Raw genomic sequence first — 55,005 nt, 5'->3', positions numbered from 1 at the left:
GGGCGAGGTCAAACGCACGTCGCGCCGTCGCGGCGGCCTTCTGACCTTCAAGGACATGATCACCCACGGCCCGGCCATGGACAGGGTGATCCGCCTTGGCCAGAAGGCGGCGGCATCCAACATACCGATCTTGATCGAGGGCGAGTCGGGCGTCGGCAAGGAACTGGTGGCGCGCGCCATCCAGGGCAGCGGCGACCGCCGCTCGAAACCCTTCGTCACCGTCAATTGCGGCGCCATTCCCGACAATCTGGTCGAATCGATCCTGTTCGGTCACGAGAAGGGCTCGTTCACTGGCGCCACCGACAAGCACACCGGCAAGTTCGTCGAGGCGCATTCGGGCACGCTGTTCCTCGACGAGATCGGCGACCTGCCGCTCGACGTGCAGGTCAAGCTCCTGCGCGCCGTGCAGGATGGCGAGGTCGATCCGGTCGGCGGCCGCTCGACAGTCAGGGTCGACATCAGGCTGATTTCGGCGACGCACCGCAACCTGCTGCAACAGGTCAAGGACGGCAAGTTCCGCGAGGACCTGTTCTACCGGCTGAACGTCTACCCGATCTTCGTGCCGCCGCTGCGCGACCGTCGCGACGACATTCCCTATCTGGTCGCGCATTTCATGCAGAAGGTGGCGCCGGCCGACCCGCGTCATCGGCTGCAAGGCATCTCGGCCGCGGCGCTCGCCGTGCTGCAGGCCTATGACTGGCCCGGAAACATCCGGCAACTCGAAAATGCCGTCTTCCGGGCCTCGGTGCTTTGCGAAGGCGATGTGCTGACCACCGAGGATTTCCCGCAGATCCGGGCGCAGGTGGAAGGCACTGTCAATCTCGATGCCGATGGCGTCAGGCCGCCACTATCCTTGCCCCTGGACATCCAGCAGCGCGACGAGCAAGCTTTACCGGGCGAGGCCACCTCGATGACAGAGCTTGATCCGCCGGCCAGGCTTCAGTCCCGCTTCGGCACGTTGCGGGCGCTCGACGATCGCGGCAATGTGCGTGCGCTGGCCGACGTCGAACTCGAGATGATCAAGCTCGCCATCGATCACTACAACGGCCAGATGAGCGAAGTCGCCCGCCGCCTCGGCATCGGCCGCTCGACGCTTTACCGCAAGCTCAAGGAATACGGCATCGACCCGGAGACCGGCCGCGTCGAACGGCTCGCTTCCTAGCCAGATTCCTTTCAGATCGAATCTGGATTCCTGTCTGCTAGTTTGTGCGTGACCTTGTCCGAAAACCCGGACCGTGCCTCTCACGCAAGGCCGGGACCAGCTTGTAGTGCCAGAATAGGCCCGGTATCGGGTTTTGGCGGAAATGCGGCAGGCCTACGGACAGGCCTGTTCACGCATTAAGGCTAACGGTAACAGATCGTGTTTCGTGCGAGGGCGGAAATATGATCTAAACCAGCGGTTTACCAAGAAACTCTGTGAACAATTTTTGACGGGATATCGCCATGGTGTTACCGCATTTCGGCTTCAATAAGCGATGATTAACCATTAGGATCGATATTCGGATGTGAAAACGACACATCCGTTTGGGCAAATCCGGGGACAAACGGCAGCCTGCAAGGCCTTTTGATTTGAACAGAATCGAACGACACACAGACGGGCGGCACCATCACGTGAGCGTCTGGCCGAAGTGGCTGGCAGCGTTGATTGTCGCATTTGGTTTTGTTGCCGCGGCCGCCACGGGCGCCAGCGCCGACACACGTTCGCTGAAGCTTTACCACCTCCACACGCATGAGAAGGCCGAGATCGTCTACAAGCGCAATGGCCGCTACGATCCGGAGGGCCTGAGGAAGATCAACATCATTCTGCGCGACTGGCGTCGCAATGAGCCGACCAAGATGGATCCGCGCCTGCTGGACCTGGTCTGGGAAGCCTATCGGGAAAGCGGCTCCTCGGACTACATCCAGGTTGTATGCGGCTATCGCTCGCCGTCGACGAACTCGATGCTGCGCAGCCGCAGCAAGGGTGTCGCCGAAAAGAGCCAGCATATGCTCGGCAAGGCGATGGACTTCTACATTCCCGGCGTGCCGCTGAAGAAGCTGCGCAACATCGGTCTCAGGATGCAGGGCGGCGGCGTCGGCTACTACCCGACATCCGGTTCGCCGTTCGTCCATATGGATGTCGGCAACGTGCGCCACTGGCCCGGCATCAGCCGCCAGGAACTGGTCAGCCTGTTCCCCAATGGCAAGACGCTGCATGTGCCGAGCGACGGCAGGCCTCTGCCCGGCTACGAGCAGGCGCTTGCCTCCTACAAGGCGCGCAGGGGTTCTGGCGCTCCGGCCATCGAGATGGCCAGCGCCGGTGGCAGTGGCAAGAAGTCGGGTGGATTCCTGTCGGCTTTCTTTGGCGGCGGCGACGACGAGGCTGACGATAGCGCCGATGTCGAGACCGCTTCGGCTGCGCCTCCGCCCAAGGCTAGAAACGTGAAGCCGGCCGCGGCAGCCAAGACCAGCAACCTGCCGGGCATCGCCATCGTTGCGCCTGAGAACGCGCAGCGGGCCGAAATTCCGCAGGTCGCCGAAGAGCAGGTTCAGGAGCCGGAAAAGGATACGCCGGAGACGATTATCGCGGCGCTGCCTGCCCGCGAGATTCCGCTGCCCGATTTCGCGCCGCGGCCGAAGGCCGATATTGGCGCTCAGCAGCCTGAGACCGTGCCGTTCGGCACGGCGGATGCGACGGCCACCACCGAACAGGCCGTGGCGACCGCGCAGGCGCCGGCCAGCGTTCCTTTCGGCACGGCCGATGCATCGGCTTCCGCCGATCCGGCACAGGTTGCCGTCAACAACATACCGTTGCCGACATGGCGTCCCGAGCGCACGCTGCCGGCAGCCTTGGCTCCGCCGCCCAGCAAGGATGTGCTGATGGCGCTGGCCAATACGGCTGAGCAAGGCAAGACCGCGACCGACGCGTTCTCTGTGCTGCCGTCGGCACGGCCCGAGACGACCAAGCCGGATGCGGTAAAGGCAGTGCTCGACGAGGCCAACGCCCAGGTCGGCGAGGCAGCTGACGACTACCAGGTCGCTTCCTTGTCCGAGCCGCGTTCTGCCTTCAACGATCCATCGGGCGCCGATGCGGCATCGCCGCGCGAGGCAGTCGCTGCCCGCCCGGCCGGCTCCGACCCGGTCGCCGCGATCGGCGCAGGCGTGAAGACGACGCGCAAGGAATCGAGGCCCACCGCCCGCGACCTGAAACCCGGCCCCAAGGCCATGGTGGTTGCCGCCGCGCCGCAGGCTGCTCGCTGGGCGCTGACCAGTGGCGACAATGTCGCCACCGTTTCGAGCGCGACGACGGCGCCGGGCTATGCCTACAACATCGTGCATACGCCGCCGAGCGAGGTTTACACTGCCGGCTTCCAGCCGGGCAACCAGGTGGCCGATGCCAACCGCTTCACCGGCAATGCCGTCAAGTTCCTGTCGGTCGCCCGCTTCCAGACCAAGTAACGGACCAAGCAATCAACAGAGCCGCGCCGGGCAACCTGCGCGGCTTTTTGTTGCGCGGCCGGGCGCGGTCGCACCGCCCCTGTAAGTCCGATCACGACAGTCTGACATTGCAGTGATCGTGGAACGGCTCGCCAATTCAACGGTTTCTCCCAAGTTCATTCAAACCCGGGATATCCATGAAGAGCATTCTGTTGGCATCGGTCATTGCGTTGGCAACCGCTTTGGCGGCCATCGCTCCAACGCAGGCCGCTACCATGATCGTCAAGACCACCGACCACATGCATGGGATGAAAAAGCACTGCCGAACCAAGGTGGTCATGCATTGGCGGCATCACCACAAGGTGGTCGAGAAGGTCATGGCCTGCAATTAAGCGGCCTGAGGGCGATCCAGCAAAGCCCGGTCGACGCAGCTCGGCCGGGCTTTCATGCCGTAAGGAAAGGTCTTACTTCGCGAGCTTGCTCGCCGCGCACGCCAGGGCTTCGATCTCGTCCCACTTGCCCGCCTTGACCAAGTCGTCGGGCGCCACCCAGGAGCCGCCGACGCAGACGACATTGGGCAGGCTGAGATAATCGGCCGCGTTCTTGCCGGTGATGCCGCCTGTTGGGCAGAATTTCACATCGGCGAGCGGCGAAGCGAAGGCCTTCAGCGAGGCGATACCGCCCGACTGCTCGGCCGGAAAGAACTTGAGAAAGCGCAAGCCCGCCTCGCGCGCGGCCATAATCTCGCCGGGCGTGATGGCGCCGGGCAACAGCGGAACCTCGCTGTCGGCGGCCGCGGCCAGAAGCTCGCGGGTGATGCCCGGGCTGACGATGAAGCGCGAGCCCGCGGCGGCGGCCTCGTCGAACTGGCGGGCATCGAGAATGGTGCCGGCGCCGACGATGGCTTCCTTGACCTCGGCTGCCACCCGACGGATCGCTTCCAGCGCATCGGCGGTTCTGAGCGTGATCTCGATTGCCGGCAGCCCGCCGCGTGCCAGAGCGCGCGCCAGCGGTACGGCGTCAGCGACATTGGTGATCTTCAGCACCGGAATGACCGGTTGGCCGTTGAGGAGCGACAGGAGCTTTTCGGTCTTGCTGGGCACTTCGTCTCTCCGTGATCTGGACAATTCAACCGATTAGCAGAAGGTCGTTTTCCTGTCCACGAAACCAGCCGTGTCGCGATGTCACGCAGTCGGGATCAGTCAGCTCTTCTCCCCATGGAGGAAGATCTCCGGCTCTGCCTTGAATCGGCTTGCATGAGCGTTTAGTGGCTTCGGCAATGACTTCGTCCACGCCTCAACCTTTTCGCGTCGCCGCGCTCTACCGGTTTGCCCGGCTCGACGCCTTCGAGCAATTGCGCGCGCCGCTCGCGGCCTTCTGCTGCGGGCGCGGCATCAAGGGCACCTTACTGCTGGCACGTGAGGGCATCAACGGCACCGTTGCCGGCAGCGAGGCCGACATCGCCGCCCTGATCGCGCATCTCGAAGCCCTCGAAGGACTGGCCGGCCTCGAGGTCAAGTACAGCGTGGCTGCGGAAATGCCGTTCCACCGCATGAAGGTGCGGTTGAAGCGCGAGATCGTCACCATGGGTGTCGGGGATATCGACCCGACGACAAACGCCGGCACTTATGTCGCGCCGGCCGACTGGAACGCGCTGATTTCCGAGCCCGACACGATCGTCATCGACACCCGCAACGCCTACGAAGTGTCGATCGGAACCTTCAAGGGGGCGGTCGATCCGGCAACGGCAAGCTTTCGCGAGTTTCCGGCCTGGGTTGAAGCGCACCGGGCAGAGCTCGAAGGCCGCAAGGTCGCGATGTTCTGCACCGGAGGCATACGCTGCGAGAAGGCGACCGCCTATGTCAGGTCGCTCGGCTTCGAGGACGTGTTTCACCTCAAGGGCGGCATCCTCAAATACCTCGAGGATGTTCCGCCCGAACAGAGCCTGTGGCAAGGCGAGTGCTTCGTCTTCGACGAGCGGGTTTCGGTGTCGCACGGCCTCGCCGAGGGCGAGGCCGAACTGTGTCGCGCCTGTCGCCATCCACTGACGCCGAGCGAACGGCTGTCGCCTGAATTTGCCGCTGGCGTTTCGTGTCCGCATTGCTTCGATGCCCGTTCGGACGAGGACCGCCGGCGCTATGCCGAGCGCCAGCGTCAGGTCGAACTGGCGCACGCGCGGGGCAGGGGCCCGCATATCGGATCTTAGGCCCGTGCTGGTTTCGACGGCTGCGGCAAAGCGACGGTTTGTCATTGTAATGCAAAGATTCGGGCCCTACCTCTTCGACGTTCGAAACCTGCCCGTTCGGCCGGGCAAATCCTGGAGGCGTTGATGTTCGATCCCAAGAAGCTTCTCGACGATCTGCTCGGCTCGCAAATTCCCGGCACCAGCGGCACCGTCCGCGACAAGGCTGGGCAAGCCGTACAGATGGCCAAGGACAATCCGCTGGCCGCCGGCGCACTCGCTGCCGTGCTGCTCGGAACGGGTGCCGGTCGCGAGGTGACGGGCGCCGCGGTGAAGCTTGGTGGACTGGCCGCGATCGGTGGCCTCGCCTACAAGGCGTACCAGAATTACAAGGCCGGCAACGCGCCCGCCGAAGCGCCGGCAGCCGGCGAACCGGAATTGCTGCCCCCTCCCGAGGACACCGCCTTCCACCCGTCGCAGGCGCCGCAAGGCGAGGACGAATTCACGCTGACCCTGATCCGCGCGATGATCTCGGCCGCGAAGGCCGACGGCCATATCGACGATGCCGAACGCCAGAAGATCGCTGGCAAGCTGAGCCTCTCGGGGATCGGTACCGATGCCGAAAAATTCCTGATGGCGGAACTGGAGAGCCCGCTCGATCTCGACACGCTGGTGGCCGGCGCCAAGACCGATGCGCAGAAGCTCGAACTCTACACCGCGTCGCGCCTCACCGTCGATCCCGACACACGCGCCGAGCGCGGTTATCTCGACCTGCTTGCCGGCCGGCTTGGCCTGCCGGACGCGCTGGTCGATCATGTCGAGGCGACGGTGTCGGCGGCCAAGGTGCCGGCAACAAAGGCCGGGACCTCACCCAATCCGCGCTGGTAGTCCAAATCGGCACAGGTCGCCTTCCCGGCGTTAACCTTTCGTTAACTCAGGAAGCGCATGATTCTATGCAGTCGGACCGGCTTTCCTCCTCCCAAGCCCGGTTCAGATCAGGGCGGTCGCCAATGACCGCCCTTTTTGTCGGGGCCTGCTGGTGGTCTCGCTTGCCGTTATGTGCAAAGCCTCCGCGCCAAACCCTGAAAATCAGGCGAGGAAGCGCGGCACCTTGTTTTATGCGTGTCGTTGTCCCAAAAACGCTGCGCACTTTTGAGCACCAGGAGGACAGCCATGACCGAGCAACGAACCGCCATCGTCACCGGCGCCGGCACCGGCATCGGCAAGAGCGTCGCCACGGCGCTGCTCGAGGCCGGCTGGAACACGGTGTTCTGTGGGCGCCGCAAAGCCGTGCTGGATGCCGCGATCGTCGAGGCCGGTCCCACGGACGCCAAAGCCTTGGCGGTTGCCTGCGACATCAGCAAGGCCGGCGAGGTCGATGATCTGTTCGAGACGGTGGTGGAGGCCTTCGGCCGTGTCGACCTGCTCTTCAACAATGCCGGCATGGGCTACAAATCGACGCTGATCGACGAGATCCCGGTCGAGGTGTGGAACGATATCGTCGGCGTCAATCTCACCGGTTCGTTCCTGTGCGCCCGCGCCGCCTTCGGCGCCATGCGCAAGCAGCGGCCGATGGGTGGCCGCATCATCAACAATGGCTCGGTGTCGGCCTACGCGCCGCGCCCGGGCTCGGTACCCTATACGGCGACCAAGCATGCCATCACCGGGCTGACCAAGACGCTGGCGCTCGACGGCCGGCCCTATGATATCGCCTGCGGCCAGATCGACATCGGCAACGCCCTGACCGACATGGCGCAGCCGATGACGGTCGGCGTACCGCAAGCCAACGGCTCCATCGCCGCCGAAGCGGTGATGGACGTTCAGCGCGTCGCCGACGCCGTCGTCCACATGGCCAGCCTGCCGCTGGACGCCAATGTGCTGTTCATGACGGTGATGGCGACCAAGATGCCGTTCGTCGGGCGTGGGTGAGCAGCGGGCACCGGCTGGGCTTTCGCCGCCGGCTCATTTGCCCGCCAGCGGCACTCCGGGTTTGAAGAGCAGAATGGGCCTGATCTCGTAAACGGCGGTCGGATTGACGCGGCGAAGGTCGCGGGCGATCGCGATGGCGTCGTCTCTCGTGGCGCAATCGACGACATAGAGGCCGAGCAACTGTTCCTTGGTCTCGGCGAAAGGGCCGTCGATGATCATGCCGTCGCCCGGACCGCGCAGGGTGCAGGCATCCTGGGTCGCGCCCAGGCGTGCGGACGGTCCAAGCGTGCCTGCCTCATGAAGCCGGGTGTTGATCTTCAGCAGGTCGGCCATCAGGGCCGCATCTTCCTGCGGCGTCAGCGCCTTGATCGCATCTTCCACGTGATAGGCAAGGATTGCATAGAACATCCGGGGCACCCCACTTCGATCCTTATTCGAGGACCGTAACCGTTCTGGTTATGCACGCCCAGTCTCGATTGCTCGACTCCGGACGGCTCATGACACCGCCATGGCAGCCGGCCGAAACCTCATGGGCTCGCGAGGCGGAGGCTGGGCCTTACTTTGCGAGGAACGCCCCGATCCGGTCCAGCGCGCGCAGGATGTTCTCCTCGGAGTTGGCGTAGGAGAGCCTGACATAGCCTTCGCCGAGGATGCCGAAATCGGGACCGCCGATCAGCGCCACGCCGGCATCGTCAAGCAGGGCAGAGGCGAGCTTCTTCGCCTTCCAGCCGGTCTTCGAGACATTGGGGAAGGCATAGAACGCGCCCTTCGGGGTGATGCAGGAGATGTTGGGCAAGGCATTCAGCCCCTCGACCACGACCTTCCGGCGGCGGTCGAAGGCGCGCATCATCTTTTCGACATCGTCCTGCGGGCCATCTATTGCGGCGATACCGGCCAACTGGCTCGGCGCGTTGACGCAGGACCAGCAATTGACCGCCAGCTTGCGCACCTTGTCGTAGAGATGGGCGCCCTTGTCGCCATTCGGCCAGATCGACCAGCCCATGCGCCAGCCGGTCATCGCCCAGGTCTTGGACCAGCCGTTGAGCACGATCAGCCGGTCGCGGATCTCGGGAAAGCCAAGCAGCGAGCAGTGCGTCTCGCCGTCATAGGTCATGACGTCGTAGATCTCGTCGGAGAGGATGGCGACGTCGGGGTGCTTCTCCAGCCCCTTGACCAGCTTCTCGATCTCGGCGCGTGGCGTAACGCCGCCGGTCGGATTGGCCGGCGAGTTGAGGATCAGGAGCCTGGTCTTCGACGTGATCAGCGCCAGCGTCTCCTCGGCCGAGAAGGCAAAGCCGTTCTCCTCGCGCATCGGCACCGGGATCGGGGCGGCACCAGTGAACTCGATCATCGAGCGGTAGATGGGAAAGCCGGGGTCGGGATAGAGGATCTCGGCGCCCGGCTCACCGAACATCAGGATGGCGGCGAACATGGTCGGCTTGCCGCCGGGCAAGATCATCACCGCTTCGGGCGAGACCTCGACGCCGGTGGTGGTCAGCGTGCGGCGCACCACCGCCTCGCGTGTCGCCAGCAGGCCGTTGGCCGGCGTATAGCCGTGGTGGCCGTCGCGCAGCGCCTTGATGGCGGCCTCGACGATATGCTGCGGCGTCTTGAAGTCCGGCTGGCCGATGCCGAGATTGACGATGTCGCGGCCTTGGCTCGCGAGTGCCGTCGCCCGCGCCAGCACGGCAAAGGCGTTTTCCTCGCCGAGACGGTCGAAGGCCGAAATCGTGTGGAGCATTTTTCCCGTCCGTGTGGTTCTTACTGTTGGCGTGCGTTTTTGTGAGCTTCGGCGGGCAAATGTCAAACGGATTGGAGCTTTCGGTGTCGGAAAATCTCAAAGATTGGCAGCCGCGCCCGCGTCCCGCGCGCAAGACCATCGACGGCCGGTACGTCCGGCTCGAACCGCTGAGCGCCGCAAAACATGGCGACGGTCTCTATGAGGCCTCCTCCGTATCCGACGTCGACGGCCGCTTCGCCTGGCTGCCCGACTATCCGCCGGAAACCCGCGTCGCCTTCCAGCCATGGCTGGACAGAGTGGAAGCCAGCGAGGATCCGCTGTTCTTTGCCGTCATCGACAAGGCCAGCGGCAAGGTCGCCGGACGCCAGACGCTGATGCGCATCGATCCGGCCTATGGCGTCATCGAGATCGGCAACATCTATTGGGGGCCGCTCATCTCGCGCAAGCCAGCGGCGACGGAAGCGCAGTACCTGTTCATGAAATACGTCTTCGACGAGCTCGGCTATCGCCGTTACGAATGGAAGTGCAACAACCGCAACGAGCCATCGAAGCGGGCAGCGGAACGGTTCGGCTTCAAGTTCGAAGGCATTTTCCGGCAGCACCTCATCGTCAAGGGTGAAAACCGCGATACCGCGTGGTATTCGATCATCGACAAGGAGTGGCCGGGCCTGAGCAGAGCCTATGAAGCGTGGCTCGATCCGGCCAACTTCGATGGTGACGGCCACCAGAAGCGACGGCTTGAGGATTTTCGCGCGGAGTTCGGCGCGTGAGCTGAATTCGACGCGTAACGGGAGTTCGTCATTGGCGCATAGCCACGATCATAGCGGGCACGATCACACTCGGCACGATCATGGGGCCGGCCATGTGCATGGCTCGACCGACAAGAAACGCGTCCTGATCGCGGCCTGCCTGACCGGTGGCTTCATGATCGCCGAAGCGCTCGGTGGACTCTTCACCGGGTCGCTGGCGCTGCTGGCCGATGCCGGCCACATGCTTGCCGATTCGATCGCGCTCGGCCTTGCCTGGTATGCGTTTCATCTTGCTGGGCGCCCGGCGACCGGCCGTCTCACCTATGGCTTCGGGCGGGTCAAGACACTGGTGGCCTACACCAACGGCATCGCCATCTTCGTCATCGCGCTGTGGATCGTCTACGAGGCATGGGGGCGCCTGCAGGCGCCGGTGCCGGTGCTGGGCGGGCCGATGCTGGTGGTGGCGATCCTCGGCCTCGTGGTGAATATCGGTTGCTTCTTCGTGCTGCATGGCGGCGACCGCGAAAGCCTGAATATGCGCGGCGCCATCCTGCATGTCCTCGGTGACCTGCTCGGTTCGGCCGCCGCGATCGTTGCCGCGCTGGTCATCCTGGCCACGGGCTGGACGCCGATCGACCCGATCCTGTCGGTCCTGGTCTCGCTGCTGATCCTGTACACGGCGTGGTCGCTGATGCGCGAAGCCGCACATGTGCTGCTCGAGGGCGTGCCGCCGACCCTCGACCGGGACCTGATCGCAAGGGACCTGGAAACGACGGTCCCGGGCGTGCGGGAAGTGCATCACATGCATGTCTGGTCACTCGACGGAACAAGCAACATGGCGACGCTGCATGCCTGCCTTGGCGCGGGCGTCGATGCCTATCAGGTGGTCAGCGCCGTCAAGAAGCGGCTTGCCAGCGAGCACGGCATCAGCCATGCCACCGTGGAACCGGAATTCGGCCAGTGCGCCGACAATGGCGACGACCACGATCATGATCACGGGCACCATGCAGCGCCGCATCATAGCCATTATCACTAGGGCCGATCGATTGATGTCGATTGGTGCTGCCTCAGGAGTCCCAAAGCCTTGAAAGCCAGCTCGACGAATGACCGCTGCCCGGGTGCAGCATGATGGATCGCGACACGCGCAATGCCGCCATCGCGGCGGTGTGGATCATGCTTCTGTTCGGCATCGCGGCCTTCTATCTGCCGACCGTGATGTTGGCACTGGGCAGCCTCTCGACCGTGCTGGCCGGTGCCTTTGGCATTGTCTTCGTTCTGGCATTTTTCTCGGTGTTCTGGCTGCGGGCCCGCAACCAGCGCAAAAACCAAGGTAAGTAGAGGTCTTTGACATGCGCATTCTGATCACTGGCGCCGCGGGAATGGTCGGCCGCAAGCTCATTGCCCGGCTGGCCAAGGACGGCACGCTGCGCGGCCGCAAGATCACCGCGCTCGACCTGCACGACATCGTGCCGCCGCAGGCGCCAATCATGGACGGCGTCAGCGTCGCTGTTCACACGGGCGATCTCGCCGTGGCGGGTGCCACCGAAAGCCTGGTCGCATCGCGACCCGATGTCGTCTTTCATCTCGCCGGCATCGTGTCCGGCGAGGCGGAAGCCAATTTCGATCTCGGCTACCGCGTCAATCTCGACGGCACACGGGCGCTGTTCGACGCCATTCGCCTGGCCGGCTTTGCGCCGCGCGTCGTCTTCACCTCGTCGATCGCGGTGTTCGGCGCGCCGTTTCCGGACGTCATACCCGATGACTTCCATCCGACGCCGCTGACCTCCTACGGCACGCAGAAACAGATGAGCGAGGCGCTGCTTGCCGACTATTCCAGGCGCGGTTTCTTCGACGGCATCGGCATCCGGCTGCCGACGATCTGCGTGCGGCCCGGCAAACCGAACAAGGCGGCTTCGGGGTTCTTCTCCGGCATCATCCGCGAGCCGCTGAACGGTCAGGAGGCGATCCTGCCGGTGCCGCGCTCCGTCGTGCACACCCACGCCAGCCCGCGTTCGGCGGTGAATTTCCTGATCCATGCGGCTCAGATCGACGGCGCCGCCGTCGGACCGCGTCGCAACCTGACGATGCCCGGCGTTGCCGTCAGCGTCGGCGAACAGATCGAGGCGCTGGAGCGCATCGCCGGCGCCAAGGCGGTGAAACTGATCCGCGAGGAGCCGGACGAAACGATCTGGGCGATCGTCAAGGGGTGGCCGACACGATTCGAGGCGCGGCGGTCAAGGGAACTGGGCTTCAGCGCCGAGAAGAACTTCGACGAGATCATCCGTGCGCATATCGAGGATGAACTGGGCGGCAAGATTCCCGGTTAGGACCTATCCCGTTCCAACGGGATGGGACAGACCTAAACGCTGCCCGTCAGGCTCGCCGACAAAAGCAGCAGCCCGAACAGGAACACGAAGGCCGCGCCGCCGATCTCGACGATCGAATGGATGCGGTTGCCCATGCGACCGTCGCCGGCGAAATACACCGCCCAGTTCTTGGCGGTCACTGCCAGCGTGGCCAGCGCCGAGACGGTGATGGCGGTTCCGAGCGACATCGCGAGCACCGACAGCAGGCCGCCGAGCCAGAGACCGTTGAGAAGAGCGAAGCTCAGCACGATCAGCGCGCCGGAGCAGGGGCGGATGCCGACCGCCGCCACCGCCGACCATGCCGTGCGCCAGTCGAAGCGATCGCCCGACAGGAGTGCCGGATCGGGCGCATGCGAATGGCCGCAGGTGTCGCAGACCTCGCCCGGCGCGTGATCGTGATGAGCATGATCGTGTGCGCCATGACCGTGGTCGTGATGGTCGTGCGAATGGCCGTGCGCATGATCGTGATCGTCATGAACGTGCAGGGCGTGCGAATGAGCGTGCGCCGAATGGCCGTGAGCGGCATGCAAATGACCGGCGTGCGAGTGGCCGCCATGGGAATGAGCGGCGTGGGCCGCCGACAGGCTGTAGGCGGGGCCTCTGCCAAACAGGCGCAGGACGAAGGGGCCTAGCTTGCGCCACAGCAGCCAGGCGCCGAAGAGGGTGACGAAGACAAAGCTCATGATCTCCATGAACCAGGCCGCGTCGGTCATCGAGACGGCGGTGCCGCGCAGGACGAAATAGGCGACCGCCATCACCGCGACCGCGGTCAGGCCCTGCAGCAGCGCCGAGACGAAGGACAACAGGATGCCGCGCCGCAGCGCCACTTCATTGGCCACCATGTAGGACGAGATCACCGCCTTGCCGTGACCGGGACCGGCGGCATGGAAGATGCCGTAGGCGAAGGACAGGCCGATGAGCAGCCAAAGTTTGCTGCCGTCCTGGCGCATCGCCTTCATCGCCGTCGCCAGCGCGCGATAGAATTCCTGCTGCCTGAGATTGATCCACATCAGGATGTGGGCGAACGGGCCTGTGGTGGGCGCCATGCCGTCATTGACGCCGATGCCGAGCGAACTCTGGGCATGGGCGACGTTGGCAAAATGCATCATGGCGAAGGTGAGGGCCAACAGGCCGAATGCCAAACGCAGGGACGGTTTCGTCACCGGGTTCATCCTTCTGGCTGACAGTTTAGTTCAAGCTTGGTGGCGAAGATCTTGCTCATGTCGGTGCCTGTCGGATCGTTGAAGAAGGCGTCCGTCAGGGTCTTCTGGTTTTCCTTGATGGCTTCATCCGGGTCCGGCCGAACGACCTTGCTGGTGCAATTCGACGGCAAGCCTTCAACCGTTATGTTGGAGTCCTCGGTGAAGTCGATCGCGGTGTAGAAGGTCGGATCGTAGACGCCGATGTCGATCTTGCCGGCCAGCTTGATCGGTACCTTCGGTTCGGATTCGAACAGGATGATCAGCTGGTCGTTGTCGAAATTCGCCATCAAATGCGGTGGCGGCGTCATCGCCACGTCCTTGCCGTCGACGGTGACGAGCTGGAAGTAGTTGAACTCGGCCAGCGAGGCGTGGACGGTGTCGGCGACCTCCTTCAGTTCGTTGTCGTCGAGCTTGAGGTCGGAGTTCTTGTCGAACTCCATCATCACAGTGCTGGAGAACAGATCGTCGAAGCGCCAGAGATGACGCAGCGCCTTCACACTTTGGTGATCCGGGGAGAGGATCACGTCGAGGCGGGCCTCGGCGAAGACGTGCGGATGCACCTCAGCCGGTCCGACGGCGGCAAAGGTCGCCGCCAAGGCCGAAGCCAGCATGATTGCGTGCCGTTTAAGATGCATTCTCGGTCGCGATTCCATAGGCCTCGGAGAGATGTCGAGAGTTACCAGAAAGGGGGCGAAATTGGGACCGCTGGTGCTTGTCACCCAGATGGCGTGGCGGCTTGGGGAACATCGACGCACAAGAAAAGCGCCAAAGCGTGTCGCGGCGCAACGCGCTTTGGCGGCTGAGCCTGGTCAGGCAGCCTCGCGCGTCCTGAACCACTGCACCAGGAAATCGACGAAGACGCGGACCTTCGCTGGCAGATAGCGGCGATGCGGGTAGACGGCGAAAATGCCGCCGCCGGACAGGATGCGGTCATCCAGCACCGTCACCAGCCGGCCGCTCTCGATGTCGGGCGCGGCGATGAAGTCCGGCAGGACGGAAAATCCCAACCCCGCCACCGCCGCCGCGCGCGCCGTCATCGGGCTGTTGACTTCGATCGGGCCCGACACCGAAACGCTTATCGGGTCGCCATTGTCGCCCTTGAACGGCCAGTTGTTCAGGCCTCGGCCATTGGTGTCGATGATGCATGGCATGCGGCCAAGGTCCTGCGGCCGTGTCGGCGTGCCGTGCTTTGCGATCAGCTCGGGGGAGGCGCACAGCTTTATCGAAAACGGCGCCAGGCGCCTGGCGATCAGCGACGAGTTCTCCAGCCGCGAGATGCGCACCGCCAGGTCGAAGCCCTCCTCGACTAGATCGACGAAACGGTCGTCGAGCTGGATGTCGAGCACGATGTCGGGATGCTGCTTGGCGAAGTCGATCAGCGACTGGCCGATCGGCGCGTCGGCGAAGGTGCGCGGCGCCGACAGCTTGATCCGGCCGCGCACGTCGCCGGAGGATTCGCGCACGGCATCGGCCAGGCTGTCGACCTCGCGCACGATCTCCGAGGCGCGCCGGTAGTAGGTGTGGCCGGCCTCGGTCATCGAGAACTGGCGGGTGGTGCGGTTGAGCAGCAGCGCGCCGAGTTCGTCCTCCAGTTCGCGCACATATTTCGACAGCAGCGCCTTGGAGCGGCCGATCTTGCGCGCCGCCGCCGAAAAGCCCTCGGCCTCGACCACGTCGATGAAGGCACGCATGCGGGTCAGTGTGTCCATGGTCAGGCCTTTCGTGCCGCGTCGAGAAGTTTCCGGCCGAGCCGTATCAGGGCAATGTCGCTGCCGGAAGGGCCAAGCAGCGACAGGCCGAACGGCGCGCCGGCGGCCGAGCCGATGGGCAAGGTGATTTGCGGAAAGCCGGACAGCCCGGCCAGGCACAGAAGCCGCAGCGCCCGCTCGCGATAGGCCTGGAATTGCTCCGGCGTGCTGTCCACATACGGCGCCGGGCCCGGAACCGTGGGCAGGACAAGGAAGCCGTCCTTGCCGAGCAGGGCGGCCAGTTCGCCGCGAAAGGTCAGCCGGCGCACCGTCTCGGCCTGCGCCGTTCGGTCGTCGACGGCACGGCCAAAGCCGAAACGTTCCTCGACGCCGGGGCCGAGGTCGCGCTCGCCACTGGTGATCCATTCGCCGTGCACCGCCCAGGCCTCCTTTGCCTGCAGCCGGCGAAAGCACCAGTAGAGTTCATCCGGAGACGAGGCGAAGGGCGTTTCCAGCGCCGCCGGCGCGCCGAAAACCGCGCTCGCCAGCGCCTTCATGTCAGCATATTCGGCAACCACCGGGCGGGCGACCAGATCGTCCAGCCAGTCCAGCGACAGCGGGCGGTCCAACGGGTGGTGGTGCGGGTCGCGGCCAAGCAGCAGCTTGCCGACCGTCTCGTAGGTCTCGATGTCGTCGGCGAACCAGCCGAACGTGTCGAAGCTAGGCGCCAGCTGCATGGCGCCGTCGAGTGGGATGCGTCCATGCGTGGTGCGCAGGCCAATCAGTCCGCAGAAGCTCGCCGGCGCGCGGATCGAGCCGCCGGTGTCGGAGCCGGTCGCGATGTCGGCCAGCCTGCCCGCCACCGCAACCGCCGATCCCGACGATGAGCCGCCGGTGACGCGGTCGGGCGCTGCCGGGTTCACCGGAAACGAAAAGTGCGCATTCTGGCCGAACAGCGCGAAGGCAAGCTCGTCGGTCTGGGTCTTGCCGACGAAGCGCGCGCCGGCATCGAGAATCATCTGCACGGCGGGTGCGGTGCGCGAGGCGGCATTGCTTTCAGCGAATTTCCGTAAATTGCCACAGCCAGTGCGGTAACCGGCAACGTCGTAGATGTCCTTGACGGCCAGCCGCAGGCCGGCAAGCGGTCCGATCTCGGCATGTGCCACCGGCATCTGGGGAAGATCGAGAAAGGCATTGAGAGGACCGTGCGTGCCTGTCATCGTTCGTTATCCGGATACGGTTGTCGCAACATTGTTCGATGCCGGAAATTTTACAACCTTGGATGCGATTTTTATTGATTGTGAAACGCTTCGCTCTTATATCGCGCTTGCCCAAAGTCGCACGTGCCTGTGGGTGTCCGCCGATCCTCGAATGGTGAGGGAAATCGGTAAGGTAACTGGAGCCAACCCCTCCAGTCGGTTTAGCGGCCAACCGCCAGACCGAGGACACCTTGAAGCAACGACGGTGCGGGCCTTTCTGGTGTTCTGCCGGTTGTCCAAAGACCGGGGTTACTGAAGAGGCACACCTTCATTGCCGGCAGTGCGGAACGGGGTCTCCCAATCCAAGCCAAGGCAGACAAAGCGAACCGAGGCCGGGCAAGGCCAAGGTTCACCGCCGCGAGACGGCGTTTCATGGTTCCGGGGTCTCCACCGGCTGGTTCCATGGATTTCCGTCCCGCCTTTGTCCACCGCGTGTTCGCGAGGCCGAGGGCCCGCGTCCCGCAGCCTTTGTGCGCGCCGAAAGGCGCTGATGGAGAGACCCGATGGCTACCCAGCGCATCCTTGACTTCCTCGCCACCCGACGTCCGACCGGCCCCTGCCTCGTGGTCGACCTCGATGTCGTGCGCGACAATTTCCGCGCCTTCGAGAAGGCGCTCCCTGATTCGAAGATCTACTATGCGGTGAAAGCAAACCCGGCGCCGGAAATCCTGCGCCTGCTTGCTGCGATGGGCTCGTCCTTCGACACCGCTTCCGTTGCCGAAGTCGAGATGGCCATGGACGCCGGTGCGCCGGCGGACCGCATTTCCTTCGGCAACACCATCAAGAAGGAGCGTGACATCGCGCGCGCCTACCAGCTCGGTATCAAGCTGTTCGCGGTCGATTGCGTCGAAGAGGTCGAGAAGATCGCCCGCGTCGCTCCCGGCGCGCGCGTGTTCTGCCGCGTGCTGACCGATGGCGAAGGCGCCGAGTGGCCGCTGTCGCGCAAGTTCGGCTGCGTGCCGGCGATGGCCGTCGACGTGCTGCGCCATGCCAAGGGGCTCGGCCTCGACGCCTATGGCGTGTCGTTCCATGTCGGCTCGCAACAGACCGACCTGACCGCCTGGGATCGTGCGCTCGCCGACGCCAAGGCGGTGTTCACGACGCTCGCCGAGGAAGGCATTGTGCTCAAGATGGTCAACATGGGTGGCGGGTTCCCGACGCGCTATCTGCGTGACGTGCCGGCCGCCCAGGCCTATGGCCAGGCGATCTTTTCGGCGCTGCGCAAGCATTTCGGCAATGCCATTCCGGAAACCATCATCGAGCCGGGCCGTGGCATGGTGGGGAACGCCGGCGTCATCAAGTCGGAAGTCGTGCTGATCTCGAAGAAGGCCGACAACGACAATGTGCGCTGGGTGTTCCTCGACATCGGTAAGTTCGGCGGCCTGGCAGAGACGATGGACGAGGCGATCCGCTATCCCTTGGTCACCCGCCATGATGGCACGGAGACCGCGCCTTGCGTGCTCGCCGGCCCGACCTGCGATTCGGCCGACGTGATGTACGAGAAGACGCCTTATCCGCTGCCGTTGTCGCTGACCATCGGCGACGAGGTGCTGATCGAAGGCACCGGTGCCTACACGACCACCTATTCGGCGGTCGCCTTCAATGGCTTCGAGCCTCTCCGATCCTACGTGATCTGACAGTTCGCAAGAGCCGATCAGATCATCCGGCGCGGGCGAAGAGATCGCCCGCCCGGGCTCGCTTGTGGAACAGATCTCCGCTCGCCAGGGATTGCGGAAATGGACATTGCAAATTTCACTGTTGAAGGCGCCGCGCACTGGTCGATCTCCTCCGTTGGGGGAGAGGTGGCCGGCGCTGTTGCCATCGTTGCCGAAACCGCTGCCGACGTCGCGGCGCGCGAAGCCTTGCTCGACGATGCCATGGGACCGAGGCGCAAGGCAAAATCGTCGGAGAAGCTGCGGCGCGGCCGGCGCCCTTCGGAAGGCCTTGCCTTCGTCGCGCGCGATGCGTCGAGCGCCGTGGCCGGCACGGTGCGGCTGTGGGATGTCACGCTGGGCGAGGGCGGTCCGGCAGCGCTGCTGCTTGGCCCGCTCGCCGTCGCCCCATCGCTCAAGAGTGCCGGCATCGGCTCGGCGCTGATGCGCCATGCAATCGCCGAGGCGGCTCGGCTCGGCCACGCTGCGATCCTGCTGGTCGGCGACGAGCCCTACTACGGGCGCTTCGGATTCTCGGCTGCCAGGACCGGTTCGCTTGCCATGCCGGGGCCCTATGAGCGGCACCGCCTGCTGGCGCTGGAGCTTGTGGACGGCGCGCTTGATGGTGTGCAAGGCACGCTGAAGGCGGCGGGACGCAAGCTGAAGGCACAGGAGCTGACGTCGGCGGCCTGAGGCTTCAGGGGCAGCTCTATCGTCCAAAACAAAACGCCGCCGGTCAGGCGGCGTTTTGTGTGTCTGAAATCGGTCAGCCCAGCAACTGGCTGAGCGCCATGGCGACGGTCATGTCGCCTTCGACCTTGATCTTGCCGGTCATGAACGCCATCGTCGGGTTCAGGTCGCCTGATATCAGCGAATCCAGATCGTCGAGCGAGAGCTTGATGGTGCAATCGGCAGGGGCGTCGGTGGTCGAAATGGTAGCGCCGTCGATGACGATGACGCCGTCGCCACCGGTGTCGAACTTCACGGAACGGTCGAACCCGCTGCTGGCCACGCGCGACTTGATCTTCTCGGCAATCTCCTGAACGCTCACGCTGTTCTCCTTGTCTGGTTGCATCTGTCGCGCACCGGCGCTTCGGTCCGGCCGAAGCCCCATGCCGTGTTTTTCGCGATCCTGATCGCTGCCGCATATAGCTTTGGGTTGACGTTTACGTCAACGCGAATTCTGGCTTTGGGCGGTTCAATGTTCCTTGAACGGCTTGGTCATTTCTGACGCCGTCTCGCTTTTCTTGCGGCGCAGCCAGTTGTCGCGGATCTCGTCCTTCGACAGGAAGTTGACCTGATCGATCAGGACCTCATGCACCAGCGTGGCGCCGACACGCTTGTTGACGGTGTCGCGGATCGCGGCTCGGAAGGCATCGAGGTCGATCGTCTCCTTCTTGGTGAAGTCGACCTGCGGATTGGAATAGAGGTAGGAATAGACTTGGTCTGTAATGAGCGCTTCGGCCGGGATCGACAGCTTCTTTATCTGGTCGGGTTCCACGGTGTAGACAAGCTTGGTCAGGAAATAACCGTCGATCCTGGAATCGCGGATCAGCGGCACTGAAATGATATCGGTCTTGACGTAGTCGAGCCCGCCCAGCATCGGCTTCGGGGTTTCGCCGACGCCTTTTTCGCCCGCCGCCTGGAACGAATAGAACACGGCGCCGAGCGTGGCGGCGCAGATCCAGATGGCGATGGCGATGACCTTGATCATCGGGCCTTGTCATTCCTTGGCGATGGGAACGCAGCACTGCCTTCTTGCCTCGGCAAGATCGTCGGCAAAAACCGTTTTTTCGTCGACGCGGTCCTTCGGCCCGGCATCATGCCTTCGCCCAACCGAACTCGCCGGCGGAGTAGGTGCCGTCGGCTTCCGAGCGCTGGATGGCGCTCCGCAACAGGCTGGCGACCTCGTTGACCGCGCTAAGGTGAGCCAGGATCGCCGCCTCGTTCTTCGCCAGCTTCTGGCGCAGCCGGGTCAGCCCCTCGCGGTGCTGTTCGAGGAACTCGGCTTCACCGCCGCCCTTCATGGCGCGGGTCAGTTCATAGAGATAGCGGCTCTTGCGGGCGTTCGATGCCTTCAGGTCATAGCTGGTGTCGCTGCGGATACCGGCGGTCTCTTCCTCGACCACTTCCTCGATGCGGCCGATGATGGCGGCGAGATTGCCAGGCCGCGCGAACGGGATCGGCGCTTCCGACGCGCTGGTGCGCGCGGGCAGGTTGGCGGTGAATTCCGAAAAGTCGGCCATGAGAATCCTGGTCTAGTTAGATTGAACTCGGATACGCGCTATCTCAGTGCTTGAGCATGATCTTTCCGCAAAACCGGTTCCGATTTTGGATCGTGCCCTAGATCTTGATGTCGGTCTTGATCGTCGTCTCGTCCCCGGTGATCGACCGCGCGGCCTTGCGCTGCAACTCGTGAACCAACGAGGTTGACAGGCTGTTCTGCTGATCGATCTCGGTCTTTTCCGGCCCGCCCGAAACCGGGCCGACCGGCACAACGCGTTTGCCTTCGAGATAGTGGTCGGCAAGCATCGACTTGGCGATGCCGATGCCGCCGCGCTCGGCCATGACGTCGGCCACCCGCTCGGCAAGCTGCGATTTCCACATGTCGCCGGCGAGGCCCTTGCCGTAGACGCCTTCGGTGTCCTTGGGCAGCATGTTCTGGATGAAGGTCTGCAGCACCATCGCCTCGAACTTCTTGAACTTCTTGGCGGGGTCGGTTGACGCGGCCGCCTTGTCGGCGGTGGCGCGCGACAGGATCGAGCCGGCGTCGACCGACGCGGCGGTGTCGACCGAAAACGTCCCGGCGGCGCCACCGGCCCGCTTTGTCAGCGCGGCGCGGGCAGCCTCGATATCCGTCGGGTCGACGGCTCGGGCAACATCCATAACGATGTCGCTGGGAGGAGAGATCGCCAAGAAAGTCCGCCTTTTGTCGGTTTTCCGTGGTTGGGACAATGCCTCAACAAGCTTGTGGCAGGCTTGCGCGGTCGCTGGCTGAAGCGCGTCGCCCCGAAACGGAATCCTGCGACGCGCTTCAAGTCCTTGTTTTCATGGATGTCGTTGTCCCAAGACCGGAACCATTTTTGGACACGTACACTAATCGTCACTTTCCGGTTGCCGCTTCTGCGCAATCAGGTCGAGGCGCTCGCGGTCGGAGCGTTGGCGTTCGTCGCGGCTGCGCACATCCTTGTAGGTGCGCTCGACCATGTTGGTGCGCGCGGTTGCCGCGGCGATGAGGCCGGCCTCTTGCCTGGCGCTTTCGAGGTTCGCTTCCTGGCGCCCGACCGCGCTGGCGATGCGGCGATGGTAAAGGTCGGGAAACAGGCCCGAAAGGGAATTGGCCTGGTCGAAATGTCCGACCAGATCCCTGGCCTCCGCCTCGGCGGCGGTGGCCGCGGCAAGGAAGGTGGCATGACGGGTTTCGTGCAGCGCCTTCAGTTGCTCCTGCACCTTGACCAGTTTCTTCAGGCGGTCCCTGCGTGCGCTCATTGTCATCTCGCCAGCGTCAGGTCGACAAAGCCGTTGACGAACAGCGAGAGCATGGTGCCGACGGCGAAATAGAAGATGATCATGCCACCGGCGATGACGAAGGGCTGGGAGATGAAATAGATCGGGATCTGCGGGGTCAACTTGTTGACGAAGCCGATCGTCAGATTGACCAGGATGGCATAGGCGACAAACGGGCTGCCGAGCCGGATGACAAGGAAGAAGGTGTCCGACACCGTGTCGGTGACATCGACGAGTGCGGCCTGCGGATTGAAGAAGATGTTGACCGGCGCGACCGTGTAGGAGGCGACCAGCGCCCGCACGATCTCGTGATCGAAATCGAAGACGAAGAGCATCAGCAGCGCCGAGAACGAGATGATGGCAGCGAGGGCCGCCTGCGGCTCCGGCTCCTCGATCGCCGGTCCGCCGGTGCCGCCATAGCCGATCAGCATGGCGATGGCCGAGCCCATGAAGCGCAAGGCTTCCATGTAAAGCCTGGTCATGGCACCGATCAGTCCGCCGATCAGAAGTTCCGAGATGATCATCGGCACCAGGATCTGCGGGCGTGGATCGACGAAGGGAATGATGCGGTCCCACAGGAAGGCGAGCAGGCCGCCGGTGGCGGCGACCGCCACGAACAGTCTGACCTGGACCGGAACGCGGGCGCTGGACAGGCCGGGCATCAGCATGAAGCAGGCGCCGATGCGGCAGAAGGCGAGGAACGCCGCGATGACGACGCTCTGCGAAAGCACGCTCACGATATGGTCCCGAGCACCCTGATCTCGACGCCCTTGGCGATTTCGACATGGCTGAGCACCGGCAGCGTGGTGAACAGCCGTTCGATGATCATGCGCACATAGGGGCGGGCATCGGGCGCGGTGACCAGCACGAAACGCTCGCCGGCTTCCAGATATTTCTTGATCGCCTTGGTCGCGTCCTGGCCGAACTCCTCGAGCTGGCGCGGATCGATGTCGAACTCGCGCACCTCGCCCTTGGCGTCGCGCTTGAGGCTCTGGTGAAAGGCGAGGTCCCAGCGGTTGCCAAGACGCAGCACCTTCAACACGCCGCCCTCGGAGAGGTCGCCGCAGATCTGCTGGGCCATGCGGATGCGGACATGTTCGACGATCTGTTCGGTGCGGCGCACATGCGGCGCGATCTCGGCGATCGCCTCGATGATCAGATGCAGGTTGCGGATCGAGACGCGCTCGGCGAGCAGCAGCTTCAGCACCGCCTGCAGGCCGGGATAGGAGATGTGCGTGGTGCAGATATCGTCGGCGAGCTTGCGGTACTCCTGGTCCTGCCGTTCGAGCAGCGCCTTCATGTCCTTGTAGGACAGAAGCTGCGGCAGGTTGTTGCGGATGACCTCGGAGAGATGGGTGAGCAGCACCGACATGTTGTCGGCGAAGGTGTAGTTCTCGCGCTTCAAATCTTCGGCGAAGGTTTCGAGCACGGAGTAGGCGCGCATGCCGAAGGCCGGCTCGCGGATTTCCTCGCCCGGTATTTCGGGCAGGTCGCGATTGCCGAGCAGCACCATGATCTCGCCGACGCGCATCTGGTATTCGGCCACCACGGTGCCGTGCACCTTGATCTGGTAGCTCTTCGGCGGGATGGCGAAATCGTCGGCGACGCGCACCTCCGGCACGACGAAGCCGTACTGGGTGGCGAATTTCTTGCGCATCTTGGACATGCGGAAAACCAATTCCTGATGCGACACCAGGAGCCGGGTCGAAAGCTGCTTGCCGATCAGCAGCTCGATTTCGGCGGTGGCAAGCGAGGCCTTGACCGAGTTCTTCTCCTCCTCCGCCTTGGTCGCCTTCTCCTGGTTCTTTACCGCTTCGGCTTCGGCGACGGCGCGGTTGTGGCGCATCGGAATGACGTAGCCGAGCCCAGCCATGCCGCCGGCCAGCGCAAAGAAAGGAAACAGCGGCAGGCCGGGCATCAGGCCGAGCAGCACCAGCAGCGACGCCGCCACGTAGAGGGCGCGCGGATGGGCGCCGAGCTGGCCGAACACCGCCTGGTTGGTCGAGCCGCGGGTGCCGCCCTTGGAAACCAGCAGGCCGGCGGCGAGCGAAACGATGAGCGCCGGGATCTGGGTGACGAGGCCGTCGCCGACCGACAGCTTGATGAACACGTCGGCTGCCTCGCCCATGCCCATGCCGTGCCTGATATAGCCGATGGCGATGCCGCCGACGATGTTGATGGCGGTGATGATGAGGCCGGCGATGGCGTCGCCGCGGACGAATTTCGAGGCGCCGTCCATCGAGCCGAAGAAGGAGGATTCCTCTTCCAGTTCACGGCGGCGCAACTGCGCTGTCTTGTCGTCGATCATGCCGGCGGAGAGGTCGGCGTCGATCGACATCTGCTTGCCGGGGATGGCGTCGAGGGTGAAGCGCGCGCCAACCTCGGCGATACGGGTGGCGCCCTTGGTGATGACGATGAAGTTCACCACGATCAGGATCATGAAGACGATGAGGCCGATGACGAAGTCGCTGGCCATCACCAGCTTGGAGAAACCGGCGATGACGTAGCCGGCGGCATGCGTGCCCTCATTGCCATGCGACAAGATCATGCGCGTGGTGGCGATGTTGAGCGACAGCCGCAGCATGGTGGCGATGAGCAGCACCGTCGGGAACGACGAGAAATCGAGCGGCCGCTGGATCCACAGCGCCACCATCAGGATCAGCACCGAGAGGGCAATCGAGAAGGCGAGGCCGATGTCGATGAGAAAGGCCGGGATCGGCAGGAACAGCACGGCCAGGATGATGACGATGCCGATGGCAAAGAAGACGTCGCGGCCGTTCTTGGCTACTGCCCCTGCCGCTATGCTTTCGCTGATCGCCATGTCGTCCCCAAACCATAGGCTGCCGAACGTGCGACAGCCTGGTGAGGGTAGCTGGCCAAGCTTGCGCGAGGGTGGGAGACTGGCTGGCTCGAACGTCTCGCAAGAAGGGAAACCAGATGCTTCTGATCATCGGCACGATCCGCTTGCCGCCCGACAAGCTCGGGGAGGCAAGGTCGGCAATGGAGCGCATGGTTCGCGCCAGCCGCGCCGAGCCTGGTTGCCTAGAATATTCCTATGCGCAGGATGTCTTCGACGCCGGGCTCATCCGGGTCACGGAAGTCTGGAGCGACAGGGCCGCGCTCGACGTGCATTTCCGCGCGCCGCACCTTGCGGACTGGCGCGCGAGCTGGCCGGCGCTTGGCATCGGCGAGCGCAACCTCGTGCTCTATGAAGCCGGGGAGCCCAAGCCGACCTGATCGATCCGCAGGCCGGTTCCCATCCGCCGCTGTCGAGCACTCAGGATTTGCCGGTTCCAGCCGTCGCGACGCCAACCAGCCAGCGCCTGACGGCTCGTTCTTCCGGCGCCGAGAGGCCCTCGGCCAGTTCGCTCTCGATCGCATGCACCCGCTCGCGGCATGCCCGCAGCAGCGCCTGTCCGCTGTCGCTGAGATCGATATGCTGGATGCGGCCGTGGACGGCATGCGGCTTGCGGACCAGCGCGCCGGCCCGTTCCAGGTTGGCGACGATGACGCTGAGCGTCTGCGGCGTGAGCAGGGCCAGCCGGGCGAGATCGGCGTTGGAGAGGCCGGGATAGGCGGCAAGCATGGTCAGCGTCACAAATTGCGGTTGCGTCACGCCGAGATCGGCCAGCGCCCTTTCCACCCTGAGCCGATGGGCGCCTGCCGCCTGTCGCAGGAGATAACCGAGATAGCCTTCCTCGCCGCGTTTGCCTTCGCCCGGAGCCGGAACCGACGGACGTTGATTTGGCTTGCGCATGATGTAAGAGCTCTTATATGTTATTCGAGCACTGATATTATGACGACAGGGAGCTTGTGGCGATGGGTCATCGCATTTTTCTTGCCGGCGCCTCGGGCGCCATCGGGCAGCGGTTGATCCCGCAGCTTCTGGCGGCCGGCCATCATGTGACGGGCACCACGCGCAATGCGGACAAGGCCGTCACGCTGCGCGCCCTTGGCGTCGAGGCAGCGGTGGTGGATGTCTTTGATGCCGAGGCCCTGTCGCGTGCGATGCTTGCTGCCCGACCCGACATCGTCATCCACCAGTTGACCGATCTGCCGCCAGGCCTGGACCCGAGCCGAATGGGCGAGGCGATCTTGCGCAATGCGCACGTCCGCGACGAAGGCACCCGCAATCTGGTCGCGGCAGCCACCACATCCGGCGTCCGGCGCATGGTCGCGCAAAGCATCGCCTGGGCCTACGCGCCCGGTCCGGAACCGCATAGCGAGGCCGATCCGCTGGACAGCGCCGCGAGTGGCAACCGCGGCATCAGCGTCGGTGGCGTCATCGCGCTCGAAGCGGCGGTGCTGCACGCGCCGTTCGCCGGCATCGTCCTGCGATACGGCCAGCTTTATGGCCCCGGGACGGGGGCCGACGCGCCTGCCGGCGCTTCACCGCTGCATGTCGATGCCGCCGCTTACGCCGCGCTGCTTGCTCTCGACAAGGCCGTGCCCGGCATCTTCAACGTGGCGGAACCCAACCAGGCCGTTTCGACGCAAAAGGCGGTCGAGGAACTGGGCTGGCGCGCCGATTTTCGCTTGCCAGCCTGAGGCCGCCTGTTCCTGTTCGGAGACATCATCATGATCGGCAATCAATCCCGCTTGCGCACCGGCCAATATCTTGCCGCCGCCGGCACTGCCGCGATTCTGCTCGCGCTCGCGGCGAGATGGGCCGGGCAGGGCCTCATCGGCGTCACGCCTGATGGCATGGAAGGGCACATGCACATGCAGGGCGAGGATGCGGGCAGCCCCGCCGCCGCACGGCCGAAGACGGTCGTCACGACGGTTTCCTGTGAGAAACTGCCCGATATGCCGGGCAAGTCGGTCACCACCGCGATCGTGAACTTCCCGCCAAACGCCTACACACCTCGGCACCGCCATCCGGGTTCGGTGAGTGCCTTCGTCCTGCAAGGCACGCTGCGCTCGCAGTTGGAAGGCAGTCCCGCCGGCACCTACACCAAGGGACAGACCTGGTTCGAGCCGCCCGGTGCGATCCATCTGTTCGCCGAAAACGCCAGCACGACGGAGCCGGCGGCGTTGCTGGCGACCTTCATCGCCGACGACGATTGTAGCGCGTTGACCATCCCGGACTGAAGGCAGCACCGCCCGCGCTCCAACCGAGGCAGTAAAAGGCTGCAACCAGCCGGTCCAGCGTCACAATGGCGCCTTGCATGTCGCCATTGTGGTTGCCACGCCGTGTCGCCCGGCGTATCAGGCGAGCCTTCCATTGCCTTTCTGTTATCGGCGAGCCGCCCCAGTGCTTTCCAGAAACCAACCGCAAGTCTACGCCCGCCGGCTGCGCGCGGTGCTGATCAGATCGCTGCCGCTGCTCGAGGCGCGCGGCATCGCGGTGGTCATTCTGGCAGGCGCCGTCGGGGTGATGGCGGGCATCCTCGTCACGGCGATGAGCCAGATCGTGCAGGACCTGCACGGGTTGTTGTTCGGCGTCCAGCCCGGCGGCCGGCTTTCCGGCATGTTCTCGCTCGCCAATCCGTTGCAGGCGCTGATACCGGCGATCGGCGGCATCCTGCTCGGGCTCAGTGTGGTCTGGCTCAGAAAGCGGAAATTCCGCACTCCCGTCGACCCGATCGAGGCCAACGCGCTCTATGGCGGGCGCATGTCGCTGACCGACACCTTCATCATTGCCGGCCAGACGATGATTTCCAGCGGCTTCGGTGCTTCGGTCGGGCTGGAGGCCGGCTATACGCAGGTCGGGTCCGGCCTGGCGTCGCGGTTGGCGCGCGTGTTCAGGTTGCGCCGCAACGATGTCCGCATCCTGGTTGGCTGCGGTGCGGCCGGCGCCATCGCCGCCGCCTTCGACGCGCCGCTGACCGGCGCCTTCTATGGTTTCGAACTGGTCATCGGCATCTATTCGGTCGCCAATCTCGCGCCGGTGATGACGGCCGCGATCTCGGCCTCGCTGACCGCCGAAATGTTTGGCGGCGTGCCGTTTCCGCTCGAGCTTTCGGGCCTGCCGGCGCTCACCGCCAGCCAGTACGTGCCGTTCCTGCTGCTCGGCCTGCTCGGCGGTGCGGCCTCGATCGCCATCATGCATCTGGTGACGCTGATCGAACGCGCCTTTGCCAGGCTGTCGGTCGACGCTTCGCTGCGCCCTGTCATCGGTGGTGTCGTCGTCGGGCTGCTCGGACTGATCACGCCACAGGTCCTGTCCAGTGGCCATGGCGCGCTGCATCGCGAATTCGCCATGAATTATGGGCTGGCCGTGGTGGCGAGCGTCTTCGTACTGAAACTGGCGGCGTCGGCGATCTCGCTGGGGTCGGGCTTCCGCGGCGGCCTGTTCTTCGCCTCGCTGTTCCTCGGCGCGTTGCTCGGCAAGGCATTCGCCGGCGTGATGGCTTTCGTTTCGCCGGCGACCGGCATCGACCCCTCCGTCGCCGCTGTCGTCGGCATGACGTCGCTGGCCGTCGGTGTCGTCGGCGGCCCGCTGACGATGACGTTCCTGGCGCTGGAATCGACCCGCGACCTGACGCTGACCGGCGTTGTCCTGGCCGCCTCGATCATGGCGGCGATCCTGGTGCGAGAAACCTTCGGCTATTCGTTCTCGACATGGCGCTTCCACCTGCGCGGCGAAACGATCCGCAGCGCCCACGATGTCGGCTGGATGCGCAGCCTCACCGTCGGCTCGATGATGCGCAAGGATATCAAGACCATCGACGCGGCAACGACGCTTGCCACCTTCCGCAAGGAAGTGCCGCTGGGTTCGGCCCAGCGCGTCATCGCCGTCGACGCGGGCGATCACTATGTCGGCGTGCTGATCGTAGCCGAACTGCACAGCGATCCTTCCGGCGGCGAGGTGCCGGTGCGCTCGCTCGCCCAGTTCCAGGACGCCGTGCTGGTGCCCAGCATGAACGTGCAGTCTGCCGCCGAGACTTTCCAGCGCGCCGGCGCCGAAGAACTCGCCGTCGTCGAGGATTTCACCGACCGCATCGTGCTGGGGCTTCTGACCGAGGGTCATCTGATGCGGCGCTATGCCGAGGAACTCGACAAGGCGCGCAGGGACCTGTCGGGCGAGGGTTAGGGAGCGCAAAGCCCCCGGGATCAGTGCTCGATCGGTCCCTTGGCCATGACGAGAGTCGTGCCGGCGGTCGTCGGGCGCTCGATCATGCGGCGCACGCGGGGCGGCTCGTCTCCGCTGTGCAAGGCCCGCAAGCGCTCGCCGACGACGGCGTCGGCATGGGTGATGCGTCCATTGTGGCGCACATATTCGAGCCAGGTCGGCGTGTGATAGTGCTCGATCCAGATCGCCGGGTTCTCAAGGTCGCGCGCCAGCGTCCAGTTGCGGGCACCGTCACGGCGGCGGATGCGGCCGCGTTCAGCCATGGTGGCGAGGAACTCTGGCACGTCCCCATCGCGGATGATGTATTCGATCATGATGGCGATGGGGCCGCTGCGCGGCTTCAGGTCGAGTGCCAGGTGCGGTTCCTTGAAGCGGTTGAGCGGGTCGAGGTTGAGCACCTGATGTTGCGGCAGCGGCAACAGCAAGCCGATGGCGCCGCCGGCCAGCATGGCGATGCCGGCCGCGATCAGCGCGGTTTCGGCGCCGTGCGCGTCGGCGACGACGCCCCAGATCCAGCTGCCGAGCGCGATGCCGCCGAAGGTCGCGGTCTGATAGACCGACAGCACCCGGCCGACCACCCAGCGTGGCGTCGCCATCTGCACCGTGACGTTGAAATGCGAAAGGGCGATCACCCAGCAGGCGCCGCCGACAAGCAGGCCAAGCGACGTCTGCCAGGCATGGTGGCTGACGGCGGCATTGAAGGCGCAGACGGCGAAGCCGGCAAAGGCCGAACGCACCATCGTCTCGCTGGTTAGCATTTGGCGCAGCCGCACGCTGATCAGCGCGCCGCCGACGGCGCCGATGCCGAAGGCGCCAAGCATGATGCCGTAGGTCAGGGCGTCGCCCTTGACGACATCGCGCGCCACCAGCGGCAGCAGCGCCAGCACTGCGCCGGCGCTGAAGCCGAAGGCGGCGCCCCTGACCAACACCTTGCCGATGTTGGGCGACATGGCGACATAGCGCAGGCCGGCACCCATGGCAGCCCCCAGCGATTCGCGCGGCAAGGTCGATACCGGCACGTCCGGCTTCCAGCGCGCCAGCACGACGATCAGGCCGATATAACTCACGGCGTTGGCCGCGAAGGCCGCCGCCGCACCGGCCGCCGCGACGATGATGCCGCCGATCGCCGGGCCGACGCTGCGGGTCAGGTTGAAGCCCATCGAATTGAGCGCGACGGCGGCCGGCACTTTGTTGCGGGGAACGATGTCGCCGACCGAGGCTTGCCATGAAGGGCTGTTCAGTGCCGTGCCGCTGTCGATCAGGAAGGTGAAGGCAAGCAGCGTCCACGGTGTGATCAGGCCGGAATAGGTGAACAGGGTCAGAAGCACCGAAACGACCAGCATGAAGGTCTGTGCGACCAGCATCACCTTGCGCCGATCGAAACTGTCGGCGATGGCGCCGGCGACAAGCGCAAACAGCATGATCGGCAAGGTGGTCGAGGCCTGGACCAGAGCCACCTGGTAGGACGAGGTGGCGATCGTGGTCATCATCCAGGCCGCGCCTACGCCCTGGATCAAGCCGCCGAAATTCGAGACGAGACTTGCGGCCCATACGGCGCGGAAAATGCCATGCCGGAAAGGCGCCAGCGCCGAAGCGCCCTCGCTTTCCGGCTTTTCGTCAATCATCGATGGGTCCTTGCCGTGTCATGCTGATTCTTCGGAGGATCTGTTTCCTCAGGCCGTTTGCCGAAAGTAGGGCATCGCACCGCAAAGGGCGAACGCCTTTCAAAAAGGATCATGGTCCAACAATGGGATAGCTGCGGTCCACGCGCATATCTGACGCCAGGCCCGAGGGCGTGCTTGAATCAGCGCGCGTCACCGACCGCGGCATGCAGCGCTTCGGTGAGCTGGCTCGTGGTCTCTCCGCCGACATGCAGGCGAAGGAAAAGCTCCATGCCGACCAGCCGCAGCCGCGATGGCTGGTCGCGCCTCGCCAGGTCGATCAGGTCTTCGACCGAAGACGCCGGCCATTTCATGGCGTCGCGCAAAAAGCCGCCGCGCAGCAGGCCCTGCGTGCCGGCGGTGAAGTTGGCAGATACCTGGAAACCGTTCTTTTTGGCCTTCACGTTCTGGAGCGGAATGTGTTTTTCCGCCACTTTCTTCAAAAGCCATTTCCCCTGCTTTTGGCGATATTTGTGTCGCCTCGGCAGATGGATCGCGAAGTCGATCAGCCGGTTCTCGAGGAACGGTACCCTGAGTTCGACCGAAGCCGCCATGCTCAGCCGGTCATGCCTGTTCAACAGATCCTGGAGGTGAGCATACATATCGTGGAGACAGCATCCCAGGAATGCACGGTCGCCAAGCGGCGCCACCGGCTCCAGCCGGTCGAAGATCTTGCTCTGCAGAAAGTTCAGCTCCGGCGACAACGACCTCAGCACGATGTTGCGGTCCCAGCCATGGGTAGAGCCGATCGACGTTCGGAAGGGAGCCTGGCGCTGGCGCTCAAAGCGCGAGGCAAGCCGACGTTTCGAACGAAACAGCCGCCCCGGCCATGACCAGTGTCGCCACAGCCCCATGCTGGCTTCCTGCCAGTCGTAGCCGCCAAACAGTTCGTCGGCGCCTTCGCCGGTGAGCAGCACCTTGACGCCGTCGGCCCGGCATTGCTCGGCAAGCGCGAGCAGGCAGACGTGGCTTGCATGCCAGCCATCGCTTTCCAGGTGCCAGACGGCTCTCGGCCACAGTTCGAGAAACCGGTCCTTGTCGACAGGCACCCTGTGCAAGGTCACGCCGGCGTGACGGGCGGTGCGTTCGGCATCCTCGGCTTCACTGTGGCCAATGCGCGGGTCGACGACATAGGCGTTCATCTCCGGCCTGGACCGTTTCGCCAGCGTGGTGACGAGGCCGGAATCGACGCCGCCGCTGCAAGCCGAGGCGAGGCTGGCATCGGCGATGCAATGGAGTTCGACGCTGTCTCTGATCAACGCCTCCAGCGTCGCCATGTGCTCGGCGTCGGTGGCTCTGTCGCCGGCGATGCGGGCCGCGTCCAGGACGTCGAGCACGTGCCAGAAGCAGCGTTTCTCGATGCCGGCATCGCTGATCTTCCAGAGGCCCGCCGGCGGCAGCCGCTCCATCCCCTTGAACAGGCTGGAGCTCGAGTCGCGGCTCTGCCAGGCAAGGCGCAAGGTGATTTCGCGCGCATCGACGTCGCGCGCGATGCCGTCGCAGGCAAGGATCGCCTTGTCCTCGGAGGCGAACAGGATCCGGTCACCGGTCTCGGCGACAGACATCGGCTTGATGCCCAGACGGTCGCGTGCAAGCCACAACGCGCCGACCCGCGCATCGAAGTAGGCCAGGGAAAACATGCCGTCGAACAGCGGAATGGCCTTGTCGGGTCCCCAGTGATGCAAGGCTTGAAGAACGACCTCGGTATCGGAGACGGTTCGAAAGATTCTGCCTTCCGCCCGCAGCGTGTCGCGCAACGAGCGGTAATTGTAGACCTCGCCATTGTAGACCAGCACACCCTGGCTGCAGGTGGTGAGCATCGGCTCGCGCGCCGCGGTGGAGAGATCGATGATCGAGAGCCGTCGATGCCCCAGAGCGAGCCGGCTGTCGTTCCATGTCGCATGGTCGTCCGGGCCACGATGCACAAGCGCCTGCATCATGCGGGCGACGTCCGCGAGGTCGCCGCCGCCGATCGGGCCCCGCTTGCGCCAGACGCCGGCTATTCCGCACATGGTCTGCCGGTCGATCTGGCCTGGTTCATGGGCTCCCGCAAAAGACATCGATGCATCGGGCCGGCGACTGCCTTGCCGAATGGCACGGACGCAATCTAACCGGAACCCAGCCGCCCGCAAGCGGGCGGCTGCTTTCACGCGATTCCGGACGAAAAGCCGCCGTGCTTATTCTTGCTCAGAACCCGTTCTGGATGCGCTCGAAGATGACGTTGGTGAAGGCCGATATCTGGCTGCCGATGAAAGGTCCGGTCAACGCCACCACCAGCATGATGGCGACGATCTTCGGCACGAAGGTCAAGGTGATCTCCTGGACCTGCGTCAGCGCCTGGATGAGGGCGATGCCGATGCCGACGACCATGGCGACCAGCACCACCGGGGCGGACGCAGTGAGCACCGTCCACACCGCGTACTGGACGATGTCGAGAGCGTCGGCCTCGTTCATGTGGGAGGTTGGCCTAGCTTGCCGGCTTGATCGACACGCCCGCGCCGACGGGGACCTGGGTGCCATCCTGCAGCACTGCGATCAGTCCGTTGCTGGCGAGCGTCACCGAAGCCACTGTTCCGGTGGTCTTGCCGTCGGCCGACGTGATCGAGCGGCCGATCAGCGCGTCGGCCTGCGACAACGCCGACGACTGCATGATCTGGTCGAGCTTGGTGTTGGTCTGCACCGATTGCTCGACCTGCGAGAAGGTGGCGAGCTGGGCGACATACTGCGTCGAATCCATCGGCTTGGTCGGATCCTGGTTCTTCATCTCGGCGATCAGAAGCTTCAGGAAGGACTGGTAGTCGACCGCGGTCTTGGAGGTCTGCTGGCTGGCCTGGTTGGCGCCAGTCGGAATCGTCGTCGTCATGTCCACGTTCATCAGTATCGTGCTCCCACAGCCAGCGGGCGCGTGGCACCCGGAACATCGTCATTGCCGCCCAGCGCGCGGCGTTCGAGCGGATAGAGCGATCGGATCGCCTTCAGCGCTTCGTAGATGTGATCCTCGCTGACCATGCGGTCGATCTGTTTGAGCGCGGCACAGATCTGGGCGTCCTCGAAGCTTGCCAGCAGCAGGGGCAGCGAACGCCTGAACATGTCGCGCGCCTCGGCCGCGCCGGCCGGATTGATCAGCATGACCTGCAGGATGAAATACAGCTGCTTGAGTGGCGTCGAGGCGTCGTCGGCCTGTATCACATGGCTCTCGAGCAGGAATTGCACGTCGTTCATCAGTTCGATGGTGACCTTGCGGTCGACGCGTATGACGGCGCCGTTGATGTAGATCTTCTCGTTCGGCTTCAGCGATATCTTCAGCGTGTTGGTCATTGAATGCCGTCCCGGATGATCTGGGACACCTCGATCAGCCCTTCGAAATTGTTGGTGCGGCCCTGGCGAATATCCTCAGCCTCGCGCAGCAGCCACAGGCCGATGGAGATGAGGTTGGCGCGAAGTTCCTTGGGCAGGGCGTTGTCGCTGGAGCCGAGATCCTCGACGAACGCGGACCAGACACGGTTGGTGAAATTCAACGCCTCGATCGCCTCCATCGAGTCGTGGCCGACGGCCGCCGCCGCCGCCAGCATGTCGATCGAGCGGGTCAGGAGCTGCCGCTCACGGTCCTTCGCGTCGGCAACGGAGTTGCTCTGGATGTCGGCGTAGGAGAATTGGTACATCGTGGGGCTACCGTTCCGTTATGAGGTATCAGGTCAGGTAATTCAGCAGGCTGAGCTGCTGCAGGCGTGCGGTCAGCGCGAAGGACGTCTCGATATGCTGGGTCAGGTTCGCGACCCGGGTGGCGGCTTCGGCCGGGTCGACGGCTTCGAGATCGAGGATGTGCCGTTCGAACAGGTCGACCTGCGTCTTCATGCGGTCGCTGGCGTCGGACACGCGCTTCTGGACGATGCCGGTCTCGGACTGAACCTGACCGATGCCGCTCAGCGCTTCGCCGACAAGGGATTGGGAGCGGCTGACGATCGTGTCCTTCGCCGCTTGACTGATGTTGCTGGTCATCAGGGTGGAGACCATGGCGGCCGCCATGGCAAGCTTGCGGATGCCGTCGCTGTTGGCGCTGGTCGAGGTCGCGGTGGTTTCGTTGAGCGCGATGCGGCTGACAATCTGCTGGTCGGTGGCATTCGACCAGTTGGTCTGCCAGCCAGAGCCGAGGAACTGCGGCGCGACGTCGTTGGTGATGTAGTCGTCCATCTGGGCGGCAGTGATGTTGGCAGCGGCCGGGTCACTGGGCGTGAAACCGAAATGGGAGACGAAGGAGGCGTCGAAGGCGGCCTTGGCGGGTGAGCCGGCCGCCGTGAAATCGTTGATCGGCTTGACGTCGGTGTTGGTGCCGGCGAACAGATATTCGCCGTTGACGCTGGTGTTGAGGATCGAGCCAAGCTGCTGGATGGTGGTGTTGGCCGTTGATTGGGTAAGACTGTCGGAGGAATCGCCTGATGTCGCGGTGGTCAGGCTGGACAGGAAGGTCTGCGCCACGCTGGAGAGCTGGCCGAGCGAGGTTTGCGTCGACGAAAGCCGTGCGGCGACCAGCCCGTTGGAATCGATGATGACGTTGAGTCGGTCGAGATCGCGCGAGAAGGTGACGGACTGGGCCGTGCGCCCGCCCAGCGCCAGCCCGACATCGGCGACCTTGCCGGTCGAGGACTCTTTCGTGGCTTTGACGAGATCGGCCTGCATGCGCATCTGCTGGTAGCGCATGGCGTTGGAGAGGGCGGCCGAGGAGACTGAAGTCATGGCTTATCCCACCGCGCTCAACAAGGCCGTCATCATGTCGTCGACGGTCTTCATCATCCGGGCCGATGCCTGATAGGTGTGCTCGAGGTCGAGCATCAGCGACATCTCCTGATCGACATTGACGCCGGTTGCGTTGGACAGCGCCTCGGCGCTGCGCGATGCCAGCGCTTCCTTGGCGTCGGCGGCGGTCGAAGCCTGCTGGCGCACGCCCTGAAGCCAGCCGATCGAGTTGGCCGCGTAGTCGGAGACGCTGGACGTTACCGAAATCCCGGCGGCGGGATCGAAGGTCATCGGCTGGTCGAGGCGATCGCCATAGGCAACCAGGAGGCTGGAATAGGAAGCGCCGCCGCTGGTATTGGCGACATAGGCCGCGCCGTTGGCGCCACCGTCGCGCAACAGCGTCGGATTGCCACCGGTGCTTGGATCCATCGCCGCGTTGATGCTGATCGAGGCGGCAAGGCCGTTGACCAGCGTGCCGGCGGCGGGCACGGCCGGCGCGCCCGACCAGGTGAACAGGCCGGCGGCATCGGGCATCGAAGGTGCCGTTTCGGCAAAGGCGGAGATCAGGCCGCGCGCGGTCTCGTCGAGCTGGCTCTGCATGGTCGAGGCGACGCCGTCGCGCAATTGCAGCAGGCCGGCAAGCTTGCCGCTGGCGCTGGTGTTGCCGCCGGTTCCCGCCGAGATCGGCACGTTGTCGATATAGACGGCATTGCCGGCGGCACCGGCGCTGTAGCCGGACGACGGCGCGAAGCTGACCGAGCGCGGGATGGTTTCGAACAGCGTCGTTCCGTCACCGGTGGTGATGACCATGTCGTTGTCGCCGCGCGTGAAGGTCGATACCGGAACATAGTCCGCGATCTTCTTCAAAAGCGCGTCGCGCTGGTCGAGCGCATCGGAAACGTCGGTGCCGGAACGGGTTCCTGAAATGACCGCCGTATTGGCATCCTGGAACTGGCTCAACAGCGAGTTGAGGTCGTCGACGGCCGTGGCGATCTGACCGTCGGTCTGGGTGCGGAAATCCTGAATGGCCTTGGAGCCGTCATTCAGCGAACGCACGACCTGCCTGGCCGCGTCGATGACGCTGACGCCGAGATTCTGGTTGGACGGCGAGGTGGCGTAGAGCTGCAGCGCCTGCTGCAGATTGCCGATCGCGGTCGACGGCGAGGACGCATTATCGACGCCATTGACCGAAACGTCGAGCTGATCCATGCCGTTGTAGAGCGCATTCTGGCCGCTATACGCCGACAGAGCGCTGAGGTTCTGACGGAACAGCAGGTCGTTGGTGGTCCGCTGTATGTCGACCGAACGCGCGCCCGGGGCCGTGCTGGTGACGACGGCGATGCGGCGCGTGTAATCCGGGTTGGAAGCGTCGGAGACGTTGCGCGAGACAACGCTTGTCTGCCGCGCGGTGTTCATAAGCGCCGATTGGGCGATGCTCAATGCGGTGGATAGCGACATGCGGGTCTTTCACGGGCAACGCCCGTCTTATCTCTTCAGGTTGACAAGGACGTCCATCAGATCGGAACCGGTCTGGAAGACTTTCGAATTGGCGGTGTAGCTGCGCTGCGCCGCAATCATGTTGGTCAGTTCCTCGGCGATATCGACGTTGGAGTTCTCGAGCGCGCCGGAGACGATGGATCCGAGCTTGCCCTCATTGGCAAAGCCGACACGGACCGCGCCGGATTCGGTGCCCTGCGCATAGACGTTGCCGGGCAGCGCCGTGAGCTGGTCCGGGCTCTGCACGTCGGCCAGCGGAATCTTGTAGAGCGGCTTGGTGGAGCCGTCCTTGTACTGTGCGTAGATGGTGCCGTCCTTGCTGATCTGGACCTTATCGATGGTGCTCGGCGCGTTGCCGTTGACCTCTGCTTCGGAAACCGTGAAGCCGGTGCCGAGCTGGGTCAGCTTGGAAAGGTCAAGCGAGAAGGCACTGCCGTTGGGCACCGTCAGGCCGACGCTGGTGACGGCGCCGGTGAGCTTGCCGGTGGTGGTATCGAAGGTGAGGTTGGCCGTGCCCAGCGCCCCGCCGGTGTAGGGGAACGATGTTCCGGGCGTCGCCTTCGACTGGTCGAAGACCGATACTTCCCAGGTGCCAGTGCCGGTGTTGGTGAAATAGACGTCGAGCAGTACTTTATTGCCGAGATTGTCGTAGGCGACCATCGAGGATTTCGACGTGTACTGCGCGCCCGCGGCGTTGGTGCTGGGCAGGCTGCCGGCCGCGACCGGCGTGGCACCGGCGGGCAGGTTTCCGTTGAATGTGCCCTCGGTGCTCGGCGTTGCCGTCATTTCCTGATCGGAGATGACCACCGGGACTAATCCCTCGAAGCCGTTCACCGTCGCTGCCGGCACGCCATTGGCGTAGCTGTAGGCCATCAGCTGGAAGCCGCCCGCGTTGACCAGCCTGCCCTGCGCATCGGGAACGAAGGCGCCGGCACGGGTCAGGAATGGGGTTCCGCTCGGATCCTGAACGACAAAGAAACCATCGCCACTGACGGCAAGGTCGGAGACCGAGGTCGTGTATTGAAGCACGCCCTGGGAGCTGACCGCCGATCGGATCGTCGTGGTGACGCCGCCGGAATTGTAGGCACCTCCGGTTGTCGGCATGACAAGCGTCGAAAATTCGGCGGAGGATCGCTTGTAGCCGGTGGTGTCGGAATTGGCGATGTTGTCGGCCACGGTGGACAGCCGATTTGCCTGCGCATTCATGCCGGAAACGCCGGTCCGCATCATTCCGTAGAGGCTCATCGAAACGTCTCCGCTATGTCCATGCCACTGGCTGGGAGGCTACGCGTCCTGTCTTGCGCGAGGCTGGCGCGGTGCGGCATCAGAAGACCAGCCGATAGCCGAGGAAGCGCTTGGAATCGATCGGGTCGGAACCCAGCTTCTCGCGCAGCTTCTTGCGCAACTTGCTGATGTGGCTTTCCACCACGTTTTCCTCGACCTCTTCATCGAAGATGCCGTAGATGGCGTTGAAGACCTGGGTCTTGGTGACGCGACGCCCGCGATTGCTTGCCAGATATTCGAGGATGCGGCGTTCACGACGCGGCAAGGGCAGCGGCTGACCGTCAATCTCCGGGTCACGCCCATCCATGAAGATGCGCATGGCGCCAATCTCGGTGTAGGAGACGTCTTCATGGGCGCGACGGCGGATGGCGGTGATACGGGCCAGGATCTCGCGGATGTGAACGGGCTTGCGAATGACATCGTCGACGCCACTCTCGAACAACCGCAGCGTGTTCTCCAGGGAATGCTGCTCACTGAGCGCAATGACCGGTGCGCCGGTGCGATCGCGGATCTGCCGTGGCGAGATGACGCCCTCGCGGCAGTCGCCGATGAGGAAGGCCCTGACCGAGCGTAGATCGGTGTCGGCCGCCGAACTCACCCACTCGCCGAACTCGCCGGGCGCGAAGCCTGCACAGGCGACTCCCTCGCGGTCAAAAAGTGAGTTGTATCCCTCTGTTACGAGCTCGCGCTCGTCAACGATTACAATCATCGGCCCCGCCTCCGAATCAAACTATTTGCCCCGTGAGGAGAGGCGTAGCCGTTGGCGAGAATCCTGAACAACCGTCATTTCTTGTAACTAGTTTCTTGGGAGTCTGGAATCGTAGCGGTTGCATTAGCGTGCAACCGGATATGCTTGCGGAGGCAAGTCTTGGCCAAGTCGAAGCGGCAAACCAAGAACTGTGCGATTGGCGTCTTGGAAGCGGAAAATACGCCTATGGGTTGCAGAAGGTGCGGGCGTTGGCGGTCCATTTTCCAAACCCGGTGGCGACCATGTTGGCGATGACGCGGCAGACATAGACCTTCTGCGCCGGATCGTTGTCGGGACCGGCATGATAGCGGGCGACGGCCATCGACCATGTCTCGTGACGCGCATGGAGACTGGCCAGGAAGCGCGCTGCATAGTCGACGTTCTGGCGCGGGTCGAGCATGTCCTCGACGCTGCGAAAATGCGATGCGTGGTAGTGATGGTTGATCTGCATGCAGCCCAGATCGATCAGCGTCTTGCCCTCGCGCTGGGCATTGGCGAAGGTGGCAAGGGCTTCAGCCCTGCTTCTCGGAAAGACCGCTTTTCCTTCTATATTCAATGCGTTGGGTTGAAGGCTGCCTTTCTTTCCGGTCTCGGTCAGGCCGACGGCATAGAGGATGCCGGCGGGCACGCCATAGCGATCGGCGGCGCGCAGGATCTCCGGCTCGCAAGGGTTCGCGGCGGCGGTGGCGGCGCTTGCGACGCTAGATAAACATATCGCCGCCAGCGCGCTCGCGAGAAGGCGAAGCGCCGCGGCCGTAGTCCTGCGCGTCATCGTTACGTTTCCCCGCGGATTGCTGACCTGGTTGCTGACCGCCGGCTCCGCTGTTGCCGCCGCCTGAATTTCCGGGCTGAAAGGGCGACGGGTCGCGGCCTGGCGACGCGGTCAGGGAAGCGGTTGCATCAGTGCGGGTTGCGGCCGGAACCGCTACCGAAGGTTGCAGGATGGTGACCTTATCAACCTCAAAACCGAGTCCGCGCAAGGACTTGACGATCGCCTCGCTGTCGGCGGAAAGCCGCCGATGGGCGTCGTGTGTTTCGGGCTTCAATTCAATCGAGAGTTGTTCTCCGGACAGGCGAAGGCTGGCCGTCACCATGCCGAGCTCGGCCGGGTGAAGTTCGATCTTCAACACATGTGTCGGAACCGCAACAGAGCCGGCCAGCTGAGAGGTCGTGGACGACGCCGAGAACGCCTGTTGCGCGCCGCCATCGGCGGCTATGGCGCCGATCACAGTGGTGGCTGCCTGGCTGATTGTGTTCTGCGGCGGCGCCGGGAAGCTCTGCTCGGAAACCACATCGATGCGACCTGCCGGCGAAGGTTGTTTTCCGGGATCGGACCGCATCGAAGACTGGACGTCCGCGATGGTCTTCATCACCGGCGCGGCCTGTTTCGGCTGTACGCCCGGCACATCGGCCACTGGTGCGTCAGGCAGAGGACGGGCAGTGATCGCAGTGTCGCGCTTCGGCGCGCCGGAGGCCGAGCCGGCACTGCGTGCGTCCTGGACGCCGAGTTCGGTCAAAGGCCCGTCGACGATCGGCGCACGCTCGGATTTCGATATGGTTTCGAGGTCGTCGCGCCCGGCAGCCGATTTCGGCCGATGAGTCTTTGGCAATTGCCCGGCGAGCGCCGGGTCCTGTCCGGTTTCGCTTGCGTCGGCTGCCTTGGCCGATGTCGCGAAATGGCGCAGATCGTGAAACGCCATCAGCAGCGGCAGGTGGTCCTGGAGCGGTGTCGTTCCGGTGTCGTCCGCCGTCGCTTCGGTGTCAGCGGCGTTTTCCGTGCCGGACCCGGTGTCCGCCGCATCCTTGGCAGCCTTTGTGGCCAACACTTTGGCCGAGACGACCTTTACGGGATCGGCTGATGTCGACTCGGGCTTGCCGCCATGTCCGGCAAGGCCGGCGGCGAGCTTGCCCCAGCGCTGCTCCCGCGACCCCGCCTCGGTCGTCGGCCGCCGTTCCGGGCGGGCAGGACCTGTGTCGCCGCCCAGCATCTTGCCGAAGCCCGCGTCGTCCGTCTTGCCGTTCGCTGACGGTTGTTCCGGCGTCGCGCGCGCGGGGGTAAATCCTGGCAAGGCCGAGCCGAGGCTGGTGGTCATTTGGGGGCGGCTCCAAGCATCTGGTCGATCAGGTCGAGCTGTCGACGTGTTCTGGTCATGGCGGCGTCGGTCGGATCGGCGGGCTCGGGAGCGGCCGCCGGCGATGGCGCCGACGCCGGCATGACGGTCGCCGCATCGGCAGGTGCGGCCGCGACGGCCGGCGTGTCCGGCGTGTGGGCGGCTGGTCCGCTCGAGACCGCGGCGACCGCGGGTTGCTCCGAGATCGCGCCTTCGACCGGTGGCAGCCCGCTCGCATCGACGCCCTGCGCCGCGGCGGTCTGGGGAGCCGGAGGTTGCCCGGCCGCGGCAGGGGCGGGGTTTTCCTCGGGATGGGCGGCGGGCGGCGCGACGACTTCGCCGGCGACGGCCTGGGCGGCGTCGAGCAGGGCGCGATCACCTTCCGACAACTTGCTGCGGTCGATCTTGCCCAGCTTGGCACGCACGTCCTCGATGGTGCCGGAGGTGACGGTGGACAGGCTGGCGTAGAGCAGGGCGCGCGGGTCGTCCTGGTTGGTGATGCCGTCGCGCCCTTGCTCGGCTCGCGCCGAGGCGAAGGCCGACAGGTCGTTCAGGCCGTCGATCGCGGCACGGCGGGCGATGCGCAGGTAGATCACCTTCTCGCGCTCGGGATCCATCATCGAGGTGATGTCGGCCAGCTTGTCCTGGCTGATCGACATATGCAGCGCGATGACGCCGGTGACGAAGGAGTCGGCGAACTGGCTGGCATAGGGCGAATAGAGGTAGCGCTCGACATACTGGGTAGAGGCAAGCGCGAAGCCTGCCGCGTCACCTTGCGAGGCGGCAATGCCGATCGAACGGCGAAGTGCTGCCTCCTCGACCAGCGTGCCGGGGCTGAGCAATTTTGCCTCGTCGAGCAGCTTGAGCGCCGCCACCGGCTGGTCGCCGGCGAGCAGCGAGCCCTTGACCAGGGCAAGGAAGGCGCCGAGATCAGGCGGCAGCGCCATGGGGTCGATCGGCTTCAAGGCTTCGATAGCCTCGCCGGGCCGGCCATTGAGGTAATCTATCACGCCTTTGGCAATGGCAAGGTTCCGCGGGTCGCTCGTGGCGCGCGATGTGGCTGCCTCGACGGTCACCGGGTTGCCGCCGCTCATCCCGTAGACAAGCAGGGCGCGAAAATTCTTGGGATCCTTGAAATCCTCGGCATCCGCCGTGCGCAGGCGCGCATCCGTCATCTCAAGCAACTTGGCCTGCATCGGCAAAGCGGCGTGATCGCCGGCGGCGATGCGGTCCTGGATGAGTTGCAGCGAGCGCACCAGCTGATACGGCTGCAGCGTGTCCTGGGCGAAGCCCGCCGACGGATATCCGCCGGCCAGCAGCAGCAGGCCAATCGATCGGCTGATGACGGTCGCTCGCCTCATCCGCCGGTCGCCATCAGGATTTCGATGCGGCGGTTCACGGCCGCCATCGGATCGGCGGGATCCTTCGGCTGGCGGTCGGCGAAGCCGGCGACTTCGGTGATGCGACGTTCGTCGACGCCGCCGCGCACGAGCATGTAGTAGGCTGAATGCGCGCGCGCCGTCGACAATCGCCAATTGTCGTAGCTGTCGCTGCGGAACGGCCGTGCGTCGGTGTGGCCATTGATGCTGATGGTGCCTTTCTGGCTGTTGACGATGCGACCGATCTTCTCCATCGCCAGCACCAGTTCGCGGCTCGGCAGCGCCGAGCCCACCTCGAACATGCCGAAGTCGAGCTGGTCGGTGATCGAGATGACGACGCCCTTGTCGGTGGCTTCAACCGAGACGCCGTCATGTAGCTTGTCGCCGGGCTTGAATGCATCGGCCAACTGTTGCTTGACGTCAGCCGCGGCCTTGAGGGCGGCGGCGGTCGGCGCTTTTTCCGCGGCTTCTGGCTTGGCGGCTTCTTGCGCCGCGGCGTCGGCCGCCTTGGCCGCATCCGTGGCCTTGGTGTCTTCGGGCTTGGTGTCTCCGGGCTTGACATCGCTGGCCCTGGCATCGTTGGCCTTGGTTTCGTCGGCCTTGGCCATCGTCGTCGCGGCGGCGTCCTTGCCATCCTTTGCCAGAGGCTCGAGCGGTGCGTTTGTGATGGGCGGGGCCGGCGGCACGGCCTTGACCTTGGCGACCTGCGTCTCGGCGGCCTTGTCGCCGGGCTTGAGCGGGTCGCCCTCGATCCTGGCGCGCTGGGCACTCGCCTCGGCGCCGGGCGCGGCGACCTGCTGCGACCAGAAATCCGGCTCGAAAGGATCGCGATAGGAGGCGCCACCGGAGGCGCCCGTCGCCGGGCCGGCCGCCTGTGCGCCGCCATCGCCCTTCTGGCTGACATTCTGCATGACGCCGGTGTCGGTGGCGATTTCCGAAAGCACCGCATAGGGGTCGGCGAAGAGATGCTCGTCGGAACGTTCCGACTGCTGCTGCTCTTGCTTGTCCTGCTTGCGTTCGGACGAGCCGGCGCCGCCACTGCCTTCCTGCCCGGTCTTGGCTGTCGCCTGTTGCGGGTTGTCGGCCGTCGAGCCGATCGCGTTGGGACCGTCGCCGAGATCCTCCAGGCCCTTGCGGCTCGAGTTGCGGTCGACCAGCTTGACGGGGTTGAAGTAGCTGGCGACGGCTGCCTTGGTCTGCTCGTTGGCGGCGTTGATCAGCCACATGACCAGGAAGAAGCACATCATGGCCGTCATGAAGTCGGCGAAGGCGATCTTCCAGACGCCGCCATGGTGGGCCTCGTCGTGGTCGTCATGGCCACGCCGCACGATGATGATTTCCTGGTGGGCGTGTCCGGCATCGGCGACGCTCATGCCAGAACCTCGGAAAGCGTCGTCGACCATTCGGCCATGCGCGTCTCGAACACCGCCTCGTCGATTGCGACCGTGAGGTCGAAGCCTGGTGTCTCGACGAAGTCGAGATTGGCGGCGCGGGGGCCGAGCGATGCGTTCAGTGTTTCGAACAGCGAGAGCGGTCCGCGCACCGCGATGCGCACCGCTTCGCCATCGCCGACCGCTTCGCGGATCGCGCCGGCGAGTGCCTCGAGCGAGCGTTTCTGCAGGTCGTCACTGACGATGCCGCCGATGGTGCGGGCGACCGTGGCGGCGACAAGCCCGGTCACGCGTGCCTCCATGGCATCGATGCGCGACGAGACCGCCTTGCCGACATCGTCGCCGAGGCTTTCGAGAAACAGCCTTGCTTCCTCGGCATTGGCCTGGCGTTCGGCTTCGAGCGCCGCTGCGTGAGCTATCGACAGGCGCGCCTCGAGCGCGGCTTCGGCCTGGGCAACCGCCTCCGCGATCAGCGTGCCGATATCGGCCTGCGGCGCCGGCGCCTCGGGCTTGTGTTCGGGATCGACCGGGGCTCGCGGCTGGCCGGCACGTTGCGTGCGCGTGCCGAAATCGGGCAGGAGGTCGAAAAGGGCAGGGGAAGGCATGGGTTACACCGCGACTTCCTGGGCAGCCCATTTGCGCAGGATCTGCGCGGTGCGCTCCTCGTTGAGGTCGACCATTCGGGCAAGCCGATCCTGCGGCGCGGGCCTGATCTTCTGGCGCAGATCGTCGAGCGGAGTGGGATTTGGGCGTGAGTTGGGCAAGGCGCCAACGGCAGCGCTTTCTGCGTTCGCTGTTGCTTCCGGCGTCGGCAGCGAGCGCTGGACTTCATCGAAATTGGGGCCTGACAGAGCCGGTGTCGCCTTTGCCGTCAGCGCGGCCGCCATTGGCCTCAGGCCGAAGAAGGCGACCATGAACACCACGACGATGAAGGCACCGGCGTTGATCAAGGTGCCGGCGTGCTGGCCGATGGAATCCAACATTCCAGCCTGCGGGATCGCCTCGCCATCCAGCCCGTCGATGAATTCGACCGCCGAGACGTCGATGACGTCGCCGCGCTTGTCGTCGAAGCCGGTGGCCGAGGTCACCATCTTCTGGATGTCGGCGACCCGCTTGGCAATCTGCTCGGGTGTGGCGTCCTTGCCGAGAATGGCCATCAGCCGCTGCTGGTTGACGACGACGGCAATCGACATCTTGGTGACGGTGTAGCCGTTGGAGACGGTGGCGATCTTCTTCGAATTGATCTCGTAGTTGGTGATCTCTTCCTTGCGGTCGTTTTGCGAGGAGGATTGCGGACCCTCGGTGGCGGTTGCCTGGGTCTCGGGCAGGTTCTGCTCGACGCTGGCCGGGGTGGAGGCCTGCTTCTGGTTGTTGTTTTCGTTGGCGCGCACCGACTGCACCGAGCGTTCGACGCGGGAATTCGGATCGAAAATGGTTTCCTCGGTCTGGCGGGTGTCGGTGTTGACCTCGGCCTTGACGCTGGCGCGGAAGTTGTCCGGGCCGAGATAGGCTGTCAGCGCCCGGCGGATGTTGTCGCCGATCTGCGCCTCGACCGTCTGCTCGACGCCGAGCGTGCGGGCGGCGCTGGTGTTGGAAGGATCGTCGCCGGCGGCCAGCAGGTTGCCATTGGAATCGAGCACCGTCACCTTGTCGGCCGACAGGCCGGGGACGGCGGCGGCGACGAGATGGCGGATCGACATGGCGCTCTTCTCGGCGTCGATGCCGGCGTAGCGGATGACCACCGATGCGGAAGGCTGCTGCTCGTCGCGGCGGAAATTGGCGCGTTCGGACATGACGATATGGACGCGCGCCGCCTTGATGCCTGCGATCGACTGGATGGTGCGGGCGATCTCGCCTTCCAGCGCGCGCACGCGGGTGATCTGCTGCATGAAGGAGGTGAGGCCGAGCGAGCCGACATTGTCGAACAGTTCGTAGCCGGCATTGGCGCTGGTCGGCAGGCCCTTTTCGGCAAGCAGCATGCGCGCCTGCGCGGTGGTGCCGGCCGGCACCAGCACGGAGGTTCCGTCGGCGCCGACGTCGAAGCCTATGCCAGCCTCGCCCAGCACCAGGCCGATCTGGTTCACGTCTGCACGATCGAGCCCGACATAGAGCGTGTCGTAGGCCGGGCGGTTGAGATAGACCGAGGCGACGCCGATGACGCTCATCACCAGAACGGCGATGCCCGCCAGCATGGCCAGGCGCTTCACGCCAAACCCGCGGAGATTCGAGATGATGCTCTGGATCTGTTCCGGCACGGTTCAACGACTCCCAGCATGACTGTCCGCCGGAACACTAGCCCCCGAAGCTTGTGCGAAAATGAAATCGGGCCGCGCTTGCGGCGCGGCCCGTCAATCGGAAGCGGGAGTATCCCAGCAGGGAGGAACTAGCCGTTCTTGAACAGTGATAGGATCGACTGCGAGGAACTGTTGGCTATCGACAGGGACTGGATGCCGAGCTGCTGCTGTACCTGCAGCGCCTGGAGCCGCGTTGATTCCTTGTTCATGTCGGCATCGACGAGCTGGCCGACGCCGCGGTCGATGGAGTCCATCAGGCTCTGCGTAAAGGTCTTCTGCAGGTCGATGCTGCTCTTTGCCGAACCGAGAATGGTGGCGGAGTCGGTCAGCTGGGCCATGACGTTGTCGATCTTGGTGATCATCTGCGTGATGATGTCGTCGGTTACGCCGGCCGCCGTGATGTCGAGGTTGTAGGCGGAGATGTTGTCGACCTTGGTGGGCGTGCCGGTGACAGCGGCCTGGCCGGCGGTGTTGGCGGCGATGTCCGTTGCTCCACCCGCGATCGCGGCCGCATAGGCGGTGTCATACTCGGTCTGGGCGGCTCCCGTGGAATAGACGGAGGTCTGGCGGTCGAGAATGCCTTGGTTCTTGACGTCGGCGGCAAGGCCGTAGTCGAACAGCTTGGTGCTTTCTACATTGATGTCGATCGTTCCGAGCGAGATGGCGCCCGACGATGAGCGATTGAATGAGGAGACGATCTTGGCGTCGGTTTGGACGCCATCGTTGGGGGCCGCGACCTGCTTGGACGTCACCGCAAGGAAATTCGAGCCGGAGAAGGTGGCGGCATCGGCAAAGGATTTCATCTGCGCCTGAAGCGCCGTGATCTCGGTCTGCGTCTTTGCCTTGGCGGCATCGGTCTGGCCGACGGTCGAAAGCAGCTTGGTTTTGATCTTGCCGATCGTATCCAGCACATTGTTCATGCCGGTATAGGCAGTGTCGACTTTCGAGGCGCCGAGGCCGAGCGCATCCTGTACCGTCGACAGGGCCGAGTTGTCCGAGCGCATCGTGGTGGCGATCGACCAATAGGCGGCGTTGTCGGAGGCCTCGGAGACCCTGTAGCCGGTCGAGATTCGGGCCTGTGTCTGCTGGAGCGACTTGTTGGTGGCGTTGAGGCTTTGAAGTGCGGTCAACGCCGCAGCGTTTGTCATGATGCTAGCCAAGAAACTCGCTCCTTTTCTAAGGCTGGCCCTCACGAAGAACCAGCGTTGCCCTCGCAGGCCGGATCAGCCTGTCCATCGGTTGCCATCGTGCCCGATACGGCCGATTCGCCAACCGTTGTAAGCTATTGGTTAACCATGACTAGCGCGTTATGGTTAACGGCCTGTTAAAGGCCAACTTTCGAGAGTTAAGGAACGAGGACTGCGTGAGCCTTGAACAAACGCAAACCGGGCCGCGCTTTTGGCGCGGCCCGATGTTTTAGTGCGAACTTCGGTTGAGCGAAGTCGATTAGCGGAAGAGCGACAGGATCGACTGCGAGGAACCGTTGGCGATCGACAGCGCCTGGACGCCGAGCTGCTGCTGAACCTGCAGGGCCTGGAGGCGGGTCGATTCCTTGTTCATGTCGGCATCGACGAGCTGGCCGACGCCGCGGTCGATGGAGTCCATCAGGCTCTGCGTGAAGGTCTTCTGCAGGTCGATGGAGCTCTTGGCGGCGCCAAGCGTGGTGGCGGCGTTCGTCATGTCCTTCAGCGCGGCGTCGACGACCTTCATCTGGTCGGCGATCTGCGTGTCGCTGAAGCCCTTGCCGGTGGTCGAGTCGTAGACCTTCAGCGTGGCGACCGAATAGGTGTCGCCGGCCGCTGAAGCGGCGCCCGCCGTCGGGGCCTGCGTGGTGGTGGTGATGGCACCGGTGCTGCCGAGGCGATCGGCGTCGAGGATGCCCTTCGCCGTGCCTGCGGTGGTGCCGGCTTCATAAAGCTTTGTGCTTTCCACATTGACGTCGATCGTGCTGATCGAAGAGCTGCCGGAAGCGTCGCGATTGAAGGCCGAAACGATCTTGACGTCGGCTGCAGCCGTAGCCGTGCCGCTATCGACGGACAGCATGTTGGTGCCGGAGAAGGTGGCGCCATCGGCGTAGGCCTTCAACTGCTTCTGAAGGGCGGCAATTTCGGTCTGCGTCTTTGCCTTGTCGGCATCCGTCTGGCCATAGGAAGCGACCAGCTTGGTCTTGATCTGGTTGATGGTGTCGATCGCGCTGTTCATGCCGGTGTAGGCGGTGTCGACCTTCGAGGCGCCGAGGCCGAGTGCGTCCGAAACGGTGGACATGGCCTGGTTGTCGGAGCGCATCGTGGTGGCGATCGACCAGTAGGCGGCGTTGTCCGAAGCCTGGGAAACGCGATAACCCGTCGAGATGCGGGCCTGGGTGGTGTCGAGGTTCTTCTGGGTGGCGCTCAAGCTCTGCAGAGCGGTCAACGCCGAGGCGTTGGTCATGATACTGGCCATGGCTACTCGTACCTTGTTTTTACACGGTGTTTTTTTGCATACCGGCTTTCCCGGTATGACGGAGCGGCATCATGCCAATGATCGTTGCGATAGATCACCCGCCATCTGCGAATGACTATGGCGGCAAGTCCCTACCAAAGGGCTAAACTGGACGGTTAACCGAAAATAATCTTGGAGAATTCGGCGATGCCTCGGCCGCCGCCAGCCCTTCCGGACGGGCGGTGCCAAGGTGGCGAGCAGGGGCGATCAGTTGAAGGAGCGCACCAGGCTGCCGACAAGCAGATTCCAGCCGTCGATCAGGACGAAGAACAGGATCTTGAACGGCAGCGAGACCACCGTCGGCGGCAGCATCATCATGCCCATCGCCATGGTGATGGTGGCGACGATCAGGTCGATGACCAGGAATGGCAGCACGATCAGGAAGCCGATCTCGAAGCCACGCCGGATCTCGGAGATCATGAAGGCGGGCACCAGGATGCGCAGGTCGACGGTCTCGCGCGAAACGGTCTGGCCGCGCTCGCGGGCAAGGTCGGCGAACAGGTCGAAGTCCTTGTCGCGCACATTGTGCAGCATGAAGGTGCGGAACGGATCCGAGATCTTCTCGAAGGCCTCGGTCTGGCTGATCTGGTTATCCATCAGCGGCTTGACACCGGTGTTCCAGGCCTGATCGAAAGTCGGCGCCATGACGTAGAAGGTCATGAACAGCGACAGCGAAATGAGGATGAGGTTTGCCGGCGTCGATTGCAGGCCGATGCCGGCGCGCAGGATCGAAAAGGCGATCACGAAGCGGGTGAAGCTCGTCACCATGATCAGCAGGCCCGGCGCCACCGACAGCACGGTCAGCAGGCCGAACATCTGGATGATGTAGCCGACGGTGGTACCGTCAGCCTTGCCGATGCCGCCGAGGTCGAGTTGCTGGGCCGCCGCGACGGAGGTGGCGGCGGCGATCAGCGCCGCGGCGAGAAGGAACTTCTTCATTCGACCAGCAATGTCCTGATGAGAATCTGCTTGGCGTGCCCCTGGCTGCGGATCGAGGCGCGTTCCTCGAGATCGGCCTTCAGGTGCTGGTAGCCGCTGGCGCCCTCGATCTGATGCATCTTCAAGGTGCGCACCAGGGCGAGCAAGTCCTGGTGGATGTCCTCCGACATTGCCGCGGGTTGCGGCCCGTCATAGACCACCGAGACTTCCATTCTGATCCAGGTGTCCGCCGGCGAGGCGATGTTGGTGGTGATCGGCGCCAGCGCGACGAGGGTCGGCCCCGCGCCCGGCGACTCGGCCGCGGCGGGCTCCATCACTTTGCCTTCATTCTCAGGCGCGACCGGCACGGACACCGGTCCCCCGACACCCTTGAGATAACCGCCGGACAGCCAGCCCATGCCGATGGCGGCGGCCGTCACAAACAGCAGCATGGCGGCCTGGATGGCAAGGGAGGGACCCTTGCGCGGCTGTACCTGTTCGACATTCGCCACGGTGCCGTGTTCCCCAAGCCTAGAACGGAAGAACCTGATCGAGAACCTGCTGGCCATAGGCAGGTTGCTGGATCTCGGTTATGCGGCCGCGCCCGCCATAGGAGATGCGCGCTTCGGCGATGCGTTCGTAGGGGATCGTGTTCTCGGCGCCGATATCGGCCGGCCGCACGATGCCGGCGATGGTCAGCACCCTGAGTTCGGCGTTGACGCGCACTTCCTGCGAACCCCTGATCATCAGATTGCCGTTCGGCAGGACATCGGTGACGACGGCGGCGACGTTGAGCTCCAGCGTTTCCGAACGCTTGATCTCCCCGTCCGCGGTGGTGTCCGTGGCGGAATTGAGAGTGCCGGCGCCCTTGCCGGCGGTGCTCAGCTTGTCCCATTGCGCGCTGATGTCGAAACCGAGCTTGCGGTTGGCGGTGCGGCTCCTGTCGTTCTGGTTCTTGAAGTTGGCGCGGTCGTTGATCTTGATGTTGACGGTCAGGATGTCGCCCTGGGACAGCGCTCGAGGATCGGTGAACAGCCGGCTCTGGCGGTCGTCCCACAGCGAGAACTTCTTCGGTGCCGCCGGTGGCGTCTCCGGATATTTATAGAGGGAAGACGTGTTGCCGCCGTCGATGCCCGAGCCGACCGGCGACAACGCCGGTTCCTTGCCGACCTCCTTGAGGTTGGTGCCGCAGCCGGACAGGGCCGCGACCGCGCACAGGATGAGCATCTTGCGGATCATGACGGATCTACCCTTCGGGCTGCGCTGGCCATGATGCCGGTGAGCGTCGCCGCCGCCTTCTGGTCCATTTCGTTGAGGATGACGCCGGCCTTGCGTGAATCGAGCTTCATCAATATGGCCGCCGCCAGATCGGCGTTGACGATTGCCAGCCGCTCGGCGGCGGCGTCGGGTTTCATGCCCGCATAGATCTGGACGACGCCGTCCTCGGCCCGGGCCAGGAAAACCTCGCGCCGCTTCAGCCAGGTCTCGTATTCGGCCTTTTTCTCGTCCAGTGCCTTCATGCGCTGGTCGATGCCGGTCTGGAGCTGTTTCAGTTCCTCGGCCTGCAAGGCGTAGCGACGGTCGCGAGCGGCGTCGGCTATGTTGGAGCAGAAGCGCTCGATCTCGCTTTGGTCCGGAGCCTTTACCCGCGCCAATTGCTGCGGCGCTTCCGCGGCCGGCGCTCCAGGCAGGACCTGGCGAACCTTTTCCTCACCACGCGCGGTGCCGACGGCGAGGGGCATGGCGAAAAGGATGGCGGCCACGAGCAGGATCCCGGCGGGGCGGCGTCTGTCAGTAGGTAAGAGGGAGCGTGTCATCGGCATCGCCTATTGGAGAACCAGGTCGGCCTGCAGGGCGCCGGCCGACTTGATCCCCTGCAGGATGGCAATGATGCCGTCCGGCTTGACGCCGAGACGGTTGAGGCCGGAGACGAGCGTTTCGAGGTCGGGTCCGTCAAGCACGGCGACGCGGGCATTGGGCCGGCTGGCGTCGATGGCGGTGAACGGTTCGACGGCGGTTACGCCCTTGGAGAAGGGCTCGGGCTGGACGACGCGCGGCGCTTCCGTGATGCGCACGGTCAGCGTGCCATGACTGATGGCGACCCGTGAGATCTTGACGTCGTTGCCGATGACGATGGTGCCGGTGCGCTCGTCGATGACGACCCTGGCCGGCGTATCGGATTCGACCACCAGGTTCTCGATCTCGGCATAGAAGCGCGCCGCTGAAACACCCCTGGGCCTTCTGATCTGCACGGTGCGGGAATCGCGTTCGGCCGCCACGCGCATGCCGAAGCGCTGGCTGGTATAGTCGTTGATGGCATCGGCGATGCGGATGGCGGTCGAGAAATCGGGATTGCGCAATTGCAGCGTCAGCGTCGCCTGATCGTCGAATTCGGCCTGGACCGCGCGCTCGACGATGGCGCCGTTCGGCACACGGCCGGCGGTCGGCACGCCTTGCGTCAGCTGCTCGGCCTGACCCTTGGCGGTGAAGCCGGAAACGATGACCGAGCCCTGGCCGACGGCATAGATCTCGCCGTCCGCCGCCTTCAGCGGCGTCATGATCAGCGTGCCGCCGGCGAGCGAGGTCGCGTCGCCCATCGAGGAGACGTCGATGTCGATGCGGGCACCCGACTGCACGTAGGGCGGCATGTTGGCGGTGACGATGACGGCGGCGACGTTCTTGGCGCGTGCGCTGCCGCCTTCCGTGGCGATGCCGAGATTTTCGAGCATGGCGCGGATCGACTGTTCGGTGAAGGGCGAGTTGCGCAGGCTGTCGCCCGATCCGGAAAGTCCGATGACCAGGCCGTAGCCGACGAGCTGGTTGTCGCGCGAACTCTGCAACTGGGCAATGTCCTTGATGCGCGAGGCGACCTGGCCCGGCGGCAGCGAACTCGGCCCGGACGAAACCCGGAACATGCGGTTGGTGGTGGCCGGATCATATTCCGGATCGTCGTAGACGCCGCCATTCCTGGCGGCGAGTTCGCGCTTGGCCTTGGGCGTCAGGCCGTCGGCCAGCGCCGGCTGAAGGCCAAGTGCCGCGGCGAGCAGAAAGGCAAACGCGCGCATCATGAAGCGCTGACCCTGATGGAGCCGTCTGCCATCACCGTGCCGGACAGGATCTTGCCGCTGTCGATGTTGCGAACCTTGACGAGATCGCCAGCGGCACCCGGCTGCAGCGTCACCGCCGTCGCCGAAATGGTGAGCCCGCCGGCAATGAAGAAGACCTGCACGGCCGCACCCTGCTCGACCAGCCAGGCCTCGCGGATGGCGGTAGCGGGAATGTAGCGGCCGGGCAGCAGCGTGCGCTTGGCGATCTTGCCGTTGAGTTCCTCGGCCCGGGTCGCCACGGCATCGGGCTTGTGCTTGCCCGCCATGAGGGTCACCTGCTTCAGGGCGGCGAGTTCGATGGTCTCGCCGGGGTAGATGACCCGGTTGGGGATCAACACAACCTCGCCGGCAGGCTGGCTGCTGGCGATCTGAGTGGCCGACTGATTGTCCGACTCCTGGGCGAAAGCCGGCATGGCGCCGGCCACCAACGCAAGGACGAGCGCGGTGCGGCGGAATGCGGAGCAGGAGATCGGCGTGGCCATCATCCGTTACCTGATGTTCTTGGAGACGACGGAGGCCATGTCATCGGCGGCCTGGATGACCTTGGAGTTCATCTCATAGGCGCGCTGCGCCGAGATCAGCTCGGTGATCTCCTTGACCGGGTCGACGTTGGAAGCCTCGAGGTAGCCCTGCTGGATCGTGGCGAAGCCAGGGTCGCCCGGCACGCCGACATTGGCCGGGCCGGACGCGGTGGTTTCCTTGAACAGGTTGTCGCCGAGCGGCGCGAGGCCTGCTTCGTTGGCGAAGTTGGCGATCTGAATCTGGCCGAGATTCTGCAGGTCGGTCTGGCCGTCGATGCGGGCGAAGACCTGTCCCGTCTTGTTGACGATGACCTCGACGGCATCGACGGGAACGGTGATCGCCGGAATGACGCTGGCGCCGTCGACCGTCACCAACTGGCCGGTGGCGTTGGTGTTGAGGGCGCCGGCGCGGGTGTAGAGCGTGCCGCCATCGGCGCCCTCGATCTGGAACCAGCCCCTGCCGGTGAGCGCCAGGTCGAAACTGTTGCCGGTGCTGGTCAGTTCACCCTGGGTGTGCACGTTGCGCACGGCCGTCGTCTTGACGCCGAGGCCGATCGAGACGCCCTCCGGCACCAGCGAGGCGTTGGAGCGGTTGGGCACGCCCTGGGTGCGATCGACCTGGTAGAGCAGGTCGGAGAATTCGGCGCGGGCGCGCTTGTAGCCGGTGGTGTTGATGTTGGCGATGTTGTTGGCGATGACTTCCAGGTTTGTCTGCTGGGCATTCATGCCGGTGGCGGCGATGGAGAGTGCTTTCATGGCGGAGCTCCTCAGATGCCCATTCGACTGACTTCGAGATAGGCGGAAACCACCTTGTCGCGGATGGCGACGGCGGTCTGAAGCGCCTGCTGCGCGCTCATCACGGCGTCGACCACCTGACGGGTATCGGCGTCGCCCTTGAGCGCCTGCATCGACACCTGCTCGGCATTCTGCAGCGTGTTGACGGTCTTGGAGGCCGCCTGGCTCAACGCTTCGGCGAAGGAGGTGCCGAGGTTGCCGCCGGTCGCCGGCGCAACGCCACCCTGGAGCAGGTCCGTCGCCGTGCCGCTCAACCCAGGCTTCAGGTTAAGCGCGCCGATGCCACTTACGATCATTGGTTCCTCATCAGGTCGATGGTCATTGAAATGAGATCGCGCGCCTGCTTGACGACCTGAAGGTTGGCCTCATAGGAACGGTTGGCCTCGGTCATGTCGGCCATTTCGATGAGCACGTTGACGTTTGGCATCTTGACGTAGCCCTTGTCGTCGGCGGCCTCGTTTCCGGGCTGGAACTCGACCGGAAAGTCACTGGGATCACGGTCGATCGAGTTCACCGCAACCGTTGAGCTGCCGGAGGTCCGGTCGAGCTCCGAGACGAAGCTGATGGTCTTGCGGCGATAGGGATCGGAACCCGGTGTCGTGCCGGTCGACTGGGCGTTGGCAAGGTTTTCCGACACCACGCGCAGGCGCTCCGACTGGGCGCCGAGGCCGGATGCCGCGACTTTGAGGGCTGCGGTCAGTGCGTCCATGGTCAGCTCTTCACCGCCATCATCATCATCGAATGAAACGCCTTGACGATCGCCGTGTTGAGCTCGAAGGAGCGGCGCACCTCGCCGGCCTTCATCAGCTGGTCTTCCAGCACGACCGAGTTCTTGGATGGCATGACGACGCCTTCGTCTTCCTGCGGCTTGATGGTGAAGCCGGCATTGGTCGCGGCGTTGCCAAGATGGCCGGCCTGGGTAGCCTGCAGCGACACGGCGGTGCGGTCGAGCACCTTTTCGAACGGCTCGACATCGTTCGCCGTGTAGCCCGGCGTGTTGGCGTTGGCGATGTTGCCGGCGATCGCGGACTGGCGCACGGCCAGCCATTGCGCTTGCTTGGCAGCGAGGTCGAAAAGGGAAACGGGCTCCATGGGAATCTCCGGGCAGGTTCCCGCAGACTAGGCCGTCAGTCTTGCGCGGACCTTGCGGATGGCCGGGGCCTGGAACGCGGAGTGTCTACCTGGAAAGCTCGATCACCTGGTCCGTGCTGGTGACCATGACCCATTTGCCGTTGCGCTGCTCGATGGAAGCCACCTCACTGGAGTCCGGCAATATCGAGCCGCGCTGGACGATCCAGAGGCCGGCATCGTCCTCGA

At 64.4% G+C, this 55,005-nt stretch carries 60 protein-coding genes (2 of these 60 running past the window's edge); 16 read left to right on the top strand and 44 right to left on the bottom strand.

The annotated features are described in order from the left end of the window. From BLS48_RS11975 to BLS48_RS11965, 3 genes are all read left to right on the top strand, one after another. On the top strand, positions 1–1,162 hold the 3' portion of the coding sequence (locus tag BLS48_RS11975; protein ID WP_091577830.1) for a sigma-54-dependent transcriptional regulator. The gene continues 380 nt to the left of window position 1, outside the view; the window shows 1,162 of its 1,542 coding nt (coding positions 381–1,542); the start codon falls outside the window, past its left edge; its stop codon occupies positions 1,160–1,162. 449 nt (positions 1,163–1,611) lie between these two features. Beyond that, positions 1,612–3,438 (top strand): peptidoglycan L,D-endopeptidase MepK, encoded by a 1,827-nt coding sequence (locus tag BLS48_RS11970; protein WP_091577828.1) that lies wholly within the window; start codon positions 1,612–1,614, stop codon positions 3,436–3,438. A gap of 176 nt (positions 3,439–3,614) precedes the next feature. Further along, positions 3,615–3,809 (top strand): hypothetical protein, encoded by a 195-nt coding sequence (locus BLS48_RS11965; protein ID WP_091577827.1) that lies wholly within the window; start codon positions 3,615–3,617, stop codon positions 3,807–3,809. A 72-nt stretch (positions 3,810–3,881) separates the two neighbouring features. On the opposite strand, the gene BLS48_RS11960 is transcribed toward BLS48_RS11965, so the two are convergent. Then, positions 3,882–4,520, bottom strand: coding sequence for a 2-dehydro-3-deoxy-phosphogluconate aldolase (locus BLS48_RS11960; RefSeq protein WP_091577825.1), 639 nt, complete (start codon positions 4,518–4,520; stop codon positions 3,882–3,884). Between the two features lie 176 nt (positions 4,521–4,696). On the opposite strand from BLS48_RS11960, the gene trhO reads away from it, so the two are divergent. The 3 genes from trhO to BLS48_RS11945 all read left to right on the top strand — a co-directional run bounded on the left by trhO (position 4,697) and on the right by BLS48_RS11945 (position 7,528). Beyond that, positions 4,697–5,623: an oxygen-dependent tRNA uridine(34) hydroxylase TrhO gene (gene trhO / locus BLS48_RS11955; protein ID WP_091577824.1), complete on the top strand. Its 927-nt coding sequence runs from the start codon at positions 4,697–4,699 to the stop codon at positions 5,621–5,623. Positions 5,624–5,746: 123 nt separating this feature from the next. Next, on the top strand, positions 5,747–6,487 hold the full coding sequence (locus tag BLS48_RS11950) for a tellurite resistance TerB family protein (RefSeq protein WP_091577822.1): 741 nt from the start codon (positions 5,747–5,749) through the stop codon (positions 6,485–6,487). Positions 6,488–6,772: 285 nt separating this feature from the next. Then, positions 6,773–7,528 (top strand): SDR family oxidoreductase, encoded by a 756-nt coding sequence (locus BLS48_RS11945; RefSeq protein ID WP_091577821.1) that lies wholly within the window; start codon positions 6,773–6,775, stop codon positions 7,526–7,528. 33 nt (positions 7,529–7,561) lie between these two features. Here the strand turns inward: BLS48_RS11945 and BLS48_RS11940 are convergent, their stop codons facing one another. Both BLS48_RS11940 and BLS48_RS11935 read right to left on the bottom strand, forming a co-directional pair. Continuing rightward, entirely contained in the window at positions 7,562–7,936 is a 375-nt protein-coding gene (locus BLS48_RS11940) for a YciI family protein (protein WP_091577820.1), read from the bottom strand. A gap of 148 nt (positions 7,937–8,084) precedes the next feature. Continuing rightward, positions 8,085–9,269 (bottom strand): pyridoxal phosphate-dependent aminotransferase, encoded by a 1,185-nt coding sequence (locus BLS48_RS11935; RefSeq protein WP_091577819.1) that lies wholly within the window; start codon positions 9,267–9,269, stop codon positions 8,085–8,087. 83 nt (positions 9,270–9,352) lie between these two features. Here BLS48_RS11935 and BLS48_RS11930 point away from each other — a divergent pair, with 83 nt between their 5' ends. The 4 genes from BLS48_RS11930 (at position 9,353) to denD (ending at position 12,345) form a co-directional block, all read left to right on the top strand. After that, entirely contained in the window at positions 9,353–10,039 is a 687-nt protein-coding gene (locus tag BLS48_RS11930) for a GNAT family N-acetyltransferase (protein WP_091578062.1), read from the top strand. A 31-nt stretch (positions 10,040–10,070) separates the two neighbouring features. Then, complete coding sequence (locus BLS48_RS11925; RefSeq protein WP_091577818.1) at positions 10,071–11,054, top strand: cation diffusion facilitator family transporter; 984 nt, start codon at positions 10,071–10,073, stop codon at positions 11,052–11,054. A gap of 89 nt (positions 11,055–11,143) precedes the next feature. Next, positions 11,144–11,356, top strand: coding sequence for a hypothetical protein (locus tag BLS48_RS11920; RefSeq protein WP_091577817.1), 213 nt, complete (start codon positions 11,144–11,146; stop codon positions 11,354–11,356). A gap of 11 nt (positions 11,357–11,367) precedes the next feature. Then, on the top strand, positions 11,368–12,345 hold the full coding sequence (gene denD, locus BLS48_RS11915; RefSeq protein WP_091577816.1) for a D-erythronate dehydrogenase: 978 nt from the start codon (positions 11,368–11,370) through the stop codon (positions 12,343–12,345). Between the two features lie 32 nt (positions 12,346–12,377). Here denD and BLS48_RS11910 read toward each other — a convergent pair whose 3' ends face one another. From BLS48_RS11910 to BLS48_RS11895, 4 genes are all read right to left on the bottom strand, one after another. Then, entirely contained in the window at positions 12,378–13,556 is a 1,179-nt protein-coding gene (locus tag BLS48_RS11910; protein WP_091577815.1) for a nickel/cobalt transporter, read from the bottom strand. Further along, a complete protein-coding gene (locus BLS48_RS11905) occupies positions 13,553–14,221 on the bottom strand; it encodes a DUF1007 family protein (protein WP_091577814.1) in 669 nt (222 codons plus the stop codon). The genes BLS48_RS11910 and BLS48_RS11905 overlap by 4 nt, the downstream gene beginning before the upstream one ends. Before the next feature lie 174 nt (positions 14,222–14,395). Next, positions 14,396–15,295 (bottom strand): LysR family transcriptional regulator, encoded by a 900-nt coding sequence (locus BLS48_RS11900; RefSeq protein WP_091577813.1) that lies wholly within the window; start codon positions 15,293–15,295, stop codon positions 14,396–14,398. A gap of 2 nt (positions 15,296–15,297) precedes the next feature. Then, positions 15,298–16,494 (bottom strand): amidase, encoded by a 1,197-nt coding sequence (locus tag BLS48_RS11895; RefSeq protein WP_091577812.1) that lies wholly within the window; start codon positions 16,492–16,494, stop codon positions 15,298–15,300. Positions 16,495–17,036: 542 nt separating this feature from the next. Here BLS48_RS11895 and odc2 point away from each other — a divergent pair. Both odc2 and BLS48_RS11885 read left to right on the top strand, forming a co-directional pair. Next, positions 17,037–18,170: an ornithine/lysine decarboxylase gene (gene odc2, locus BLS48_RS11890; protein ID WP_091577811.1), complete on the top strand. Its 1,134-nt coding sequence runs from the start codon at positions 17,037–17,039 to the stop codon at positions 18,168–18,170. Positions 18,171–18,269: 99 nt separating this feature from the next. Then, the gene (locus BLS48_RS11885; RefSeq protein WP_244529565.1) at positions 18,270–18,878 is read left to right on the top strand and encodes a GNAT family N-acetyltransferase; all 609 of its coding nucleotides are present in this window, start codon (positions 18,270–18,272) and stop codon (positions 18,876–18,878) included. A 73-nt stretch (positions 18,879–18,951) separates the two neighbouring features. Here BLS48_RS11885 and BLS48_RS11880 read toward each other — a convergent pair whose 3' ends face one another. The 7 genes from BLS48_RS11880 to flhA form a co-directional block, all read right to left on the bottom strand. After that, positions 18,952–19,236 carry an SCP2 sterol-binding domain-containing protein gene (locus tag BLS48_RS11880; RefSeq protein ID WP_091578059.1) on the bottom strand — a complete coding sequence of 95 codons (285 nt, stop codon included), beginning with the start codon at positions 19,234–19,236 and terminating at the stop codon, positions 18,952–18,954. A 147-nt stretch (positions 19,237–19,383) separates the two neighbouring features. Continuing rightward, positions 19,384–19,899: a hypothetical protein gene (locus tag BLS48_RS11875; protein ID WP_091577810.1), complete on the bottom strand. Its 516-nt coding sequence runs from the start codon at positions 19,897–19,899 to the stop codon at positions 19,384–19,386. Between the two features lie 106 nt (positions 19,900–20,005). Next, positions 20,006–20,431, bottom strand: coding sequence for a hypothetical protein (locus BLS48_RS11870; protein ID WP_091577809.1), 426 nt, complete (start codon positions 20,429–20,431; stop codon positions 20,006–20,008). A gap of 97 nt (positions 20,432–20,528) precedes the next feature. After that, entirely contained in the window at positions 20,529–21,071 is a 543-nt protein-coding gene (locus tag BLS48_RS11865; RefSeq protein ID WP_091577808.1) for a rod-binding protein, read from the bottom strand. Between the two features lie 210 nt (positions 21,072–21,281). Then, positions 21,282–21,674: a hypothetical protein gene (locus BLS48_RS11860; RefSeq protein ID WP_091577807.1), complete on the bottom strand. Its 393-nt coding sequence runs from the start codon at positions 21,672–21,674 to the stop codon at positions 21,282–21,284. Between the two features lie 2 nt (positions 21,675–21,676). Beyond that, positions 21,677–22,429, bottom strand: a complete 753-nt coding sequence (fliR, locus tag BLS48_RS11855) for a flagellar biosynthetic protein FliR (protein ID WP_091577806.1) — start codon at positions 22,427–22,429, stop codon at positions 21,677–21,679. After that, entirely contained in the window at positions 22,426–24,513 is a 2,088-nt protein-coding gene (flhA, locus tag BLS48_RS11850) for a flagellar biosynthesis protein FlhA (protein ID WP_091577805.1), read from the bottom strand. Before flhA ends, fliR begins: the two co-directional genes overlap by 4 nt. A 116-nt stretch (positions 24,514–24,629) precedes the next feature. Between flhA and BLS48_RS11845 the strand changes: the two genes are divergently transcribed. Next, a complete protein-coding gene (locus tag BLS48_RS11845; protein WP_091577804.1) occupies positions 24,630–24,929 on the top strand; it encodes a putative quinol monooxygenase in 300 nt (99 codons plus the stop codon). 40 nt (positions 24,930–24,969) lie between these two features. Here the strand turns inward: BLS48_RS11845 and BLS48_RS11840 are convergent, their stop codons facing one another. Further along, a complete protein-coding gene (locus BLS48_RS11840) occupies positions 24,970–25,449 on the bottom strand; it encodes a MarR family winged helix-turn-helix transcriptional regulator (protein WP_091577803.1) in 480 nt (159 codons plus the stop codon). Between the two features lie 62 nt (positions 25,450–25,511). Between BLS48_RS11840 and BLS48_RS11835 the strand changes: the two genes are divergently transcribed. The 3 genes from BLS48_RS11835 (at position 25,512) to BLS48_RS11825 (ending at position 28,728) form a co-directional block, all read left to right on the top strand. After that, positions 25,512–26,240: an NAD-dependent epimerase/dehydratase family protein gene (locus BLS48_RS11835; protein ID WP_091577802.1), complete on the top strand. Its 729-nt coding sequence runs from the start codon at positions 25,512–25,514 to the stop codon at positions 26,238–26,240. 30 nt (positions 26,241–26,270) lie between these two features. Beyond that, entirely contained in the window at positions 26,271–26,783 is a 513-nt protein-coding gene (locus BLS48_RS11830) for a cupin domain-containing protein (protein WP_091577801.1), read from the top strand. Between the two features lie 163 nt (positions 26,784–26,946). Continuing rightward, positions 26,947–28,728 carry a chloride channel protein gene (locus BLS48_RS11825; protein ID WP_091577800.1) on the top strand — a complete coding sequence of 594 codons (1,782 nt, stop codon included), beginning with the start codon at positions 26,947–26,949 and terminating at the stop codon, positions 28,726–28,728. Between the two features lie 20 nt (positions 28,729–28,748). Here BLS48_RS11825 and BLS48_RS11820 read toward each other — a convergent pair whose 3' ends face one another. From BLS48_RS11820 to BLS48_RS11680, 29 genes are all read right to left on the bottom strand, one after another. Next, the gene (locus BLS48_RS11820) at positions 28,749–30,392 is read right to left on the bottom strand and encodes an MFS transporter (RefSeq protein WP_091577799.1); all 1,644 of its coding nucleotides are present in this window, start codon (positions 30,390–30,392) and stop codon (positions 28,749–28,751) included. A 179-nt stretch (positions 30,393–30,571) separates the two neighbouring features. Further along, positions 30,572–32,488, bottom strand: a complete 1,917-nt coding sequence (gene asnB / locus BLS48_RS11815; RefSeq protein WP_091577798.1) for an asparagine synthase (glutamine-hydrolyzing) — start codon at positions 32,486–32,488, stop codon at positions 30,572–30,574. 127 nt (positions 32,489–32,615) lie between these two features. Then, positions 32,616–32,882 carry a flagellar biosynthesis protein FliQ gene (fliQ, locus tag BLS48_RS11810; protein WP_023761707.1) on the bottom strand — a complete coding sequence of 89 codons (267 nt, stop codon included), beginning with the start codon at positions 32,880–32,882 and terminating at the stop codon, positions 32,616–32,618. A 13-nt stretch (positions 32,883–32,895) separates the two neighbouring features. Then, positions 32,896–33,303, bottom strand: coding sequence for a flagellar hook assembly protein FlgD (flgD, locus tag BLS48_RS11805; RefSeq protein WP_091577797.1), 408 nt, complete (start codon positions 33,301–33,303; stop codon positions 32,896–32,898). After that, positions 33,303–33,746, bottom strand: a complete 444-nt coding sequence (gene flbT / locus BLS48_RS11800) for a flagellar biosynthesis repressor FlbT (protein ID WP_091577796.1) — start codon at positions 33,744–33,746, stop codon at positions 33,303–33,305. The genes flgD and flbT overlap by 1 nt, the downstream gene beginning before the upstream one ends. Continuing rightward, the gene (flaF, locus tag BLS48_RS11795) at positions 33,743–34,090 is read right to left on the bottom strand and encodes a flagellar biosynthesis regulator FlaF (RefSeq protein ID WP_091577795.1); all 348 of its coding nucleotides are present in this window, start codon (positions 34,088–34,090) and stop codon (positions 33,743–33,745) included. The genes flbT and flaF overlap by 4 nt, the downstream gene beginning before the upstream one ends. A gap of 28 nt (positions 34,091–34,118) precedes the next feature. Continuing rightward, positions 34,119–35,162, bottom strand: a complete 1,044-nt coding sequence (locus tag BLS48_RS11790; protein ID WP_091577794.1) for a flagellar hook-associated family protein — start codon at positions 35,160–35,162, stop codon at positions 34,119–34,121. Positions 35,163–35,165: 3 nt separating this feature from the next. Beyond that, complete coding sequence (gene flgK, locus BLS48_RS11785; RefSeq protein ID WP_091577793.1) at positions 35,166–36,620, bottom strand: flagellar hook-associated protein FlgK; 1,455 nt, start codon at positions 36,618–36,620, stop codon at positions 35,166–35,168. Between the two features lie 27 nt (positions 36,621–36,647). Beyond that, complete coding sequence (locus BLS48_RS11780) at positions 36,648–37,904, bottom strand: flagellar hook protein FlgE (protein ID WP_091577792.1); 1,257 nt, start codon at positions 37,902–37,904, stop codon at positions 36,648–36,650. A 79-nt stretch (positions 37,905–37,983) separates the two neighbouring features. Beyond that, positions 37,984–38,652 carry a response regulator transcription factor gene (locus BLS48_RS11775; RefSeq protein ID WP_091577790.1) on the bottom strand — a complete coding sequence of 223 codons (669 nt, stop codon included), beginning with the start codon at positions 38,650–38,652 and terminating at the stop codon, positions 37,984–37,986. Positions 38,653–38,875: 223 nt separating this feature from the next. Next, positions 38,876–39,463, bottom strand: a complete 588-nt coding sequence (locus BLS48_RS11770; protein ID WP_167365054.1) for a transglycosylase SLT domain-containing protein — start codon at positions 39,461–39,463, stop codon at positions 38,876–38,878. Further along, a complete protein-coding gene (gene fliK, locus BLS48_RS11765) occupies positions 39,393–40,784 on the bottom strand; it encodes a flagellar hook-length control protein FliK (protein WP_091577789.1) in 1,392 nt (463 codons plus the stop codon). Before fliK ends, BLS48_RS11770 begins: the two co-directional genes overlap by 71 nt. Beyond that, complete coding sequence (locus BLS48_RS11760; protein WP_091577787.1) at positions 40,781–42,163, bottom strand: chemotaxis protein MotC; 1,383 nt, start codon at positions 42,161–42,163, stop codon at positions 40,781–40,783. The genes fliK and BLS48_RS11760 overlap by 4 nt, the downstream gene beginning before the upstream one ends. Beyond that, entirely contained in the window at positions 42,160–43,554 is a 1,395-nt protein-coding gene (locus BLS48_RS11755; protein ID WP_091578056.1) for a MotB family protein, read from the bottom strand. Before BLS48_RS11755 ends, BLS48_RS11760 begins: the two co-directional genes overlap by 4 nt. Continuing rightward, the gene (locus BLS48_RS11750; RefSeq protein WP_091577786.1) at positions 43,551–44,177 is read right to left on the bottom strand and encodes a hypothetical protein; all 627 of its coding nucleotides are present in this window, start codon (positions 44,175–44,177) and stop codon (positions 43,551–43,553) included. Before BLS48_RS11750 ends, BLS48_RS11755 begins: the two co-directional genes overlap by 4 nt. 3 nt (positions 44,178–44,180) lie before the next feature. Next, positions 44,181–45,827: a flagellar basal-body MS-ring/collar protein FliF gene (fliF, locus tag BLS48_RS11745; protein ID WP_091577784.1), complete on the bottom strand. Its 1,647-nt coding sequence runs from the start codon at positions 45,825–45,827 to the stop codon at positions 44,181–44,183. Positions 45,828–45,955: 128 nt separating this feature from the next. Further along, entirely contained in the window at positions 45,956–47,026 is a 1,071-nt protein-coding gene (locus BLS48_RS11740) for a flagellin N-terminal helical domain-containing protein (RefSeq protein ID WP_091577783.1), read from the bottom strand. Positions 47,027–47,312: 286 nt separating this feature from the next. Next, positions 47,313–48,308, bottom strand: a complete 996-nt coding sequence (locus tag BLS48_RS11735) for a flagellin N-terminal helical domain-containing protein (RefSeq protein WP_091577781.1) — start codon at positions 48,306–48,308, stop codon at positions 47,313–47,315. Positions 48,309–48,554: 246 nt separating this feature from the next. Then, positions 48,555–49,286, bottom strand: a complete 732-nt coding sequence (gene fliP / locus BLS48_RS11730) for a flagellar type III secretion system pore protein FliP (protein WP_091577780.1) — start codon at positions 49,284–49,286, stop codon at positions 48,555–48,557. Continuing rightward, a complete protein-coding gene (locus tag BLS48_RS11725) occupies positions 49,283–49,777 on the bottom strand; it encodes a flagellar basal body-associated FliL family protein (RefSeq protein ID WP_091577778.1) in 495 nt (164 codons plus the stop codon). Before BLS48_RS11725 ends, fliP begins: the two co-directional genes overlap by 4 nt. Positions 49,778–49,796: 19 nt before the next feature. Further along, positions 49,797–50,504, bottom strand: coding sequence for a flagellar basal body L-ring protein FlgH (gene flgH, locus BLS48_RS11720; RefSeq protein ID WP_091577777.1), 708 nt, complete (start codon positions 50,502–50,504; stop codon positions 49,797–49,799). Further along, positions 50,501–51,088 carry a MotE family protein gene (locus tag BLS48_RS11715; RefSeq protein ID WP_167365053.1) on the bottom strand — a complete coding sequence of 196 codons (588 nt, stop codon included), beginning with the start codon at positions 51,086–51,088 and terminating at the stop codon, positions 50,501–50,503. Before BLS48_RS11715 ends, flgH begins: the two co-directional genes overlap by 4 nt. A 3-nt stretch (positions 51,089–51,091) precedes the next feature. Then, entirely contained in the window at positions 51,092–52,333 is a 1,242-nt protein-coding gene (locus BLS48_RS11710) for a flagellar basal body P-ring protein FlgI (RefSeq protein WP_091577773.1), read from the bottom strand. Continuing rightward, positions 52,330–52,857: a flagellar basal body P-ring formation chaperone FlgA gene (gene flgA / locus BLS48_RS11705; RefSeq protein WP_091577772.1), complete on the bottom strand. Its 528-nt coding sequence runs from the start codon at positions 52,855–52,857 to the stop codon at positions 52,330–52,332. Before flgA ends, BLS48_RS11710 begins: the two co-directional genes overlap by 4 nt. Positions 52,858–52,860: 3 nt before the next feature. Next, complete coding sequence (gene flgG / locus BLS48_RS11700; RefSeq protein ID WP_091577770.1) at positions 52,861–53,649, bottom strand: flagellar basal-body rod protein FlgG; 789 nt, start codon at positions 53,647–53,649, stop codon at positions 52,861–52,863. An 11-nt stretch (positions 53,650–53,660) separates the two neighbouring features. Then, positions 53,661–53,984 carry a flagellar hook-basal body complex protein FliE gene (gene fliE / locus BLS48_RS11695; RefSeq protein WP_167365052.1) on the bottom strand — a complete coding sequence of 108 codons (324 nt, stop codon included), beginning with the start codon at positions 53,982–53,984 and terminating at the stop codon, positions 53,661–53,663. After that, entirely contained in the window at positions 53,981–54,397 is a 417-nt protein-coding gene (gene flgC / locus BLS48_RS11690) for a flagellar basal body rod protein FlgC (RefSeq protein ID WP_091577769.1), read from the bottom strand. Before flgC ends, fliE begins: the two co-directional genes overlap by 4 nt. Before the next feature lie 2 nt (positions 54,398–54,399). Then, positions 54,400–54,780, bottom strand: a complete 381-nt coding sequence (gene flgB, locus BLS48_RS11685) for a flagellar basal body rod protein FlgB (protein WP_091577767.1) — start codon at positions 54,778–54,780, stop codon at positions 54,400–54,402. 85 nt (positions 54,781–54,865) lie between these two features. After that, positions 54,866–55,005, bottom strand: the final stretch of a protein-coding gene (locus BLS48_RS11680) for a hypothetical protein (RefSeq protein WP_167365051.1). Its footprint extends 700 nt past the window's final position; only the last 140 of its 840 coding nucleotides appear in the window; its start codon lies off the right edge, out of view; it ends in the stop codon at positions 54,866–54,868.

Origin of the sequence: Mesorhizobium qingshengii (assembly GCF_900103325.1) — a bacterium.
GTDB lineage: Bacteria > Pseudomonadota > Alphaproteobacteria > Rhizobiales > Rhizobiaceae > Mesorhizobium > Mesorhizobium qingshengii.
Note: the sequence above shows the minus strand (reverse complement) of the source record. Positions and strands in the feature narration are given on the sequence as shown.

Coding starts and splice junctions, on each gene's coding strand:
- BLS48_RS11735 (WP_091577781.1), bottom strand. CDS start 48,308: ATGGCCAGTATCATGACCAACGCCTCGGCGTTGACCGCTCTGCAGAGC.
- flgK (WP_091577793.1), bottom strand. CDS start 36,620: ATGTCGCTATCCACCGCATTGAGCATCGCCCAATCGGCGCTTATGAAC.
- flhA (WP_091577805.1), bottom strand. CDS start 24,513: ATGGCGATCAGCGAAAGCATAGCGGCAGGGGCAGTAGCCAAGAACGGC.
- BLS48_RS11750 (WP_091577786.1), bottom strand. CDS start 44,177: ATGCCTTCCCCTGCCCTTTTCGACCTCCTGCCCGATTTCGGCACGCGC.
- BLS48_RS11935 (WP_091577819.1), bottom strand. CDS start 9,269: ATGCTCCACACGATTTCGGCCTTCGACCGTCTCGGCGAGGAAAACGCC.
- BLS48_RS11780 (WP_091577792.1), bottom strand. CDS start 37,904: ATGAGCCTCTACGGAATGATGCGGACCGGCGTTTCCGGCATGAATGCG.
- BLS48_RS11830 (WP_091577801.1), top strand. CDS start 26,271: ATGATCGGCAATCAATCCCGCTTGCGCACCGGCCAATATCTTGCCGCC.
- BLS48_RS11760 (WP_091577787.1), bottom strand. CDS start 42,163: ATGAGGCGAGCGACCGTCATCAGCCGATCGATTGGCCTGCTGCTGCTG.
- flgD (WP_091577797.1), bottom strand. CDS start 33,303: ATGAACGTGGACATGACGACGACGATTCCGACTGGCGCCAACCAGGCC.
- asnB (WP_091577798.1), bottom strand. CDS start 32,488: ATGTCTTTTGCGGGAGCCCATGAACCAGGCCAGATCGACCGGCAGACC.
- BLS48_RS11770 (WP_167365054.1), bottom strand. CDS start 39,463: ATGACGCGCAGGACTACGGCCGCGGCGCTTCGCCTTCTCGCGAGCGCG.
- BLS48_RS11870 (WP_091577809.1), bottom strand. CDS start 20,431: ATGGCCGACTTTTCGGAATTCACCGCCAACCTGCCCGCGCGCACCAGC.
- fliP (WP_091577780.1), bottom strand. CDS start 49,286: ATGAAGAAGTTCCTTCTCGCCGCGGCGCTGATCGCCGCCGCCACCTCC.
- BLS48_RS11775 (WP_091577790.1), bottom strand. CDS start 38,652: ATGATTGTAATCGTTGACGAGCGCGAGCTCGTAACAGAGGGATACAAC.
- flgA (WP_091577772.1), bottom strand. CDS start 52,857: ATGATGGCCACGCCGATCTCCTGCTCCGCATTCCGCCGCACCGCGCTC.
- BLS48_RS11840 (WP_091577803.1), bottom strand. CDS start 25,449: ATGCGCAAGCCAAATCAACGTCCGTCGGTTCCGGCTCCGGGCGAAGGC.
- BLS48_RS11945 (WP_091577821.1), top strand. CDS start 6,773: ATGACCGAGCAACGAACCGCCATCGTCACCGGCGCCGGCACCGGCATC.
- fliQ (WP_023761707.1), bottom strand. CDS start 32,882: ATGAACGAGGCCGACGCTCTCGACATCGTCCAGTACGCGGTGTGGACG.
- flgH (WP_091577777.1), bottom strand. CDS start 50,504: ATGATCCGCAAGATGCTCATCCTGTGCGCGGTCGCGGCCCTGTCCGGC.
- BLS48_RS11710 (WP_091577773.1), bottom strand. CDS start 52,333: ATGATGCGCGCGTTTGCCTTTCTGCTCGCCGCGGCACTTGGCCTTCAG.
- BLS48_RS11790 (WP_091577794.1), bottom strand. CDS start 35,162: ATGACTTCAGTCTCCTCGGCCGCCCTCTCCAACGCCATGCGCTACCAG.
- fliK (WP_091577789.1), bottom strand. CDS start 40,784: ATGACCACCAGCCTCGGCTCGGCCTTGCCAGGATTTACCCCCGCGCGC.
- BLS48_RS11875 (WP_091577810.1), bottom strand. CDS start 19,899: ATGATCAAGGTCATCGCCATCGCCATCTGGATCTGCGCCGCCACGCTC.
- BLS48_RS11755 (WP_091578056.1), bottom strand. CDS start 43,554: ATGAGCGTCGCCGATGCCGGACACGCCCACCAGGAAATCATCATCGTG.
- denD (WP_091577816.1), top strand. CDS start 11,368: ATGCGCATTCTGATCACTGGCGCCGCGGGAATGGTCGGCCGCAAGCTC.
- BLS48_RS11845 (WP_091577804.1), top strand. CDS start 24,630: ATGCTTCTGATCATCGGCACGATCCGCTTGCCGCCCGACAAGCTCGGG.
- trhO (WP_091577824.1), top strand. CDS start 4,697: ATGACTTCGTCCACGCCTCAACCTTTTCGCGTCGCCGCGCTCTACCGG.
- BLS48_RS11920 (WP_091577817.1), top strand. CDS start 11,144: ATGATGGATCGCGACACGCGCAATGCCGCCATCGCGGCGGTGTGGATC.
- flgG (WP_091577770.1), bottom strand. CDS start 53,649: ATGAAAGCACTCTCCATCGCCGCCACCGGCATGAATGCCCAGCAGACA.
- odc2 (WP_091577811.1), top strand. CDS start 17,037: ATGGCTACCCAGCGCATCCTTGACTTCCTCGCCACCCGACGTCCGACC.
- BLS48_RS11860 (WP_091577807.1), bottom strand. CDS start 21,674: ATGAGCGCACGCAGGGACCGCCTGAAGAAACTGGTCAAGGTGCAGGAG.
- flgB (WP_091577767.1), bottom strand. CDS start 54,780: ATGGAGCCCGTTTCCCTTTTCGACCTCGCTGCCAAGCAAGCGCAATGG.
- BLS48_RS11895 (WP_091577812.1), bottom strand. CDS start 16,494: ATGACAGGCACGCACGGTCCTCTCAATGCCTTTCTCGATCTTCCCCAG.
- BLS48_RS11900 (WP_091577813.1), bottom strand. CDS start 15,295: ATGGACACACTGACCCGCATGCGTGCCTTCATCGACGTGGTCGAGGCC.
- flaF (WP_091577795.1), bottom strand. CDS start 34,090: ATGTACCAATTCTCCTACGCCGACATCCAGAGCAACTCCGTTGCCGAC.
- flgC (WP_091577769.1), bottom strand. CDS start 54,397: ATGGACGCACTGACCGCAGCCCTCAAAGTCGCGGCATCCGGCCTCGGC.
- flbT (WP_091577796.1), bottom strand. CDS start 33,746: ATGACCAACACGCTGAAGATATCGCTGAAGCCGAACGAGAAGATCTAC.
- BLS48_RS11885 (WP_244529565.1), top strand. CDS start 18,270: ATGGACATTGCAAATTTCACTGTTGAAGGCGCCGCGCACTGGTCGATC.
- BLS48_RS11865 (WP_091577808.1), bottom strand. CDS start 21,071: ATGGATGTTGCCCGAGCCGTCGACCCGACGGATATCGAGGCTGCCCGC.
- fliE (WP_167365052.1), bottom strand. CDS start 53,984: ATGATCGTAAGTGGCATCGGCGCGCTTAACCTGAAGCCTGGGTTGAGC.
- BLS48_RS11820 (WP_091577799.1), bottom strand. CDS start 30,392: ATGATTGACGAAAAGCCGGAAAGCGAGGGCGCTTCGGCGCTGGCGCCT.
- BLS48_RS11715 (WP_167365053.1), bottom strand. CDS start 51,088: ATGCCGATGACACGCTCCCTCTTACCTACTGACAGACGCCGCCCCGCC.
- BLS48_RS11940 (WP_091577820.1), bottom strand. CDS start 7,936: ATGTTCTATGCAATCCTTGCCTATCACGTGGAAGATGCGATCAAGGCG.
- BLS48_RS11905 (WP_091577814.1), bottom strand. CDS start 14,221: ATGCATCTTAAACGGCACGCAATCATGCTGGCTTCGGCCTTGGCGGCG.
- BLS48_RS11835 (WP_091577802.1), top strand. CDS start 25,512: ATGGGTCATCGCATTTTTCTTGCCGGCGCCTCGGGCGCCATCGGGCAG.
- BLS48_RS11965 (WP_091577827.1), top strand. CDS start 3,615: ATGAAGAGCATTCTGTTGGCATCGGTCATTGCGTTGGCAACCGCTTTG.
- BLS48_RS11910 (WP_091577815.1), bottom strand. CDS start 13,556: ATGAACCCGGTGACGAAACCGTCCCTGCGTTTGGCATTCGGCCTGTTG.
- BLS48_RS11950 (WP_091577822.1), top strand. CDS start 5,747: ATGTTCGATCCCAAGAAGCTTCTCGACGATCTGCTCGGCTCGCAAATT.